The 50,702-nt window shown below is 38.1% G+C and carries 45 protein-coding genes and 2 riboswitches; of the genes, 13 read left to right on the plus strand and 32 right to left on the minus strand.

Going from position 1 to position 50,702, the window contains the following annotated elements; all coding sequences use genetic code 11:
- Nucleotides 1-424: 424 nt before the first annotated feature.
- The 28 genes from ptsG to KW850_RS29395 form a co-directional block, all read right to left on the minus strand.
- The gene (gene ptsG / locus KW850_RS29260) at nucleotides 425-2,488 is read right to left on the minus strand and encodes a glucose-specific PTS transporter subunit IIBC (protein WP_218351206.1); all 2,064 of its coding nucleotides are present in this window, start codon (nucleotides 2,486-2,488) and stop codon (nucleotides 425-427) included.
- Nucleotides 2,489-2,677: 189 nt separating this feature from the next.
- Complete coding sequence (glcT, locus tag KW850_RS29265; protein WP_218351207.1) at nucleotides 2,678-3,520, minus strand: glucose PTS transporter transcription antiterminator GlcT; 843 nt, start codon at nucleotides 3,518-3,520, stop codon at nucleotides 2,678-2,680.
- Nucleotides 3,521-3,712: 192 nt separating this feature from the next.
- Nucleotides 3,713-5,041, minus strand: coding sequence for an NCS2 family permease (locus KW850_RS29270; protein WP_218351208.1), 1,329 nt, complete (start codon nucleotides 5,039-5,041; stop codon nucleotides 3,713-3,715).
- Nucleotides 5,042-5,143: 102 nt separating this feature from the next.
- Nucleotides 5,144-5,245: riboswitch (purine riboswitch) on the minus strand.
- Nucleotides 5,246-5,630: 385 nt separating this feature from the next.
- Nucleotides 5,631-7,151, minus strand: coding sequence for a glutamine-hydrolyzing GMP synthase (gene guaA, locus KW850_RS29275; RefSeq protein WP_218351245.1), 1,521 nt, complete (start codon nucleotides 7,149-7,151; stop codon nucleotides 5,631-5,633).
- Nucleotides 7,152-7,299: 148 nt separating this feature from the next.
- A riboswitch (purine riboswitch) is annotated at nucleotides 7,300-7,402 on the minus strand.
- 80 nt (nucleotides 7,403-7,482) lie between these two features.
- On the minus strand, nucleotides 7,483-9,693 hold the full coding sequence (locus KW850_RS29280) for a transglutaminase TgpA family protein (protein WP_218351209.1): 2,211 nt from the start codon (nucleotides 9,691-9,693) through the stop codon (nucleotides 7,483-7,485).
- Nucleotides 9,690-10,910 (minus strand): DUF58 domain-containing protein, encoded by a 1,221-nt coding sequence (locus KW850_RS29285; protein WP_218351210.1) that lies wholly within the window; start codon nucleotides 10,908-10,910, stop codon nucleotides 9,690-9,692. The genes KW850_RS29280 and KW850_RS29285 overlap by 4 nt, the downstream gene beginning before the upstream one ends.
- A complete protein-coding gene (locus KW850_RS29290) occupies nucleotides 10,911-11,852 on the minus strand; it encodes an AAA family ATPase (protein WP_374226397.1) in 942 nt (313 codons plus the stop codon). It lies immediately after the preceding gene.
- Nucleotides 11,853-12,336: 484 nt separating this feature from the next.
- Nucleotides 12,337-12,585 carry an Imm59 family immunity protein gene (locus KW850_RS29295; RefSeq protein ID WP_218351212.1) on the minus strand — a complete coding sequence of 83 codons (249 nt, stop codon included), beginning with the start codon at nucleotides 12,583-12,585 and terminating at the stop codon, nucleotides 12,337-12,339.
- Nucleotides 12,586-13,275: 690 nt separating this feature from the next.
- On the minus strand, nucleotides 13,276-13,686 hold the full coding sequence (locus KW850_RS29300) for a hypothetical protein (RefSeq protein WP_218351213.1): 411 nt from the start codon (nucleotides 13,684-13,686) through the stop codon (nucleotides 13,276-13,278).
- A gap of 52 nt (nucleotides 13,687-13,738) precedes the next feature.
- Nucleotides 13,739-14,227 carry an immunity protein YezG family protein gene (locus KW850_RS29305; RefSeq protein WP_218351214.1) on the minus strand — a complete coding sequence of 163 codons (489 nt, stop codon included), beginning with the start codon at nucleotides 14,225-14,227 and terminating at the stop codon, nucleotides 13,739-13,741.
- Between the two features lie 5 nt (nucleotides 14,228-14,232).
- Nucleotides 14,233-16,032, minus strand: coding sequence for a DNA/RNA non-specific endonuclease (locus KW850_RS33655; RefSeq protein ID WP_256358529.1), 1,800 nt, complete (start codon nucleotides 16,030-16,032; stop codon nucleotides 14,233-14,235).
- A 179-nt stretch (nucleotides 16,033-16,211) separates the two neighbouring features.
- On the minus strand, nucleotides 16,212-17,036 hold the full coding sequence (locus KW850_RS29315) for a hypothetical protein (protein ID WP_218351215.1): 825 nt from the start codon (nucleotides 17,034-17,036) through the stop codon (nucleotides 16,212-16,214).
- Nucleotides 17,037-17,050: 14 nt separating this feature from the next.
- Nucleotides 17,051-17,515, minus strand: coding sequence for a hypothetical protein (locus KW850_RS29320; RefSeq protein WP_218351216.1), 465 nt, complete (start codon nucleotides 17,513-17,515; stop codon nucleotides 17,051-17,053).
- Between the two features lie 15 nt (nucleotides 17,516-17,530).
- Nucleotides 17,531-19,465 carry a hypothetical protein gene (locus KW850_RS29325; RefSeq protein ID WP_218351217.1) on the minus strand — a complete coding sequence of 645 codons (1,935 nt, stop codon included), beginning with the start codon at nucleotides 19,463-19,465 and terminating at the stop codon, nucleotides 17,531-17,533.
- A gap of 4 nt (nucleotides 19,466-19,469) precedes the next feature.
- Nucleotides 19,470-19,796, minus strand: a complete 327-nt coding sequence (locus KW850_RS29330) for a hypothetical protein (RefSeq protein ID WP_218351218.1) — start codon at nucleotides 19,794-19,796, stop codon at nucleotides 19,470-19,472.
- Nucleotides 19,789-20,496 carry a DUF5081 family protein gene (locus tag KW850_RS29335; protein ID WP_218351219.1) on the minus strand — a complete coding sequence of 236 codons (708 nt, stop codon included), beginning with the start codon at nucleotides 20,494-20,496 and terminating at the stop codon, nucleotides 19,789-19,791. Before KW850_RS29335 ends, KW850_RS29330 begins: the two co-directional genes overlap by 8 nt.
- On the minus strand, nucleotides 20,496-20,795 hold the full coding sequence (locus KW850_RS29340) for a WXG100 family type VII secretion target (protein WP_218351220.1): 300 nt from the start codon (nucleotides 20,793-20,795) through the stop codon (nucleotides 20,496-20,498). Before KW850_RS29340 ends, KW850_RS29335 begins: the two co-directional genes overlap by 1 nt.
- Nucleotides 20,782-21,192 (minus strand): chorismate synthase, encoded by a 411-nt coding sequence (locus tag KW850_RS29345; protein WP_218351221.1) that lies wholly within the window; start codon nucleotides 21,190-21,192, stop codon nucleotides 20,782-20,784. Before KW850_RS29345 ends, KW850_RS29340 begins: the two co-directional genes overlap by 14 nt.
- On the minus strand, nucleotides 21,179-25,717 hold the full coding sequence (essC, locus tag KW850_RS29350) for a type VII secretion protein EssC (protein ID WP_218351222.1): 4,539 nt from the start codon (nucleotides 25,715-25,717) through the stop codon (nucleotides 21,179-21,181). The genes KW850_RS29345 and essC overlap by 14 nt, the downstream gene beginning before the upstream one ends.
- Nucleotides 25,718-25,760: 43 nt before the next feature.
- A complete protein-coding gene (gene essB, locus KW850_RS29355; protein WP_218351223.1) occupies nucleotides 25,761-27,083 on the minus strand; it encodes a type VII secretion protein EssB in 1,323 nt (440 codons plus the stop codon).
- Nucleotides 27,084-27,149: 66 nt separating this feature from the next.
- Nucleotides 27,150-27,401 (minus strand): EsaB/YukD family protein, encoded by a 252-nt coding sequence (locus KW850_RS29360; protein WP_218351224.1) that lies wholly within the window; start codon nucleotides 27,399-27,401, stop codon nucleotides 27,150-27,152.
- Nucleotides 27,402-27,414: 13 nt separating this feature from the next.
- Nucleotides 27,415-27,927, minus strand: a complete 513-nt coding sequence (gene essA / locus KW850_RS29365) for a type VII secretion protein EssA (RefSeq protein ID WP_218351225.1) — start codon at nucleotides 27,925-27,927, stop codon at nucleotides 27,415-27,417.
- Nucleotides 27,902-31,267 carry a type VII secretion protein EsaA gene (gene esaA / locus KW850_RS29370; protein ID WP_218351226.1) on the minus strand — a complete coding sequence of 1,122 codons (3,366 nt, stop codon included), beginning with the start codon at nucleotides 31,265-31,267 and terminating at the stop codon, nucleotides 27,902-27,904. Before esaA ends, essA begins: the two co-directional genes overlap by 26 nt.
- 225 nt (nucleotides 31,268-31,492) lie before the next feature.
- Nucleotides 31,493-31,789: a WXG100 family type VII secretion target gene (locus KW850_RS29375; protein WP_026565218.1), complete on the minus strand. Its 297-nt coding sequence runs from the start codon at nucleotides 31,787-31,789 to the stop codon at nucleotides 31,493-31,495.
- Between the two features lie 855 nt (nucleotides 31,790-32,644).
- On the minus strand, nucleotides 32,645-33,352 hold the full coding sequence (locus KW850_RS29380; protein WP_218351227.1) for an SH3 domain-containing protein: 708 nt from the start codon (nucleotides 33,350-33,352) through the stop codon (nucleotides 32,645-32,647).
- A gap of 174 nt (nucleotides 33,353-33,526) precedes the next feature.
- A complete protein-coding gene (locus tag KW850_RS29385) occupies nucleotides 33,527-34,033 on the minus strand; it encodes a DUF6241 domain-containing protein (protein WP_218351228.1) in 507 nt (168 codons plus the stop codon).
- A 422-nt stretch (nucleotides 34,034-34,455) separates the two neighbouring features.
- Nucleotides 34,456-35,454 carry an ABC transporter substrate-binding protein gene (locus KW850_RS29390; RefSeq protein ID WP_218351229.1) on the minus strand — a complete coding sequence of 333 codons (999 nt, stop codon included), beginning with the start codon at nucleotides 35,452-35,454 and terminating at the stop codon, nucleotides 34,456-34,458.
- 326 nt (nucleotides 35,455-35,780) lie between these two features.
- Nucleotides 35,781-36,203 (minus strand): hypothetical protein, encoded by a 423-nt coding sequence (locus KW850_RS29395; RefSeq protein WP_218351230.1) that lies wholly within the window; start codon nucleotides 36,201-36,203, stop codon nucleotides 35,781-35,783.
- Nucleotides 36,204-36,504: 301 nt separating this feature from the next.
- Between KW850_RS29395 and KW850_RS29400 the strand changes: the two genes are divergently transcribed.
- Nucleotides 36,505-37,266 carry a VCBS repeat-containing protein gene (locus KW850_RS29400; RefSeq protein WP_218351231.1) on the plus strand — a complete coding sequence of 254 codons (762 nt, stop codon included), beginning with the start codon at nucleotides 36,505-36,507 and terminating at the stop codon, nucleotides 37,264-37,266.
- Nucleotides 37,267-37,332: 66 nt separating this feature from the next.
- Nucleotides 37,333-37,821, plus strand: coding sequence for a hypothetical protein (locus KW850_RS29405; protein ID WP_218351232.1), 489 nt, complete (start codon nucleotides 37,333-37,335; stop codon nucleotides 37,819-37,821).
- A 168-nt stretch (nucleotides 37,822-37,989) separates the two neighbouring features.
- Here KW850_RS29405 and KW850_RS29410 read toward each other — a convergent pair whose 3' ends face one another.
- The 4 genes from KW850_RS29410 to KW850_RS33660 are packed head-to-tail and all read right to left on the minus strand — an operon-like array spanning nucleotide 37,990 to nucleotide 41,956.
- A complete protein-coding gene (locus KW850_RS29410) occupies nucleotides 37,990-39,147 on the minus strand; it encodes a Ger(x)C family spore germination protein (RefSeq protein ID WP_218351233.1) in 1,158 nt (385 codons plus the stop codon).
- The gene (locus KW850_RS29415) at nucleotides 39,134-40,234 is read right to left on the minus strand and encodes a GerAB/ArcD/ProY family transporter (protein WP_218351234.1); all 1,101 of its coding nucleotides are present in this window, start codon (nucleotides 40,232-40,234) and stop codon (nucleotides 39,134-39,136) included. Before KW850_RS29415 ends, KW850_RS29410 begins: the two co-directional genes overlap by 14 nt.
- A 24-nt stretch (nucleotides 40,235-40,258) precedes the next feature.
- Entirely contained in the window at nucleotides 40,259-41,824 is a 1,566-nt protein-coding gene (locus tag KW850_RS29420; protein ID WP_374226396.1) for a spore germination protein, read from the minus strand.
- 6 nt (nucleotides 41,825-41,830) lie between these two features.
- Nucleotides 41,831-41,956, minus strand: a complete 126-nt coding sequence (locus KW850_RS33660) for a hypothetical protein (RefSeq protein WP_256358530.1) — start codon at nucleotides 41,954-41,956, stop codon at nucleotides 41,831-41,833.
- A 359-nt stretch (nucleotides 41,957-42,315) separates the two neighbouring features.
- Here KW850_RS33660 and KW850_RS29425 point away from each other — a divergent pair, with 359 nt between their 5' ends.
- From KW850_RS29425 to KW850_RS29475, 11 genes are all read left to right on the plus strand, one after another.
- Nucleotides 42,316-43,428, plus strand: a complete 1,113-nt coding sequence (locus tag KW850_RS29425) for an ABC transporter substrate-binding protein (RefSeq protein WP_218351235.1) — start codon at nucleotides 42,316-42,318, stop codon at nucleotides 43,426-43,428.
- Nucleotides 43,418-44,251, plus strand: a complete 834-nt coding sequence (locus tag KW850_RS29430; protein ID WP_218351236.1) for an alkaline phosphatase family protein — start codon at nucleotides 43,418-43,420, stop codon at nucleotides 44,249-44,251. Before KW850_RS29425 ends, KW850_RS29430 begins: the two co-directional genes overlap by 11 nt.
- 98 nt (nucleotides 44,252-44,349) lie before the next feature.
- A complete protein-coding gene (locus tag KW850_RS29435) occupies nucleotides 44,350-45,207 on the plus strand; it encodes an ABC transporter permease (protein WP_308128879.1) in 858 nt (285 codons plus the stop codon).
- Nucleotides 45,204-46,076, plus strand: a complete 873-nt coding sequence (locus KW850_RS29440) for an ABC transporter permease (RefSeq protein ID WP_218351237.1) — start codon at nucleotides 45,204-45,206, stop codon at nucleotides 46,074-46,076. The genes KW850_RS29435 and KW850_RS29440 overlap by 4 nt, the downstream gene beginning before the upstream one ends.
- The gene (locus KW850_RS29445) at nucleotides 46,076-47,089 is read left to right on the plus strand and encodes an ABC transporter ATP-binding protein (RefSeq protein WP_218351238.1); all 1,014 of its coding nucleotides are present in this window, start codon (nucleotides 46,076-46,078) and stop codon (nucleotides 47,087-47,089) included. Before KW850_RS29440 ends, KW850_RS29445 begins: the two co-directional genes overlap by 1 nt.
- Before the next feature lie 27 nt (nucleotides 47,090-47,116).
- Nucleotides 47,117-47,899, plus strand: coding sequence for a DeoR/GlpR family DNA-binding transcription regulator (locus tag KW850_RS29450; RefSeq protein ID WP_218351239.1), 783 nt, complete (start codon nucleotides 47,117-47,119; stop codon nucleotides 47,897-47,899).
- Between the two features lie 132 nt (nucleotides 47,900-48,031).
- A complete protein-coding gene (locus tag KW850_RS29455; RefSeq protein ID WP_218351240.1) occupies nucleotides 48,032-48,904 on the plus strand; it encodes a Cof-type HAD-IIB family hydrolase in 873 nt (290 codons plus the stop codon).
- Between the two features lie 29 nt (nucleotides 48,905-48,933).
- A complete protein-coding gene (locus KW850_RS29460) occupies nucleotides 48,934-49,263 on the plus strand; it encodes a DMT family transporter (protein WP_218351241.1) in 330 nt (109 codons plus the stop codon).
- Between the two features lie 40 nt (nucleotides 49,264-49,303).
- Nucleotides 49,304-49,624, plus strand: coding sequence for a DMT family transporter (locus KW850_RS29465; protein WP_218351242.1), 321 nt, complete (start codon nucleotides 49,304-49,306; stop codon nucleotides 49,622-49,624).
- 246 nt (nucleotides 49,625-49,870) lie between these two features.
- A complete protein-coding gene (locus tag KW850_RS29470; RefSeq protein WP_218351243.1) occupies nucleotides 49,871-50,197 on the plus strand; it encodes a hypothetical protein in 327 nt (108 codons plus the stop codon).
- A partial coding sequence (locus KW850_RS29475) for an IS3 family transposase (protein WP_218351244.1) occupies nucleotides 50,169-50,702 on the plus strand: 534 nt, incomplete at its 3' end. The genes KW850_RS29470 and KW850_RS29475, both read left to right, overlap by 29 nt.

The following is a 50,702-nucleotide window of genomic DNA, read 5'->3' on the forward strand; positions in this document are numbered from 1 at the left end:
CTGAGCCAGGATCAAACTCTCCAAGAAAGTTGATTAGCTCATTTGTTACGTTGGCTTAGCTTCTTAATTGAAGCTAAAAGTTATTGTTTGTTTGCACGATTTTGTTTGTTTAGTTTTCAAAGAACAAGTCCGTTACTTCGTTTGAAGCAACTTTATTACTATATCATTTCAGTCATTCGTTGTCAACATTTTTTTTAAATATTTTCAACATCAACAAGTTAGTAACTCGTCAATAACGACTGCTTTAATATACTACCACCTTGTCGATGTTACGTCAATCAAAATTCTAAAATTAATTTCCTCTTCCTATTTTCTTCTATATAAATAGCTCTGTTATTGGATAGTGTTGATTTTTGCATTCACTTTTAAAAGAACCATATAAATAGAAAAGCCGGCCCCATCATCAGGGCCAGCCAACTTTCACTTACTTTGTAATTGTAATGATTCCTTCTTGCTTCAATTCCACTTGACCTTGTTTATTGATCACAACTTTCTCACCTTCAGCTAAGTTCGTGAAGACAATTGGCGTGATTGTAGAAGTGGCATGTTCTTTAATGTAATTTAGGTCAACTTTTAATAACGGCTGTCCCTGTTCAATAATGTCATTTTCAGAAACTAACGTTTCAAATCCTTGACCTTTTAGATTAACAGTGTCAATACCAACATGAATTAGGATTTCACGGCCTGTATCAGATAAGATACCAATGGCATGTTTTGTAGGGAATAGGTTTACAATTTTTCCGTTAACTGGAGAAACAACTGTTCCTTCAGCCGGTACAATCGCAAAGCCATCACCCATCATTTTACCAGCAAACACCTGATCAGGCACTTCCGTAATCGGCTTAATTTCACCTTTAATCGGCGCTGCAAACACTTCATTCTCACGCGCTTTTTCAAGTGCACCAGAATTTACGTTGTTTTGCTCGGCACCTTTATCAGCTGTATCAACAGAAGCCGCACTTGGTCTCTTACCAGACATAATATCCTTCATTTGTCCCTTAATGGTTTCAGAACGAGGTCCAAAAATCGCTTGAATGTTATTACCTACTTCAAGGACACCCGCAGCACCAAGTTTTTTCAATTCGTTTTTATCCACGTTTTTAATATCATTAACCGATACACGAAGACGTGTAATACATGCATCTAAGTGAGCAATATTTTCCTTACCGCCCATAGCCTCTAAAATATTAGATGCTAAATCACCCGCACTCGCTTTTCCTGTTGGTGCTTGATCTTCTTCCTCTAGTTCACGACCTGGTGTTTTTAAATTAAACTTACGAATCGCAAATCGGAAACCGAAATAATAAATAACTGCAAAGACTAGACCTACTGGAATTACGATCCATGCATTGGTTTGCGGATTAATTAATCCAAATAGGACATAGTCAATTAATCCACCTGAGAAGGTCATCCCAATTTTTACATTTAACAAGTGCATTGTCATAAACGATAATCCTGCAAAAATCGCATGGATACCAAATAATACTGGTGCAACAAATAAGAATGAGAATTCAATTGGTTCTGTAATACCTGTAAGGAAAGAAGTTAATGCTGCAGACGCCATTAATCCACCTACAATTGCCTTCTTTTCCGGACGAGCTTCATGATAAATCGCAAGTGCAGCAGCAGGAAGCCCAAACATCATGAATGGATATTTACCTGTTGTGAAAGTACCTGCCGTTAAGTGTTGAACATTATCTTTAATTTGTTCCATAAAAATACGTTGGTCACCACGGACAAGATCTCCCGCAGCATTTGTATAGCTTCCAAATTCATACCAGAATGGTGCATAGAAAATATGATGCAATCCAAACGGAATTAATGCACGTTCAATTACTCCGAAAATAAAGGCAGCAACGGTTCTATTTGCATCAACCATGTTAGTTGAGAATGCATTCAGACCTGTTTGAATTGGCGGCCAAATAACAATCATTAATAAACCTAAAAGAACAGTACTTGCAGCTGTTGCAATCGGTACAAATCGTTTACCAGCAAAGAAACCTAGATATGATGGTAATTCAATTTCGAAGAATTTGTTATACATATACGCAGCAATCAGACCGACGATGATACCTCCGAAAACACCCGTTTGCAGTGTCGGTATCCCTAATACAGAAGCGTAACTTTGAGGATGCTTTGCAAGTGCATCTGCATCAATTCCCAAAGCAGTTCCCATTGTTGCATTCATAATTAGGAACCCTACAATCGCAGCAAGTCCAGCTACACCTTCTCCTCCAGCTAGCCCAATCGCTACCCCAACAGCAAATAACAGTGACAGGTTTCCGAAAATAACACTACCAGCTTGTTCCATAATCTTTGCAACCATAGCAATGGCACTATTGTCTAAGAATGGAGCGAGGTCAATTAATGTTGGGTTTTGAAGCGCATTACCAACTGCTAATAATATCCCGGCAGCCGGCAAAATCGCAACCGGTAACATAAGTGCTTTACCGACTTTTTGTAAAACACCAAAAGCATTTTTAAACATAAAAAAATACCTCCTAATTTTTTGTACAGCTCATAAAGCGGTTACATATTTGAGAGAAATACCAACAAAAAAAGGCATGAGTAAATGTTCAATTAAATGAAGATATGGGTATAGATTACCCCATCCACTTCATTTCAATTAAACTTTTTACTCATGCCTGATCGAATCAGTAACACGTAAGAATAAGTGCTATTTATATTTTTTTTGAAGTCGCTGTAAATGCATAGTTAGATATACTGCTTCTGCATCAAAGACTTTCATTTTTAAGGATTGTTGCATCACTTTTATGAGCTTCCATGAGAGATTATAGCATATAGGATATTCATCTTTCAATAGGGAAGCAATTTTTTCTGGTTCATCTACTTTTTCACCTTTAACAACCCTATCGATGGCAAAATGAAGGTGACGAACAAGTCTCATATAATCGATACCTTCTTTATCGATCTCGATTTCAAGTTGCTCTTCAACCATATCCACTAGCCTGCTGACAAGCTGGGAATGTTGATTTACATCTGAAAGATCCTTATTGGTTATGGCACTATGTATGTGGAGGGCGATAAAACCAATCTCACCGATTGGAAAGCTAATGCCAGTTTTATCCTTAATAAGCTGGACTACTTCGGCAGCCACTTCATACTCATGGCGATAAAGCGCCTTCGTTTCGACTAAAAATGGATTTTTCATTTCCATCCCTTGTGAAGCTCTCGTTAAGGCAAACATCAGATGGTCTGTTAGGGCAACATGAATATGTTCATTCAGCATCGAATTCGTACGTTGTTTAATTAAGTCAATCGACGCTATGATAACCTCTAAAAATTCATTATCAATAAAAGGCAGTAATTTAATATAATTTTGCTGCTCTTTTTCATTTTTTAAGACAAAGAGTTTTTCGACTGAATCTGTTTCGATCAAGTCTCCGTGTTTACGATTAAAACCAAGCCCTTTGCCTATTAAAACAACTTCTTCATAAGAAGGGTGTTCAGCAATCAACACATTATTATTTAAAACCTTTTCAATTTTCAGTTGCGCCATACCCTTTTCCCCATTTCTCCCATTTCACCTTGATAGTTAAAGGATAAAAGAGTGAAAACAGGAAGTCAACGACATTGTTCGACAACATTACGTCTAACCAAATGGTAAATTATTCAATCCTGCTAATTATTATGAAGCAAGAGTAAGAACAAATAAAAAAGAACTGCGGAAAGTCCACAGTCCTCATTTAATTTATTTTAAGAAAATGAAATATAGAACAAAGATTACAAAGAAGAAGTACATGATTGGATGAATTTCTTTTGTTCGGCCCTTTATGATCATTGTAATAGGGTAAAAGATAAAGCCAATAGCAATACCAGTGGCAATGCTGTAAGTTAGAGGCATTGCTATCATCGTTAAGAATGCTGGAACAGCTATTTCAAAACGCTGCCAATCAATTTTTCCTAATGAAGATACCATTAACACCCCAACAATAATTAATGCAGGTGCTGTTACAGGTGCAGTAACAACTGATAATAATGGAAAGAAGAATAGCGATAAGATAAATAGTCCTGCTGTTACTAAAGCCGCAAATCCTGTTCTAGCTCCAGAGGCAACCCCTGCAGATGACTCAATGTAAGACGTTGTTGTGGATGTACCAAGTACAGCACCAACAGTTGTTGCAATCGAATCCGAAATTAACGCGCGTCCAGCTCGTGGAAGCTTATTGTCTTTCATAATTCCTGCTTGGTTCGCTACTGCAACAAGTGTTCCAGCATTGTCAAAGAAATCAACAAACAAGAAGGTAAGAATAATTCCAAGCATTGCTGTTGAATAAAATGAACTATCTCCAAATGACGAGAAGGCTGCACCAAAGGTCGGTGATAAACTTGGAACTGTATCGACTACTTTATGCGGCAAATCAATTAAGTTAAAGATCATTCCAACGATGACAGTGATGACCATTCCATAAAATACTGCTCCATTAATCCCTCTAGTCATCATAATTACAGTGATGATAATCCCAAAAATAGCAAGCAAAGTAGGTCCAGCTGTTAGATCCCCTAAACCAACAAGTGTTGCATCATTATTGACCACAATTCCAGCATTTTGTAACCCGATAAAGGTAATGAATAAGCCAATCCCCGCACCAACTGCGTGTTTTAAATCAATTGGAATCGCGTTAATAATTTTTTCACGCAGTCCAGTTAGCGTTAATAGGAAGAAAAATACACCTGAGATAAGAACAGCACCAAGGGCATGCTGCCAAGGAATCCCGCTGCCTAATACAACAGTATACGCAAAGAACGCATTCAAGCCCATTCCCGGCGCCAGTGCCAGCGGATACTTCCCGAGAAGTCCCATTACAATCGATCCTATTGCGGATGCAAGAGCTGTTGCCACAAATACTGCACCATAGTCCATTCTTAAGGCATCTGGATAATCCTTGATCGATGCTAATGATAATGTCAACGGGTTAACAACTAGTATATAAGCCATTGCTAAGAAGGTAGTTAATCCCCCAATAAACTCGCGGCGATAATTCGTACCATGTTTCTCAAACTCAAAATACTTCTGCATTTCTATTCCCCCTAAGGTCTTTTCTTTATTATGCAAAAAAGCTCCGGCATCATTCTACCGGAGCGTGACTTTAGGCATGTGCAACAAATAGAGGCTGGCCTCTATTTTTAAACACTGCCTCGTAGTCAAGCCATTTACGGTAGCTCGGTAGAAACTTTTGGGCCATATCCCCAAGATTATACGATGCAATTAATATTAATATTCTCTTAACTCGTATTTTATTTTAGCAGGAATCCTATCTCTTGTAAATATAAAATACGAACGATATTAAAAATAATTTTAATATCGTTCGTATATGATGAATGTAGTCTTAGATAATGGTGATTATTACGAAATTCACTCCCTTTCCGAGGGCTCGGCCGAGAGCCTCCTCGGTCGATCTTCCATATGGGATCTCTTCTGGCTCACGTTCCCCCATTAGTGTCACGAACTTCGCAAAAATCACTTTAATAAAAAATCAATATTTACCATTTAAAAAGCTAAATAAAAAAGAACTGGACCTATATTAGATCCAGTTCTTACCTGCCGCACAAGGTGCTTCCGTTTTTTTATTGTCTAGCTTCAGCGCCTAGGGGCAAAAAAGCTTTTCTTATTCCCACTCAATTGTTGCTGGTGGCTTACTGGTGATGTCGTAAACTACCCGGTTTACATGTGCTACTTCGTTAACAATACGTGTCGAAATGACTTCTAGAACATCCCATGGAATCCTTGCCCAATCGGATGTCATTCCGTCAATAGAGGTCACGGCACGAATACCAATTGTGTAATCGTATGTTCTTGCATCCCCCATTACTCCGACACTGCGAATGTCTGGTAACACGGTGAAGTACTGCCAAATTTCACGGTCTAGACCCGCTTTTTTAATTTCCTCGCGTAAAATCCAATCAGATTCGCGGACGATCTCCAGTTTATCTTCTGAAATAGCCCCTAACACACGAATACCTAGACCTGGGCCAGGGAATGGCTGTCTCCAGACGATGTCATCTGGAATCCCAAGCTCGGTTCCAAGCGCTCGAACTTCATCCTTAAATAAGGTATTCAGCGGTTCAATCAATTTAAACTGCATATCTTCTGGTAATCCGCCTACGTTATGATGAGACTTAATTGTTTGTGCCGTTGCTGTTCCACTTTCAATAATATCGGTATAAAGTGTACCTTGGGCTAAAAACTCAATCCCTTTGAGTTTTGTCGCTTCATCATCAAATACATAAATAAACTCATTGCCGATGATTTTACGTTTCTTCTCTGGATCAGAAACACCTTCCAACTTCGATAAGAAACGTTCTTTGGCATCGACTTTGATGACATTCATGTGGAAGCCTTCAGAAAAAGTCTTCATCACGCTCTCAGCTTCATTTTTCCGAAGCAGGCCATGGTCGACAAAAATACAGGTAAGCTGGTCGCCAATCGCCTTATGAATAAGCACGGCAACAACAGAAGAATCCACCCCGCCACTTAAGGCACAAAGGACTTTTTTGTCGCCAACTGTTTCACGAATCTTTGCCATTTCCATTTCAATAAAGTTGCCCATTGACCAATCGCCGGTGCATTCACACACATTAAAGACGAAATTTCTTAACAGTTCATTCCCATAAACCGAATGACGTACTTCTGGGTGAAACTGAACAGCATACAGCTTTTGCTCCTCATTACTCATCGCTGCAATCGGGCAGGTTGGGTTTGTGCCATCCACGGTAAAACCTGAAGGTGCTTCCACAACAAGGTCACCATGGCTCATCCACACAGTCTGTTCAGTTGGCTGGCCGCTAAACAACGCTGATGGATGTTGCACTGTCATGGTTGCTTTTCCATATTCACGTTGGTTCGCTTTTTCAACCTTTCCATTAAAATGAACAGTCATTAATTGCATTCCGTAGCAAATTCCTAGGATTGGCAGACCCATTTCAAAAATGGCCTCATCACAGCGGAAGGAATTTTCATCGTACACACTATTTGGCCCGCCGGAGAAGATAATCCCTTTTGGGTTTAATTTACGAATTTCTTCTGCTGTAATCGTATGCGGATGTAGCTCACTATAAACCCCAAATTCACGGATCCTGCGGGTAATTAACTGGTTATATTGACTCCCAAAATCTAATACAATAATCATCTCGTGCTTGCTTGGCAAAGCATCCACCTCAATCTTCTCAAGTTATAGTTATTATTAACCTTTCCATTAAAGGTTATAAAAAAAACTAGAATTCTCCCTTCCATAAAACACCAGGAAGGCAGAATTCTAGTTTTCTCGCAAAAAGACCACAGAAAAATCCTGCCTTCATAGTCAGATCATTATACGGTGACCCGGTAGAGACTCTCGAACCATATTATCGAGGATATATGAAGAAAACGTACTATATTTTGAATAGCACAAGCATCCTTTCCGTCGGGTGCTCGTGCTTACATGAATTAGTACATATTGTAACAATAGGTCGTTTTTCTGGTCAAGCAATTGTTTTTTTGATTAAATTTTCCCATAATTCATGCGATTCTTTCCAAGTTCCCTTTGGCAGGTGTTGATGATACAAATAATTTTCATAAATCGCAGTCAATCGAGTCATCTCTCTGGTCGAAAAGAATGAATCAATGTAGCGGGCATAGTTTCGTAATGTTTGGTTTTCTTTCCTCTTCAACCCATAGCGATCAAACTGTTCCAATAAGGCTAAGTAGGCTGCACCGAAGTTTTCGTCCTTTTTCTTTAATCGATATAACATTAACAAACAGTATGGGACCCACTTGCCGCGAATACGATAAAGAATGCCGGCCACTCCACTTAAAAGTAGAAACAAGAGAATCATTCGCTTCCAATTGTTTTTGAAAAACAATTTGGTTTCCGCCCAGATTCTTTTCACATCAAACCATTTATTTGAATCATTTGTTGGATTGGTATCCTTAATCTCTTCTTGCTGAGGCTTTTTCACAGGTGGTGTGCTGGTCGATTGATTATTGGATGATGTCCCCCCTGCTTCATAATTAATAATAATTTCATTTGAAAAACCTTTCGTTGGCTCAAATGGTACCCAGCCTTGGTTTGGGAAATAGACCTCAACCCAGGAGTGGGCATTATTATTCGTTACCTGATAAATCTGTGTCCCTGAATCCTCATCACTATATTGAAGAAAGTCCCCGCCTGTGAACCCTTTTACCCAACGTGCAGGAATCCCTAGCGTTCGCAGCATAACGGCCATCGAAGAGGAGAAATTATCACAATATCCCCTTTTTGTCTCAAACAAAAACTGATCAACATAATCATCGTTGGTGTCAGGCACCGCGACATTTTTCTGATCATAGGTGAACTCAGATCTTCCGAAATAGTTTTCTATTGCTTTTGCCTTATCATACCAATTGGTTTCTGTGGCAGTAATCTCTTCTGCTAATGTTTTCACTCGCGGCGGCAGCTCTTCTGGCAGAAGGGTATATCTTTGATAAAATTCTTGGTTGATGCTTGTTGGGTTGAAACTTGTTGTCTGAATTAAGTCCCTAGCCTTGTATTTTGGTCTTTCAAATTCAACCGTAAAGACTCGCGGTACGGCTGGTTCATTATTATCACCAAAAAGGCTGATTCTTTCATTGGTGGTATCGATTTCAAATCGACTGCCATCCGGGAGCATCTTTAAAACTTTGTTAATTCCGGCTGGATACATAAGATAGTTGAAATTATATGCCGGGTTTGTGACGACCCGTGCCGATTCTTTAATTGTTTCTACTGTTCCAGGCAGTGAAAAGACAGGGACAAGGTCTTCCTGACGAAATGTTATTGGCGTCGTTCCAGAAGCGAGCCAGCCTTTTCCTGTATACCTATCTTTTGTCTCCATCTTCCAATAATTCTTTCCATTCCCTCCATATTGAAAGACGGGGTTATTATCCCCTATAAATGGACCGCCTAATTCAGCATCGTTTGTTCCGTACCCTATCCGATGAACTCCGCTTGCCTTACGTTCTGGAACCTTGTCGTTAGCAGCCGTTAAATATGGAACAGGATCAGGCCAAATCGGTGCGGCTTTTGGTGCAGCGATACCAACGAGAACACTTAACGAAATCATAACAGCGAGCGGCACCATCCACCTACGGGGATAGGTCGATTCGGTGCTGACATTTTCCTTTTGAATGATGCGGTAAAAGGTCAGCATTCCCATTACTGCAAAACCAGCCACCACCGTTCTGACTATCGCGGCTTTGGCAACATAAGGTGTAAAAGTATCTAAAACCGTTATATAGACTAGTGTCATAAAGAAAAAAATAAAGATCTGCTTTCGATTTAAGATCCAGTAATTTATTAAGTACACCATTAGCCAAAGCAGGATAAAAAATAACAATGACCTGAACTCGTTCGATAATTCATTCCAGTTCCTTGCTGCGAGCAATCCAAAGTTATCAGCTATATCTCTAAAGAAGTCCTTGACCCATGTTGGATCAAAGAGGCCTTCTTCATAGTGAAGCCGGTTAATGGCATAGAAAATAAAGAAAGTCTTTATACTATATTTCCAAAACCATTTAAAATGTAAGAATGATAAAGCAAACGAGATCACCAAAAAGATAATAAATATCTCAATATGCTCTGTTTCTGTTAATTGTTCAATGGGCCGCAGCCATTCCCATAGTAGAAAAAAACTAAATGTATATAACAAAAATGATGAAAAATCTCTTTTAATCATCGGAAGTTCACCTCCGAAAAGGCAGCCATGTGTTCGCCTTCCTGAACCCATACAACCCGGACTCCGCGGCCATTAGCGATTGCTATCAATGACCGCTCATCATCTGTCGGAGCTTCTTTCTCCCCTTTAATCAGAAAAAGCGTAATCGTTCCACCTTTTCTCTGGCCAAGAAAGCTCGCTTTTTCAATTAGGGGTTTAGTAATCTGGGCTGTGACAAGCATAAACGAAACCGTTTGTTGGATGAGCAGACCGTCTGTATCCAACACCTTTTCAAAAGGGATGATGCACTTCGCCTCAATTTTGGCCAAATGATAAAAAAGCTGCTGGAGGTGCTGTTCCCCACCGCGAATCGGAAAGGAGGCACGTTCGGTGCTAATTGTTAACAGACCTGTCTGGGCTCCTTTTTTCAAAATAGCCCGTACTAATGAGGCTGTGAACGAAACAACGGGCTCAAACTGCTTATTCGGTATGCAGTCCATGACCACAAAAACATCATGTGATTGCCGCTGCTCAAATTCCTTCGTCATCAGCACATTTCGTTTGGCGGAAGCTTTCCAGTTGATCCACGAAAAGCGATCACCCGGCTGGTAATCCCTTACCCCAGTCGCCATCGATGTATCACGCTGGACACGTTCCCTGGAAGCCGTTAAACCTGAATCATAATGATTTTCAAACGATCGATATAATAGCTCTGTATATGCAGGATAGACAATGATTTTGCCCTCTTTAACAACCTTCTTTTCCTTCTCAAATAAACCGAGTGGATCGCCGATTCTTAGCGTAAAGGATTCAAAAAAATGTTCCCCGCGCGGCAGTTCATCAATGATATATTCATAAGAAAATTCCTTCCTTAAGCCCGGAAGAAGCAAGGCCTTCGGTTTCTTTTGCTGGGGAGCAAATTTCAAGGAATCATCTAACTGGTCCTCAATTAGTAAATAAAAGAGAGGAAAAGAGTTTGCCCTTTTTACATAAACCATCACCTTTAAAGGCTCTCCGGCATTATAGTCGGTTTTTGGCAATACTCGTGTCACCTCAAACTCATTTAAAGAGTAGAACGATAGGGCGACACAATAAATCGCAAAGGGTAAAAAGCTGTATAATAAAAACCAGCTAACAAAGCCCCCTTGGAACATCGCATAAGAAAACGTTAATAGAATCAAAAAAAGCAGCAGGATAAACTTCCAGACTTTTTTCAATATCGGCCAAAATTTTTCCATTTATTTCACTAACCTTTGAACCGGAACCGGGACTCTGGCAACCACCTGGTTAACTAATTCTTCAGCGGAAATCCCTTCGAATTTTGCTTCTGACTTTAAAATAATTCGATGGGATAAGACAAATCGAGCTAAATATTGGATGTCATCCGGCAGAACATAATCGCGGCCGAACATATAGGCATAAGCCTGTGCTGCTTTCATCAAGGCAATCGAACCCCTAGGACTTGCCCCAAGGTAGACACTGCCGTGGCCCCTTGTACGGTTAACGATATCGACAATATAACGCTTCATCGTATCATCAACAAACACATCTTTGATTTCTTTCTGCAAATCGAGAAGACCTTCCAGGTCAATGGCTGGAGTTAGCTCCTCAATTGGCGGAACCTTTTGTGCTCGGTTCAACACTTCGATTTCCTCTTGTAAGTCCGGATAACCCATTCTCATTTTTAATAAAAAACGGTCCAACTGTGCCTCGGGAAGCGGATAGGTCCCTTCATATTCGATTGGGTTTTGCGTCGCCATAACGAAGAATGGCTGATTCAGTTGATGAGTTACCCCATCAATCGTAACACTTGCTTCCTCCATCCCTTCTAATAGCGCAGACTGCGTCTTCGGGGATGTCCGGTTAATCTCATCGGCGAGAATAATGTTCCCCATTAACGGACCGGGACGAAATTGAAATTCCATTTCTTTTGGATTATATATGGAGACTCCGGTTACATCGGATGGCAACAGGTCCGGAGTGAATTGAATTCTACGGAAATTAGCATTGACAGACTTAGCCAGAGCACGGACCATCATTGTTTTCCCAACACCTGGTACGTCTTCTAAGAGTACGTGGCCGCCAGCTAATAGAGCAACCAAGCTAAGTTCAGCTACGTCCCTTTTACCAATCATAACCTTTTCAATGTTTACTAGTATTTTTTCAATCGTGGGATTCATGTGTTCAAGAGACAAGGTGACTCCTCCTCAGATGGATTATACCCATTTATGGCATTATATGTATGTATTCTATGTATTCCTAAAAAACTCCTTTATCGTATGACACACAATATACAAATCAAGGTAAATATTATTCGGAATTAGATTGAGTAAGGTTTCAACTTTAAGGAATGGCTCATTTTTAGGGTTTTTGGCTGATATTTTAGATTAATGGCCGATTTTCAACCACGAATGGCAGAAAATACATTTTGTGGAAACCGCACGCATAAATAAAGCCTGCTTCCATAAAAAGAGCAGACTCTTAATTTATAAATCTTCTGGATAGATTGCTGTTTTTTCTTCCATGAAACATCCATACTTAATGCTTTTTGAATCCACTACTGTTCTTTTGATACACTTCCAAACTCATGGTATCTTTATCAACTATGCTAAATCCCAGTTATTCAATTTCAGAAATAATACGTGCTTATTAGGGATAATAAATTTACTGAAATAATATTTTTTCAGTTCTCAATCTTTTAATAAAATTGTCAAGCGCATCACTTTCATCATCAAATACTTTTATGGAGCCTTGTACAACACTAGCTCTCTCATCAGTTACATATACTTCCCAATGGTTATTATTACCGATTCTTATCCCTACTTCATTTTCTTTTAACGGATGTGCATTATACCAATTAAAACGTTGTAGCCCTTCATTTTTTATAATTTTCTTTGCTTTTTCATTCGTCATATTAAATCCTCCTTAGGATAACTTTAAGTTTAGTAAAATTATAGTTATAATTTTCATCCCCTGTACATACCACCACTGGGGATGGATCTATTTCTGATAAATATTCCGTACTATATCCGTCGAACCGACACTATCTCTAAAAATTCGATCATATTAATATTTCTATCTAAATATTTGACTAGCCCACCTGGTAATTATTTATCTGCATTCACATCGGTTATCTACTTTAGGAAATAAATAAGGACTCAAAGCTCACTACTCTTTGAATCCTTGTTTATATCTAAATGATATTTTACTTCTATATACAATCACATAATTTATAAATCTTCTGGATTAATAGCTGTTTTTTCTTCCATGAGTTTTACCTTACTTTTAGGCACCCATCCAAGCCAAGTATCACGATCTACTCTTGGTAGATTTAAATCATTTCCTATAAGTAGAGAGCCTGTTTTACGGATGCCAAGATAGTATTATTTATTCCTTTAACAATATTATGTCCAAAATACCAGCTAATTTCATTCTGATCCCAATTTAATTTATCTACCATTCTATTCATCCCTAAACTATTAGGAAAAACCTTGGTATCAGGGAATATAAAAATGGATTCAAAGCTCATTTGACTTTGAATCCTTTATTAACGACCCATATTTCCTGATTATATTTATTAATGCTATACAGCTCAGTTTAATTTTAAAATATGAGTGGCTTTCTGACTTCAAATAACTGTACATCTTCTTTTGGCACCCATTTTTCATAATAATATTTATCAGTTCTATCTAAACCTAAGGTTTTAGCTATTGAAGAATCGGAAGTACCAACCAGATATTGATTTTCATTTTCCTTATGCACATTTATCTCTACATTCTTATATTTTCCATACGTTTTAACATTAAAAGCGTTCTTAAGATCTTTTACATTAATAATCTTAAAAAAGATATTAGGAAAATTATCCTCACTAAATCCTTCTTTAATAGATTGAGGATCATTTGTTACTAAATTAAAAGTGTCATCACCATTATCGTATATTTCATATTCGAAATTATTAATTATTGCATAGTCACCAGACTTAATCATAATTCCACCTCTTATATTATTTACCATACAAAAACCCCTTTTTTAGTTCTAGTTTTAGTAGGAAAGGTTTTTTATCCAGCTATTTGTTTGTTTCTTCATATTCTTTCATTCTCGCTATTAATTCTAAGTCTTGCACGTTATTATCTTGATTTATATATTTATACTCAAAGTATTTAATTCTTGCAGAAGGACCGAAATCACTATTAGTCCAGTTGATATAATCAAACTTCACATTTAATTTACCGGATTCATTTACTATCATTGTGACCGAAAACCAAGGTTCTTGGTCATTATCAATAAATACCTTTTGAAGTGCATGGGTTAGTTCAAATAATTCATGAAGTGCAGGATTATAGAGTCTCTTATCTACACCATAAAATTTGGGGATAAAATGTGAAAAAATAGCTTTTCCATTATCTACTTTTGGTGTGAAAAAGAAAAAAACTCCTCCTTCTTTCCCCTTCACTTCTCCATTGAAGTAAAAATTACTCCATTCAACCGGAATCATATCATTAATCTTTTGAGCTATTTGTTGATATAATTTATTTAATTTTTGTTCAAAGCTCATCATTGTCAACCTCCTGATTTATTCGCAATCTCACGAATCACTGGGTAATCCCCATCAATCTCGTATTCTACCATAAATGAATCTGGTCGCATTGATGTCTTGGTATAAATGGGTTCAATTTGAACAGACACCTTTTTAGGTGGTATTTCTTTCAGTGCATTTGCCCATTCTGTCTCCATCTCATACCAGACTCCACCACGTCTATTAATTTGACTATTTTGAGGTACTAGATTATCAATATCAGCCGGTCCATTAAACTGTGCTCCAATTAAATGACCGCCATCATCATCTGGTAATCTATCCTCTCCCCCGACATTGGCTTGTGCATATTTATTTCTATCAGCCTTTTTTAATACAAGCTCAGGAGCATCTACATCAATAATACGCCCAAGATCGTCAGTAGTGTATTTATAGTTATCATTTGTTATATATTTTATATTCGGCAGGAGTTCTTTTTTTCCATTTTTCCCTTTTATTATATGTTCTCCAAAATCTATCTCTCTAACCTCTTTGACAATGGTATCATTTATTATATTTTTACCATTGCTCTTACCTTTACTTGCAGCAACCTCAAAATTAATTCCATCAATCTTACTAATTATATTTTTTAAAGAATTCTCCACGGCAGGACTTTTTTCTACAGGGAGATACACCTTTTCACCTGTTGAAGTTACCACAAGTCTTTTTGGGAAAGGGACTGTGTTATTTATACCTGTTATAACTGTGTCCGCTAGTCTACCTACTTCAATTGTATCCTTTGCCAGCTTATTTATCACAACATCAGCTGCATCTTTTATGGCAGCCGAGGCATTCCTCAATCGTGTGACCGATTGCTGACCAGCGGTTTTAACCATGTGATCGATATGAGTAATTCCTTGATGGATACTCCCTTTAACTCCTGTCCGCAATCCAATTGTTCCGATACTCTCCTCTAGATGGGCAAGGCGGACCGTGCTTGAGAATTTCGTTAACCCGCTGACACCTGGAACAATATCCAATGGGGCCAAAAGTCCGCGGAACCACCTTTCCGATGTCCCTAGCTCCCGGCCTGACACCCAGTCCTTGCCGGAAACAGCTGAACTCAATTCCATCGCACCATAGGCAACCCCTAAGGCCATGCCTGCTGGAGGACAAATGATTGTCGCTCCAACAATTACCACTAACGCTCCAATTTGCACCCAAAATTCTTTGTTTTCTTGCTGGTTCCGAATGGATTCATATTCAAAAGCACGTGTATTTAAAACGGCTTGTTGATATTCTTCTTGCGAGAAATCCTGGTCTGGATTAAGTACTTTCCAAGCATCGTATTCAAGCTTCATTTGATTAGCATAGTAATTATCTCCACTAAACAAGTCATCCAAGCTTACTTCTGTTTTAGGAACTTCAAACGATTGAGCAGGACCGTAACCTGCATAGACATATTGAGTCTCTGTCGCTCCGACTCGATTAGTCGTTGTATAGTTGGAAATCGTTAAATCCCGCATCGCTTTAACAAATGCATCCATATCTTCATAGAACGGCTGATCAATTGTGCGGTCAACAATCTCTCCGACCTTCCCGGTAAAGTTGTGTAAAATCTCGTAGTCTTCAAATAATCCTTGGTACTTGCTTTTTTGACTGGTGTGATGAAATGTTATGACCCCATCACTATCATAGTTCGCGATATCAGACTCAGCATCCTCTAAATTATCACTTAGATCTTTCAGAGTATCAATCATCCCTTTGCCCCAGTGGCCCAGGCCGATTAAATCGCCAATGCCGTCTTTCATTTTTTCCCAGTCTGATGGGATATATTTTACATCCATTCGATCATACCTCCAGTTTTGCGATGAACTGTTCGGCAATCTATATTGTAAAGATAATAGAGATTATAAAAATATAAAAATAGATTCAAAGCTATTTACTTTGAATCCTGACTTTAATCTTTCTTGCTTCTCCTTAACTATCAGGAAAAACATAGCTTCTTGTAATAATGGTATTAAATTTAACTACTTTTTCGATCATTCATTCGTGCCAATATATTTAATACTTTTATAAAACTCATTTTCACTTCATAATCATTGCCAACGAAAAGTACTTCCCTTATCCCCTTGTTGATAGAATGGTTTAATACTTGATACAGACTGTTTATGTCGACGGATGCTGAAAATTCATTTTTATAACCATGCCGCAACGACTCTTTTTTACCTTCATCCTGAGTTTCATATATTTTAATAGTATTTTCAATTTGCAGCGGAGAAAACTGATTAAAAATTAGCTCTTCCCCTGTTGTTTCTTTTGCAGGTATGATCCATAATTTTTTTGATCCAAATTTCATTTGATTAAACAGAGTCATAATCTTGTATTCTTGTTTTTCTAAAACAGGCTGGCGCTGCATCGCTAGTAATGAGGTATTTACTAAATCATATACATTGGTGGTCAGTGTATTTTTCCCTTCATCAACAATTAATCCACTGACCCCAGAAAACATCGCATTAAATAAAAAAACCGTTAATTCTTCAATGGCTACTTTCTTATATAAGCCAACCTCATCTTTTTTCAAGTTGTAATGGTTCGTATATTCCTTTGCAATCGATTCCTCAGTAAATAACCAAACGCTCGGAATATCGTTATAGCCTATCCCGCAGAAAATGGGAGCCGTCCCATCCTTAATGCTTTCTACTGATGATTCCTTCCTTACCACCGTAAACAAGTCCTCTGTTTTGACGATGTCGAAGATAATTTCTTCATAACAGGACTGAAATTGTTCTGACGATTCTTCGTATCTATTTAATAAAGCAATCTTATCCTTTACCAGACTTTCTGCCATCGAACCAGCCCCCCTTATTCAAACAGCTCAATTTCTATTTTAAAACACTCCTCCAAAGTCACTTCTGTTCGGATTGTGTTCTTGCTCAGATAATCTTCCTTTACATGAATAAGGTGATATTCATCATCAGATCCTAGTCTTTTCGTATACAGATCTCTATCTTGATAATCGAGATTACACTCTCTGCCTAAATTGGAATCTGCCGTCACAATTTCCATCTCTTTATCATCCCGGAAAATACGAGCAACAAAAAATTCATAATTTTTGTATCGGGCGATAAAATACTCCCGATATAACTCCGAAACCTCTTCCTTTTTTACTTCTTTTTCATGTAAATCTTTATCGTATGCAGACATAGCAGATGTGAAACCTGGTTCTTTTCGGTGCATAAATAATTTGATGCTCGTTATTTGACCTTTAACCCTTGCTGCAAAGGCCTTATATTTTTTATTATCATAAACAGCAACGCATCTATCCATAATACCCCCACACTTCTAATTATTATTAAAGTCTATTGGTTCAAAACGGCCGTTTCTAAAGATAGCAATTTTCTCCTCTTTGCCATCAACCACCCTATACATCTCAGCACCTTCTTGAATGTTTGCCCGAGCATAATCCTTCACTTGCCACTCAGGAACAATTGTTTCATTTCTTCCGCCTAAGAAGCCATTATGTGTACAAGGATATGCATCAGTCGTTGAACCATAAAATTCTGTACCATATGGTATTTGAATCAAATCGTCCGACACATCACTGTATTTAAAGCGGATGACCGCATAAGAATCACCATCATCCGGATATGTTCTAATAACAACACCATCTTTTTCATACGTATAATCTAACCGTAACGTCTCAAGGGTTTCCTTATAGTCACCTGTTACATTTGCAACATCTTCATACTTTGCTACATAACCGGCAACGGTTGTATATGGCTTTTCTCTCCTTAGAAAGTCATCAATGGAGTCTATTGGTACTACCTTACTCATTAAAGTGTCTTCTGTTGGTTTTTCTACAGACTCCCGAAGGTAAAAGATTAAATTCATTTCACGATCTGACAATTCTGATACTGGCGTCAGCTTAATGCGTTGAAATTCCTCTACACTGATATTATTTTCTTGTAAAACTTTTAAGATATTTTCTGAGATTCTTTCATCGGCCTGATCTGCCGCCTTAACGCTTCGACTTCCAAGATTAACCCCATCAATCCTGCTCAACACATCTTTCAGCTTATTCTCCACTGCATGGGTATTCTCAACAGGTATGCGCACCTTACCAACATCGCCAGCATTATCAATAGCCAAGCCCATTCTCCGCGACGGGGTAATGTTTTTCGCTTGTGTAATAGCAGAGTCTACTAACCTACCTGCTTCCAGTGTATCTTTTGCCAATTTATTTTTCATTACATTTGACGTATCTATTATTGCCGCTGATGCACTCTTCAAACGTGTAATCGATTGCTGGCCGGCTGTTTTTACCATGTTGTCAACATGTATAACACCTTGGCGGAAACTTCCTTGAGCACCTGTCTTTAAACCTAATTGTCCAATATTATCTCCAACGTTAGCAAGCCTTACCGTGCTGCTGAATTTCGTTAACCCGCTGACACCGGGAACAATATCCAATGGGGCCAATAATCCGCGGAACCACCTTTCCGATGTCCCTAGGTCCCGGCCTGACACCCAGTCCTTGCCGGAAACAGCTGAACTCAATTCCATCGCACCATATGCTGCCCCTAAGGCCATCCCTGCTGGGGGACAGATGAGTGTCGCCCCAACAATGACAACTAATGCCCCTATTTGCACCCAAAATTCTTTGTCTTCTTGTTGGTTCCGAATCGATTCGTACTCAAAGGCACGGGTGTTTAAAATGGCTTGCTGATATTCCTCTTGCGAAAATTCCTGGTCTGGATTAAGTTCTTTCCAAGCATCGTATTCAAGCTTCATTTGACTTGCATAGTAATTATCTCCACTAAACAAGTCATCCAAGCTTACTTCCGTTTTAGGAACTTCAAAAGATTGAGCAGGACCGTATCCTGCATAGACATACTGAATCTCTGTCGCCCCGACTCGATTCGTCGTTGTATAGTTGGAAATTGTTAAGTCCCGCATAGCTTCAACAAAGGCATCCATATCTTCATAGAAGGGCTGATCAATCGTCCTGTCGACGATATCGCCAACCTTTCCGGTAAAACTATGTAAGACCTTGAAATCTTCGAACAGCCCTTGGTACCTGCTTTTTTGGCTGGTGTGATGAAAGGAAATGATCCCATCACTATCATAGTTCGCGATATCAGATTCAGCATCCTCTAAATTATCACTAAGATCTTTCAGAGTATCGATCATCCCTTTTCCCCAGCGGCCCAGGCCGATTAAATCGCCAATACCGTCTTTCATCTTATCCCAGTCTGACGGGATATATTTTACATCCATCACATCATACCCCCAGTTTTGCGATGATTTGTTCCGCGATTGCTTCATCTGCCTGCATCATCGTATTTAGGATATCTATCACCAGCGCAGCAGCACGGGAGTAATTATCGTATAAATCCATTACCTTCTGATTCGCTTCTGCATATACATCCATTGCTTTTTTGGCTTTTCCTTCTGTGTAATAATCGATGTTCGCCAATTTTTCAATACTCGGTGTGGCATTGGTCTCTAGCTCTGTAATAATACCCTGCAAAAAGGTGAAAATGGTTGTCATCTCATCAGGATTTATATTAATCAGCAGGCTGGAACCGCCCCCATCAGCTTTAAGCATATGACTTCGCCTCCTTATAAGGGAAATCCATTTCATCAAATAGGACCTTCAAAAACCAGTATTGACTGGCATGATAATATTTTTTGTTTACAGTATCTACCATGATTAACTTTTCGTTTTTCGTAAAAATGAGCCACTGCTGATAATAGTGCCAATTAAATCGATCCTTATGTTCCTCTTTAAGATGGAAGAATTCTAAATTCATAAACATCTCTTCCGGTTCAAAACTCTCGGTCTCGCGTCTTTCTTGATTAGATAACTCTTTTTTTAAGAACGCTTTTTCAGTTTCAACTGGTTCTCTTACAATCACCGGAAATTGTTCACTTAACATTTTTAATAATGTCGCTTTAGAAGTGACGCGTAACTGATAATGACCCTGTTTTTCCAACTCCACCAGCACAATGACCTCATCACTTTCACGTTCACGGAAGGCAAAGAGAAGATTATTGATACGTACGTATTTCTTACTTTGATGGTAAAATTCAATGGTTCGGATGACCAGCGCCCCAGATTTTGTTATCTTTCCCTCGGGTGTGATGATTTTCTTCTCAATCAGCCGGTCATGTGCCTCTTTAAATACCTCTTCACCTTGTAATTGGTATACTTCTTTCTCAGGTAAGCCAAAAAGAACAGTTCCACCAAAAGCCGCCGCTAAAAGGTATAATTCAGCCGTTGAAAACGTATCTGTTGATTGTCCCATCATAAATTCTTCACTTCCCTTACTGAGCCGTCTTGAAGGAAATCATCTATGTAACCATCCAGGTTATTTAACGCTTTTGTTTGTTTTGCGACAGCGGACTTCATATCACGATGATATTTCTGAATGATTTCCAGATAACTTAAAAAGGAATCTCTAGATTTCCCGCTCCATTTGGCCGAATGAAGGTAAGAAATTAGTTGTTCACAAGATTCATAGGTTTGTTCAATCGATTGCTCTAATGCCTTCGCCGCGGCCTTGGCTTCATTTACTTTATCCCCGTCAATTCTAACGCTCCCCACTGATCAATCGCTCCAATCTTTCCTGTAGCTCTTTCAATTCCTTTTCTCTTCTAACTCTTTCCGCTTCTGCCTCTTTAATGGCCAAATTTTTATAATGGACATAGCGTTCATATGCCTTATTTTTCGCAGCAACCAGTGAACTCCGCTTTTCTTGATCTGCCCGAAAATACTGTTTTAACTTTTCGGTTAGTTCTTCCCTGCTAGTTTCAAAATCATTTGAAGGTATTTTCGAGTTAGATAGATTCGGAATAGTACCTAGATATGAACTGTAGGCTCCATTTGCTTCTGATACCTTATGATCGTGTTCCGAGACGGCACTCCTGAGTTTTTCATACAGGTCGTAATAATCATCTCTTTTTCTCTCCGTATCGCTTTTGAACCAATCAAACATGGACATTCACTTCCTCTCTTTTTACGCTAGGAGCAGCAATTTTGATCTTTTCTGCTTTGCCCTGTTTAATGTAGTAGGCTTCATATGGAAGTAAATTTGGCTCTTTATATGGTCTAGTTAGGACCTCAAGGATGTTCTGCTCCGTAATTCTCCCAATCAATATGCCCGTTTTTTGTTTCTTCACCGTGGTCGCGATATCATCGTATTGCCTTTCTAATGCACCATGAACGGCTCCGACAACAAAATGAATGCCTGCGCGAGCTCCAGTGTCCATTAGTTTTACAAGTGTCGATTGTTCTGTAAATGACATCGATTCGATCACGAATGACACATCGGTTATGAAGACAACCATAGGGCGGATCTCCTTTAGAAAATCATTCCTAGTCGCACGTCCATTGGTGGCCATTTGAACTTGACGGAAGGCATCTTCCCTTGTTTCAAATAATTGCTGAAGCCGCTCGATAAACTCCTCCATTGAACCAGCATGGTCGGCATAAAGATTGACATTTTCCTTATACATTCTAAATCTAGAAGCAGCATTGTCGATTAGCCCCACATCGATGTGATGATTAACTGAGATACTTGCGATCAGGGTTAGATAGGTTTGTTCCACTGCCTCAATTCGGTCACTTAAAATTAATGTAAACTGATCCTTAACAACACTTAATTCGATTGGCTCGACATTTTCAAAATCTACCGCAAATGGAATGCCACCTTTGTTTAAAATGGCTTTTGTCTCCGGTTTCTCAATAAATTGAGTGAAGTCAATTGTTTCTGGAACCATCGGAATCGGCAATGGCAGCTTGCCTTTCCAAGCGTTCTTCATCTCTATACTTTCTTCTTGAATATGTTTAATAATCGTCAGAGTATCTTCACCTTTTACAGGCAGAGCTGTTTGAAACAAGGTTGGCTGATCTAATTTAATCAAGCCGCGTCCTGGAACTTCTTCAATTGCTAACTCTGTTCTACCAACAATATTCCGCGGCTCCATTCCATCAATCATAAACAACGATATCTGATGCTTAATATTTGCCAGGACCGGTGCCCGCATTGCACTTTGTCGCCCAGCACTGATCACCATATGGATTCCTGCACTGACACCTTCTCGTGCAATCTGCGCCGCTATTCTCTCAAAATCGTCCCGATATGGAGCATCGCCAATGGAATCGATTGTATCGATGAGCAAAATAATAACGGGGACTGCCTCTCCACTAGCTCGTTCATACATTTGAATATTTCCTACACCATATTTACTTAATTTTTGTTTTCGTTCTTTTAACTCATTTTGCAGGCGGCGGAAAAGCTTTCCTAGTTTGATTTCCTCATCCACCATAATGGTATCTGCTGTATGCGGCAGGTCCCGTAATGGCAGCAAACCATTTGTCCCTAGGTCTATCAAATATAAATGGACTCTTTCTGGGCTATGATGTCTAGCAATATCCACGGCCACACTTTGTAAAAAGGTTGACTTCCCATAACCAGGACTCGCAAAGACGGCAAGATGCCCATCTTTAGAAAGATCCAATGTTAGTGGTTTTTGCACTTGCATTTCTGGGAGATCTAGAAGGCCGAATGTCACTTCTAATGGTTTCTTCTCTTCATACCAAGCTTCTGAATAACTCACTTCATCAAAATCTTGAAGGAAGATCCTTTCCTCTAATGGCGGCAGCCATGGTCTTGGAAGATCAGCAATCCTTTTTTCGTTTGCATAGGCATGAATATAATCCACTACCGCATCTAGCTCCGTTGGGACTTTTTTAATGTCGCCTTTATTGGATAATCCACTTAAGTCATGTGAGAGGATATCATATTGGCCAAGATCATTAATGGCATAAATCGTTGTGTCTAATAAATCTTGATCATTTTTATCAGGAATGTAATCTGCCCCGCTCCAAGCACTTTGAAATAGTTCATAAATTTCATTATTGCCGACCTGTAAGTAGGCACGACCAGGAAGCGTGATATTCGCGGCATCCGGCGTTTTCAAAATCTCTGTAGAATCACTGGCGTTTTGAACTTTGAGTGCCAGCTTAAATTTAGAGTTGGACCATATTTGGTCATCCACAACACCACTCGGCTTTTGTGTAGCCAGAATCAAATGAATCCCTAGTGATCGACCAATACGGGCTGTCGAAACAAGTTCCTTCATAAATTCCGGCTGCTCGGATTTAAGCTCAGCGAATTCATCTGATATTAAAAATAAATGAGGCATCGGCTCATTAGCCTCACCTGATTTATACAGTTTTTGATATTGATTGATGTGGTTGACATCATGTTCTCCAAATAAACGCTGGCGCTTTTGTAATTCTGCTTTAATCGAAGCTAGTGCACGCATCGATTGCGTACCGTCCAAATTTGTAATCGTTCCTAATAAATGCGGAAGATTTTTAAATAAATTGGCCATTCCTCCGCCTTTATAATCAATTAACAGAAAGGAGGCTTCATGCGGATGAAAGTTTACCGCAAGAGATAGAATATACGACTGAATAATTTCCGATTTCCCAGAACCAGTCGTCCCAGCAACTAATCCATGTGGTCCATGTGCCTTCTCATGGAGGTTCAAATTGACAATATCTTCTTTCCCCCGCATTCCCAATGGAACTGCTAGGCTTTTGTAGGTTTCATTTTGTGTCCACCGCCAGTCAATACCGAGTTCCTCCACTTTCTCTACACCGTACATTTCGAGAAAGGTCACGCTTTCTGGAATCGAATTTTTCAAATTTTGTAAATGATTGAGCGAAGCCAGCGCACGTGAAAAATCTTCTTTATTAAAGCCTTCCGGAAATTGATCTGGTGTAAATCTTCGATTGACCAATTCACCCTTCTCAAGGATCATCATTCCAGTTGAGGCATCACGGATATCAATCACAGTTTTCACTTGTTCAGGAAGAGACTGCATGACATCTTGCACGAATACAAGGGAAACACCTAATTCACTTGGGTCCTCATTAAAGTATTCCATCACAGCATGATCCAATATCATCTTTTCATCTGTTATGAGCACAACAAAATGAGGAGTGAAATAAATTTTTTCACTTTTATTACTTTTCTCATTGATAGCAAGCTTGCGTGCTTTTAATATCTGATAAAGTGAGTTAAGGACTTGATCACGGGACCGTTCGTGATAAACAAATCCCCTTACGTTTAGTTCTCGTAAACTAGCATGTGGGAGCCAGCGCATCCATTCCCATTTCCCTTTTTCCTCTTCAGGAAAGATAGTGACAAACTGGACATCATGGTAACTGTGAAATAAAGCAGACTGCATTACGAAAATTTGTAACTGTTCAAGCACAAGGGGACGCTGTCCAATGTACCCAACAGGTCCATTCATTAATGACGTCACTGCCGGTACATCCTCTAATGTGAGATACTGAGCCCGAAGATTGCGGGCTGCATCCAACAGTTCATCTTTATCAAGGGTAAACTCCTCGATATTGAATTCAATCTCAAAACTTGAATCCACCCGCCCTAATCCAACGCGATACATAAGGAAGTCATGATGTAAGCTAGTCTTTTCATAAATTCGGGGATCAACCTTCATTGCCATCACACGCAATTGCTCCACGTCTGGAAAGTGATAATAGAGGGCATGCCGCTGTTCTTCACTAGCTTGATATAATTGCTGTGTCTTCTGTTTCAAGTACTCGCGGTAGCTTGTATCCCGTTCTTTAATATCTAAGCGGTATTGCTTCAGGCTTTTTAGATAGGATGTGATTGAAAAAATGACCGTCGTTACTGTCATAGCCAGCATAATGATGATATAAAACCCATTCGATAGAAACAATGAGACCATGATCATTGCTGCAATCATCACAAGCGGCGGAACAATCACCCGTGCGAGCTGTTCACTCGGTTTTCCAGGTTTATTAGAAGGTTTAGCAATTTTTCGTTTTTCCTCTGGCTCACGGTATATTATCCTTGGTGAACGATGATAATCAGGGTAATGACTGCCGAAATCATTGTGAACGCCAAACAAACGAACCAATTTCGTTGCAATGATGGAGTCAGCACCCAGAATTTCAAGTTCCTCCTGGCCAATCTTCATCATCATCCCGTCAAAAAAAAGCTGGTCTCCTGGTTCTAGCAGCAGCACACCCGTTGTCCGAACATAGTTGTGGTAAACTTGACCGTCAAAGACTTCAAGTTTAAAAGGATCACCCAAATGTTCACGAATAAGTACAAAATCGAGGGCTGCGTTCTTGATTTTTACATCATCGTAATCATTAGCACCAAAGGTAATACTATAATTTTCTGTTGTATCGTATACACACCGCTCCGTTTCTTCCTTGAAATAAATCTGGATCGGCTCGTCATGAGTGTTTAATGTAAGGCATTCGTTTAACTGCAGCTGCTGTTTACCGATTGTGCATACAGCACCATCCCACATAATGGACAATGCTGGATGTAAATCGATAAATGTAATCGTGTTGGAACGATCATTTCCGACTGTTATTGTTTTTGGTTCATTTATCGTTAAATGGCATTTGTGCAAATGATCTTTATAGCTCAGCAGTAATAATCGTTGTGCCATCTTTCTCTTCCTCTCTATTACACAAGTATGCATTCATCTACTATTATTCCTTTGGTGCCCCTGCTGGATTTTCCTTTTTATCCACCTGGTCATTGTCTGTCGTTCCTGGTTTATCGATTGAATCTTGATTGATTACCTCTTGGCTGCTAGTTTCTTCTAATTGACTTTCCTCGCCTGCTGGAACTGAATTCTGCGGGTTTAGTATGGAGTCCAGACCATATTTATCAGCATATGTATTATATTGTTCTTGGTATTTTTGAACCTTACTTTCACGCTCTGTCCCACTTAAATCAGGGTCATTTTTCGCCTGTTCGATTTGTTTGATCAGTCCATACATGATTAATTGAGGGTCATCAATATACTTGGCAAGGTCGATCGTTCTGGCAAAATCCCCCCGGCCATTGTATATCCAATACAACAAATAATTAGGATCACTTTTTATACTAATGTTTTTCAAGATGACCTCTTTTTGATCATCAGAAAGTTTCTCAGTTTTAATGAAAGAATAAGCAAGAACATACTTACTAGTATCAGGTAATTTTTCTGGTGTTTGATCTTCTAAATCATTAATGACATTCCCATAATCTAAGGATAAAAAATGACGATCTGCTTCGAGGAGATCTTCCTGAAAAGGTGTTTTTACAAAACTCAAATAGACGAGCGGCACAGCCAATATAACGGCAAGAGCAATCATGATAAAAGTTAATTGTTTAAAAAGCCGAAATCGCTTTGCAGGTACATGTACCATGGTTTTTTCCAGCTCTATTTTATCCTTTATGTACTGTTCTTCCAAAAACTTGATTAAAGTATCAAAATCATCTAGTTCACCCACATGACGTTCAAAGGGAGTATCCTTGGCATTTTTCAATGAACCAGAATAGAGCTCGTCAAAGGTATACTTTTTTGAAAATAAGGCGACGATTAAACATTTATATTGGAGTAATAATTTTTCTTCATTCAGCTCATATGGGGGAATCAACTCCCGGATACCGCGAAACACGATAGATGGTAAAAGATTATCATCAAAAATCAGATTGTTGGGATGTAAGAAGAAGGTCATGCGCGTGGTTAGGATTTTTTTGAATCGAGCTAGATTGCACAACAGGCGTAGTTTATCTTTTCGGTTTAGCTTTTGAACATCTTCCCATGTGTTAGCGCGTGGATCGACTTCAAAAGAGAAGGTAAACATATCGTCTCCTTCTTCAACCATTGCAGGTACGAATAAGTCCGAGTCGTTATTGATTAAAGCTAATTGGCGAACATCTTTTACTCGTGTTTGTGATTTCGGCAAGTTCAGCTGCCAGCTATTGTTAAGAATGAGAAACTTGTATGTGATTGACTCCCATTGGATGCTTATTTCATTCATGAGTTCTGACTCCTTCCTGCGAAACAGGCTCTATCTTCAGAAAGATTTGTGCCTGTTTCTATATACTTATAAAACTAGTAAAAGGTCTCCATTGGTTACCGGGTAATCGATAAGCCGATCATCATCTGCCAATAAGAGTTCTTTGTTGGAAAGCTTTACTGCAAAAAGAGGTGCCATTGCAAGATCGAGATTTAAGGTGTCGGCCAAATTCACCAGCAGTTGTTTAATCGGTTGGTGCGCAGGGATTCTTACGTCATATTGCCCTTTTCCCCATCTGCTAAAATCAACGGTCACGTTAACATGTGTTTGACTAGGCATGATGTTCCCTCCTTTACCCGAGCATTTTTCTCATCATTGTAAAGATCCCGCCGCAGCCAATCACGACCATCCCTAAGAAGGTCGTGATTGTTTTAGTGTTTAAAAAAGCACCTTGTTGATTCTCAGGCTCGTTCTGGGTGGGAGCTGCAGTATGTTGAACTGTATAATTACTCGAAAACAGTACCTTTTCGGTATGTTTCAGAGTAATATCGGGCTTACTCGGCGCAACAAAAAGCCCTTGTTGTAAATCTGACGTGGATTTTTCCATTTTTATTTGTTTCGTTATAAGGGCAGCCCGTGTTTGTTCCTTGAACAGGTTCGGCGCCAATTTTTCCAATTCCGTTTCTTGATGGTCTTGAGTTTCTAAGTTCTCCCTTTCAACTGCATCTTGGCCAATCCGGTCCGTTTGCAATCGAATTTTCCCACTATGATCAAGGGTTTCATCCGCCAAAGGCTGGAGTGAAAACATAAAAAGGAATCCTATAAAAACAGTGATAGCACTACAGAGCTTCACTAACTCCTTCATGATTAACCTCCTCGCTTTTAGCAGGACGATTAGAGACAAACAAATGGCCGGCAAGGCTGGCAACCGTCAGGGCTGCTAAGCCAAAAATAATCCACTTCGTATCAGCAGCTCCACTGCCAAACTTCATTAATAACGTTTCAATGTACTGCAAAGGTGAGTAGTCTCTTAATGTAGCTGCGGCAGAGAATTGGTCAAAGTGACGCCCGAGTGCCTCGGTTAGGAATAAATAGAGGCTCAAAATCACCAAAAGAACAAACATACCTGCCATTTTCAACTGCCGTAATAAATTGGCTGAAACCAGCAGAAGTGTGACCATAATCAACGTGATTAAACCGGTCCATTTCAGGAAAACACCTTCACTCATTTGCAGCAAGTAGGCTGAAAGAAGCCCAATCACGATCCCCTCGATGATACCAATTCCCACTGTAATAATTGTGAGCGGAAGATTTTTGCCGACAATTGTCTGTTCTCCCGCAAATGTATCTTCTTGCAGACGTTTTCGCTCAAAATTGGAGAGAACATAAGCGGTAAATAACGCGACAATAAAACAGATCAAAACAATAAAGTAAGGAGTAAATGTATCACCTGCAGCGATGACTCCAGCATTCTTCGTTTGTACCGGATTAGAAAGAAAGCTTAACAAATCTTCATTTGGCCGCTCACCAATGCGGCTATTCGCCAGCACCCCGGCGAAATTGTCAGCAAAGTTTTGATCCTCTGCCAATTTAGTTGTTAAATTATTCGAAAGGGTCCCTGCCTGTTGTACTAAAGTCGTTCCACTGGCTTGAATTTCCTTCGCTTGACGATCGATTGCATCGAAGGTTTGATAAACCGAATCGGCAGAAGCTAAATTAGATTTCGACTGGTCCGCTAGGGATTGACTTGCAGCAAGCAGCGAGTTAAATTCATTTCCGATGGATAGAACTGCCTGTTGTTCTTCGTCCCCATTCAGCAAAACTTTTGCTTGTTCAGTTTGTAAATTAAGACTTGCTTCGCGCCATGCTCCCAAATCTTTTAACGTCTCAGAAAGGTTCTCATTTAATAGTTCCGCTTGTGCTGTTGTTTCGTTAATCCGCTCCGACATTTGGGCCGCATTTTGATTTGCATTGTCAACCAGTTGCATATATTCATCTATTTTGCCTTTTACCTCTTCAGTCTGTTCCCGTATTTCCTCTGTTATTTGTTCAGCAATATAAGATGCTAGCACATCGACAATGTCCTGTTTATTAAATAAATAATAAAGAGAATCCTCATCTGCCATATCCATCAGATTGGTTTGATTCAAATTATTTACTAGGTCCGGACGATTAAATTGCTCCATGCCAATACCAAAGTATAAATTATACAGAGTCAATAACTTATGGAAATCACTGACGGTATCGCTGGAAGCATTAATCAAAACACTTGTCGAGTCCACAGTAAGAGGTGACATCACTTGGTGGGTAATATGGTTATTTAAAATTTCCAATCTCTCTATAATGCTTTTGTTGTCATTGTCACTTGGTTGAGTCGAGTTCTGATTATCGATCGTTCCTTCAGCTGCTATCGTCTGAATACCTTCGTTAGACAATACGGATGGATCTGTTTCCTTTTCAAGTTCGGCTGAATTTGCCTCTGGTGTTTGTGTTTGTTCTGTTTGTTCTGTTTGTTCAGCCGGTTCTTGTCGTTCTGGCTGAGCTGGTTGTTCTGGCTGTTCTGGATGATCTACATCGGTTATGTCCTTCTGATCGAGTTCCCAACTCCATGTGATTGGCTGGAAAACGTCAAGGATTGCATCCATGTTTTTGAGAGTCACATCAATTTTTACAATGAATTCTCCATTATCGGTTGAAGGCAGTTTAATTTTTTGGTTATGAAGAAATGGCTCAGTATAATCCATTTCTTGACTATTTGGTAATGATAATAAAACTCTCTTAATCTCAAATTCTTTTGGAATCGATAGTGTAAATTCCTGTCCATTTTTTTTATTTTTCTGCAGGTTTACGGTATCTGTCAGAGTTACTCCCTTTGTCATCAAATCACTTTTGACTTGTTTTACTTTTTCAGACAAAGGAATCCCAGTTGCAACAGGTTTGGGGGTATAACCAAACTCTTGATTATATTTATTGGTAACAGCTATAACATTTCTTAGCTGTGTGACCGTTTGTTCACTTAAACCAAGGCCGTCTAAATCATTACTATCCATTGTCGGCAGCAGATCAATTTGCTTTTGTAATGCATCCCGTGCATTTTTATCTGGAGCCGCAAACATATGATTTAAGGAAACATTTTGTTCTTGACCTGACGTATGTTTTATTTCCTTCTTAAGCTTGTCTGCAATTAATTGCTCCATATCTGATGCCAATGTATCGGACAGCTCTATATTCATTTGCTCCATTTTATCCTTCGTATCCTTCAGGTACGTTTGAAGGGCAGCCGATTCGGTTAAAATAGTCGACGACTGATTATCATTTTGATGGAACTGGTCATTGATAGCCTTATTAGCTGACGTTAAATAATCTAATTGCAGCATGACATCGCCATGATTCATTTCACGATCTAACATGTTCAGCCGGCCGGAGAAATCTTTTGTTAAAAGGCCATTTGCCGCCTTCAGTTTCGTAAAATCCACTAAGCCGGATTGGTAGGTATTGCTTGCGGTTACATCCTCACCCAGGCTAGTTTCAAACCCTTGCAATAGGTCCTGTAAGCCGGTAAAACTCTCTCTCGATATCTCTGTGTTACTCTCAACTGCTCCAAACTGAGCGGTGTAACCGGCTAAGGGACGATGGATTGATTGATTATAAACGTTCGTATATACTTGCTCCTTGTTTACCAATGTACCAATATTGTCCTGAGCATCATGTAAATTGCCGATGACACTAGCAAAATAGACATCAATAATTTGGCGATTAAAATCTCCTAAGATTGCGCTCGCCGTTTTCTCGGCTTTTGCTTTTATATTGCTGTTATCAGAAGCATTAATTTTGTAGTTCAACACCACCTGTTCTGGTGATTTGGAATCAATTGATAATGCCTTTTCTGTAAAATCATTCGGAATGACAATCATCATGTTGTAGACATTTCGGTCAAGGCCGCTTTCAGCGACACCACGGCTGACAACATACCAGTCATGTGTATCATCTTTCTCAATATTCTTGATAAATTCAGCACCGAATTCATAGTTCTTATCATTAAATTGTGCACCTTGATCTTCATTAACCAATGCTACGGTCATTTTCTGCTCATCTGTGCTGGCTTTGCTATTTGATACTTGATTCAATGCCAGATAAGAGATGCCTGAAGATAGCGCAAGGATCAGAACTATAAATAACAAGACACCTCGCTCAACCCTTTTCATCCACTCAACCCCTGAAATTTTTAGTATGTAATAAAGAAATGATTTCTATTTTTATATAAAAACACTTTAATATGTTGGGAGACTTTTGAAATTGCCTGCTCGCTGCAAACAAAGAATAAAAGCCACACAACAATTGTCGCGTGGCTTTTGGTTTTTTGGGAACATAGCCCCGAATGACTTTTCCCACTAATCTAACGCTCATCTTTCATTTGTCAGGCAAACGAATTAATTAAGCCCAAAATTCTGCGATAATTGCTCATCTTGTTGAGCAACTGCATCTGCCGTCTTGTTCAATTGTGTATTAATTTCTTGCATCAATTGAGCAAAATTTTGTACCTTTGGCTTCAACTGGTTAAACTGATCGTCAAATCTTTGGAAGGCACGACCTTCCCATTCACCACGAAGTTCATTTTGTAAATTAGTTAAGTCCCTTAAAATTTGCTCAATTTGTTGTGAACTTTGCCCATAGCGAGTCGCTTTAGCTTTTAACTCCGCTGGGGTCATACGAATTTGTCCAGCCACTTGTTTTCCATCTCCTCTACCTATAGGTTGCCCTGGAATTGATTAACCACTTTTTCCAGACAATTACACTACGTTGGAAGTAAATTCCTATCTATTTATTTATCACAGGTTTATTCAACATTCAAACACCTCTGGAAATGAGTGGGGTTTTTTCTAGTACTTTCTTTCTAATTTAACTTGAAACTTGGAATTTCCAGACATAAGATTATGAAAATATGATTCTTTCTTAATAAGACAATCGGATGGTTTATCGGAGTAAAAATCATGGAACGTTAAAAACAGTAGAACTTTTTACCTGTTTTTCGAGTTATAATGGGCTCCTTGCACAGTTCTAAATACACAAACTTTACTTGACAAGACGATGTGATAAGTAGCACACCGGTACCAACAAATGGAAAAAAGCTTCTCATAAATTAAATTAATGAGAAACCTCTTTTTGTTTTCCATATAAAGAAACCTTGGATGAGCGTTTGAATTCTATTATTCAAAAAAATGTTTATTTAAGAACTTCTAATTTTGTCGATATCTACTCAGAATTTGTAGATATTTCCCGGGAATTTGTTGAAATTTGAAAAATAGTAAATCCGAATTGTCGGAACAAAGGAATTTCTGCCTTTGATTTGGTTATCATTCGCAGATATATCGCCCAGCGATACAAAACAAAAAAAAATTTCTTTTTGTTTTTAACACACGTATTACCTAGGGCTTAGTCCATATCGCGTAACGCTATTAGCGCTTCAATGTCGCATTAACAACGATAACTAATCAACATCATAAAAAACTCATATCTATTTCATTGTATCGCCCGGCGATACGATAAAGTTGAGCAAAAAAAAAAAAGCCTATACAGGCACCTTATTTTCGGAATATGGAGAGAATCCATTCCCATCTTTCTTTAGGTTTTTGTATCGCTTCTTCTAAGCGTTTATTAAAATCATTTTGTGAACGCCATTCTTTTTCCAGTTCGTCCCGTATAGTTTGTATCTCTTTTTGTAAGGATTCATTTTTTTGTATTTCTTGTTTCAGCAATGTTTCGAAATGGGTATTTTGTTGTTCAGTTAACTTTTCAATTTTCGCATGAGTTTTTTGCGCTGAATTAGCAATGCTGGAACTTATAACATGGTGATCTTGCTGCAGTCGGGAAACCGTTACTTTAAGCTGAGACATATCGTTTGTCAGTTGGACATTCATTTCACGCGTGGCTGCGAGTTCATTGACCAAAACCTTTAAGATCTCCTTTAATTGATTGGGGTCTTGGGGTAAAGTTTCATATGTATCGGATATCGCAATTTCAGTTTCATTGAAATCTACTAATCTTTCCTTTTGTTGATACGCAAGGTCTTTAGCTGTATCGTCTAGGGGCTTGTCCGTATCGCGTAACGCTATAAGCGCTCCGATGTCAGATTGAACAAAAATACGCCGATCGCCATCTTTGAAAAACTCATATCCATTCCGCTCTAAGATTTGGCCATACTTTCGAACAGTAGGTGTTGCAATCCCAACTTCTTCTGCCACTTCCTTAGTGGAGAAAGCCTGTTCATTCATTTGTATATCGCTTCGCATATCGGACCTCCTTTTCTATTAAATATGAGGGTTATTTGATATATTTGCAAGTTATATCGCCTAGCGATACGAAACAAAAACAAGAAAAGATCAGCCCTTTTTTGATGCTATCACCAACACATCTTTCAATACGGTATTTCAGAGCTTTAATTGGCAGCAGTTGTAGATTCTATTTCACTGCTTAACATCGTAATTCTCCTGGATAAATTCCATTTCTTCTTCTGGTGATGCTACGCCAAAGGCTTTTCCAACTGTGCCACCCTGCAGCGACCAAATGGCATTGTGGTTGATAACCACGCTATCAAAATTGCCTTTATCCCAAGATCTTAATATATTTAAATATAAATCACCATTTTCATACTCTTTCTTATTCGCTTCCACCACTTGGAGTAATCTTTTTACCCGTTCAACTGTTAATGGCAATGCACCCCATTTTTTGTCCGCTAATACTTTTTGATGTGACATATTATGTATGGCTTGCTGAACAGAGTTTTCGTTCATGCTGAACGGAAATTCACTTTCAACCTTATTATTCTGATCATGCACTTGGACCACTTTTTCACCAGTGGGTGCAGTTCCTACCCTAAGAGTTACATTCTCCTTATCAAAATATAAATAGCCACAAACTAATACACCCGCGAGTACTACTGGTATCCATATTTTTTTATGTATTATTTTCATAGTTTCTCCTGCTCCTCTTATGAGAAGGTCTGGAACAACTCTCCGTCCCTCCAAGATAGGCTTAAAATTAATAATTCCACGTTTCCCTTCATTTTCCCTTTAATACCTTTGAAAAGTGCTGATAAATGCATTCTAACAACAAAAACCACTCCCTAAATTTATTTAGGAAATGGTTATCGCTTTTGATATAAATGATTTTAAAATTCGATAAAGCCTATAATTAATTCCCCATCCAGGGTTCTTTCCTTGACCCAATCACCAGTTTTTATAATGGAATTATTATTTAAAAACATTCTTTTTCATCTACTCAGATTAGTATGGTTTTAATAATTTTAAGAACTGTAATTATTTTACCAAGAAGAACTCTGAAGCATTTAATTGTTACTAAGGTGTTTAAGGCAGGTCACAGATAAATGTAGATTTTATTCCACTATCTTCGCGTCCTTTAGCATCTCCTCTGTTAAGGTGATCCCTTCCTCCTGAGCTGCTTTTTTGTTGATGTACAACTCAAGGTTTTCCGGGAAGCCGACAGGAATTTCACTTGGTTTTTTTCCTTTGAGAATTTCTACAGCCATTTTTCCGGTTGTGTAGCCCAGATCGTGGTAGTCAAATCCATAAGATGCGAAGGTTCCGCGTTTGACAGAATCGCCCTCACCAACAAAGGTTGGGATATCTTGGGAATTAGCTACTGTTATAACCGATTCTAGGGCAGAAACGACGGTGTTGTCCTTTGGAATGTATAATACGTCCGCACGCCCTACCATTGACTCGGCCGCCTGCTTTACTTCGGTACTGGCTGTTATAGTAGTTTCAACTGCCTCAAGACCCGCTGCCTCTAAAGCTGTTTTAGCATGTTTAACATTTACAACAGAGTTGGGTTCACCATTGTTATAGATAATGCCCACCTTTTTGGCATCGGGAATAAAAGTTTTAATGGCAGCAATCGTATTCTTTATCGCATCTGGGTGGGTATCAGATGTGCCTGTCACATTCCCGCCTGGCTTTTCCAAACTTTGGACAAGTTCGGCCCCGACTGGATCCGTAATGGCGGTAAATAATATTGGAATATCCTTCGTCTGGTTAACTACTGCCTGAGCGCTAGGAGTGGCGATAGCCAAAATTAGGTCATTCTTGTCTGCAACCAATTTTTGGGCAATGGATGTATTATTGTTCATGTCTCCTTGGGCATTCTGGTAATCAAGTTTCAAGTTCTTTCCTTCTTCATAGCCGGCATCCTTCAGAGCCGCGATAAAACCCTCTCGAGCAGCATCAAGAGACGGATGTTCCACAATTTGAGTAATGCCTATTTTAACTACTTTCTCTTTTTCTTTTCCCTCTCCTCCTGTTTCCTTACTTCCCCCTCCGCATGCTGAAAGCAATAATAATGCTCCACTCAAAACTAACGCTAAACCCTTTCTCATCTGTTAATCCTCCCGAAATTAATCCACTATTTATGTATCCTCTTGATGAACAACAAAGAAAGCGATTTCCTTTATTGGTATAAACTTTAGAAAATTTATAATATTCAGATTCTAACACATACACTGAGTGTGAGACAATAGTAAAAACACGTAATTTATCACCTTTCAGAAAATGTTACCCTAAGGTTATTTTCAGGTTACCAAAGGTAAATTTTTATAAAAAAAATAAAAGGTATAAATCACTCATTTTTTTAGCAATCATACCTTTTGGCATTTATGATTTCAGCCCAACTGATTGTAGGATTCATTCACAAACCCTTTTCTTTTTATACGCAAGTAAACGATTGAATTTGTCGTAAACTTATTCCCATATAAACCCATCTAGATCCAATCCAACGCCACCCAGAGACAGAGGATCGGCCAACAAAGGTTGGGTAAAACCAAAATTGCTGAAATCCTCTTAGCCATACATACGTATATCTGAATAAACATCTTCTGATACCGCCTGGATCAACTGCAAATTGTTCTGCTTGTTGTGTTTGAGCGGGAACATAGGATGGCGGCGGTGAAGTTGGCGGTCCAGCCCCTGGTCCTTGACCCGGTGGTGCAAACGGAGGTTGGGACCCGCCAAATTGTCTTTCATCAAGGGGCTCAATGTAATAGTTCTCCTCTTGGAATGGGGTTGAATATAAATTAGTTTCCTGACTATTGGGATAGTTATTATACAAATGAAAATGACTAGGATACATAAAATGCGCTCCTTTACTTTTTAATCTCACATCATCATATTCTTTAGTCATTTACCTAAAAACTTGTACCCTCAGAAATGTGTGTTTACCTATAAAATAGTTATTTTTTTATTAAACCCGTGCAGGCCATACAAAATTGTTAGCTCTTTCATAGTTGTATCAACCATTCACATTTTTTCACTTTTGAATTACTCAGCATTACTATACTGAACATTCTCTTAACCATTTTTTGTGTCATATAGGTATTTACCTGCATATGGTACACAAAGTAATTGCTACATGTTTATAGGGGGGAGATATTTTGTACAGGCAATTTCAAGTACAACCGTATGATCACCATACTTATTCTGGAAACCGAGTGTTGCTTGACATGAAGCAAGGTGATGTTACAGGTGACGGTATCATTGATTACGTCTATTTATATGGGAATAAACACGATGATTCCGAAATCTTCGCAGATAATATTACACTCGTCATTCAAGATGGGCGTTCTAACCAGATCTCAACCATTAATCTTCAAAAAAATGCTGGATACAATGCTAAGCTCTTCCTTGGGGATTTTTCTAACGATAACATTTTAGATATTTTGGTAAGTATTGAATCGGGAGGAAGCGGAGGCTACGGTATTTTCTATATTTACTCACTCACAAATAATAGGCCTCGCCTATTGTTTGATTTTGAAAAATATAATAATAGCTACAAGTTTAATGTCAATTATGAAGATTTATATAAAGTAAGTGTAGGAAACCCTTCACTAGACCTGCTTTTCACCCTTGACATTAGCCATAAAGGCGTTGATTATCTATCACAGCTTTACGATGAAAATGGCAAATTAAAACAGCCTGTTAAAGGCGAGGTTCTTGCTGTGGCTGCATTATATCCCATTGTTACAAATGGAGAAAGCATGAGTTTTGATATACTTGTTTATCAACGGATTATTGGTACGTCTAATTCGGATACATTAGGATATGTAGAAAACCTTTTAACATGGAATGGTACTCAATTTATTTCCACAACATTGGCAACAGAGACTTTTGGAACAAAGTTAAGCAGCCCCTACTAATGTTGAAATTCCACGCTTGTTTTATAGTTCAATACATTATCTTTTCAAAGCAATGGAGGTTTGAGTATGACAAATTTTTATTCTTTTCATGGGACTGTCACCATGATTACTGATCTTATCGGGCAAAATGGAGCAGGAGATGGCTGTAATAAATTCATTTCTGTAGAAAACGGATTGGGAGCATTAGTGAATTTCGTGGTGTCACCCAGTACTTACTTTGTAGACCATGTTATGGTGGCAGTAGGAGATCGCGTAACTGGATATTATGACGGGAATGCACCTGCTCTTCTTATTTACCCTCCACAATATCCAGCACTTGTCATGGTAAAAGATAACCCGTATCAGACTGTAAAAGTGGATTATTTTAATAGTCAGTTGGAGAGTAGCGATGGACGATTACGTTTAAATATCTCTCCATATACCCAAATAGTATTAACAAATGGGCAATCCTTTACAAGAAACCCTGCGAACCGCGATCTAATTGTTATTTATGGGCCATCTACAAAAAGTATCCCCGCCCAAACCACACCCTATAGAATAATAGTTTTGTGTTAGATGTTATTCTTCAATACCTGTTTGGCACTTAATACGGAAAAATTAGATACACCACCATGTGGATTTAGAGAAGTAACATTACGAGGGTCTGAACATTAGGTTCAGGCCCTTATTTTTAAGTTCGTTTAATAGATGAAAAACAAGTAATGTCTTTTGCACTAACAAAAGTTATTTATTTTTCTTTGATCCAATCATTCCGTAATCCTTTATCGTAATCGATACATCATAGGTGATGGGAATCTCACTAAATTTTTCATCCCAATTTCCCTTCACGTTTTTCCAAACATTAGGATATTGTATGCGCAATTGGTTGCCAAATCCTCCAACATCAACTCCGAATTCCTTTTGCATTTTTTTTGTGGTATTCACTACTAAGTGAGTAACTTCTTTCGCAGCCGCATTTTCTATGTGTTTAATAGTTTTATTCTTAAAAGCAGGCTTAAAGTGAGGATTCCAATATTCAGCGATTCTTCCCTCTGACTCAATTTTTACATCAAACGAAATTCTACCACCGGTAACATGCGGCTTAATTTTGCTTTTCATTGACTGAATCTGATAATATGTGGGTTTATCCGACTTTTTTTGGAAGGCTTTTACTGCTCCGCTTTTACCTTCTCCTGTTATCCAATTTATGCCTTCAATCTCTTCCTTATTAAGAATCCCAATCATCTTGTTTGTTCTTCCTTTTATTACGGCCGCTCCATTAAAATCAATTTCTCCCTTTTTTAAATCAATCAGTTGTATAAGGAAGCTGGTCTGAGAGTTCGATTTCCCCCAAATCTTCATTAAAGAGAGGTGCCTCAAAGCTCTAGTTGTAAGTTCCTGTTTTGCAATTTCTACCAAGCGTATAGCAGGAATGACTTCGGCTTCCTTTGATTCTAGAGTTCGTGCAGCTTCTCCTTTAGAAATAAAGATTAAGGTACTTCCTCTAATATCGATATCCCGAAAGAACAAATCTGTTATTTCTCTTATTGGCTCTTCACGAGCAAGATCTTGCCCAATAATCACTGCTTTTTCATGTGCCCCTGAAATAGAACCTTCTCTTCGTAAGGTCGTTTCCCAACCGATTGGTTCTTGTGAAATTCCTGTTGCAGAGACATTAATATAAGGTTTTTGTTGTGGTAATTTGTTAGTTGAATTACCGATTGCACCTGGTATTACATATTGAAGAGTAGATCGTATTTTTCCATCTTTTGATTTATCTACAGCTGTGCCAACAGCGATATTTAGATCTTCAATGGACTTGCTGCTCCAGCAACCAGACAGCAGAAAAAGTAAAAGCATCGAGACAAAAGAATTTCTTAGTATAGGTTTACATTTTTTCATATTTTCTTTCCTTCACCTTTGAGATAATGAAAAGGACAAGCGGCATAATAAAAAATAAATAAAGGGCGAAATTACCAATTATATCTGACATTTTAAATACCTCATTTATATTTTTAGGAATCATAGAAACTAAATAAATGAGCGGTATTAAACTATAAATAAACGCGTGAGTATTTTTCGAAAAAATCTGCTTTAATCCTAGAGTAGCAATAAATAAAGCAATGACATACGTAGCGAATATTTGCATAATCCAAATGACAAGAAGGAGGGAATCGAACCGTTCAAAAAAAAGCCCTGTGATTTCAAAGCTTCGAATAAACGTAAGTACAGGCCATGTTTGTGACACTACTGCGTCTACTGACATGGATCCTATTACGATTACCACTGTAATAGTATAAAAGATAAAGGGTATTCCAACTCCGAGAATTGGAACTTTTGTTACCTTGTTTTTTTCTTTCATGAACATATAAATAAAGAGGAGAATTTCGAAGCCTGCAAAAGAAAGAGATGAGGTTGTTAACCCCTTCAAGACAGGCTTAACCCCCGATCCTAACACCGGACGTAAATTATCAACCTCAAATAATTCGATGCCTAAAAACATGACCAAAAGGAGAAAAAGAACCGAAATTGGAAAAATAATTTCTAATAACCGTGCAATGGCATTTACCCCTCCCTGAACTAAGTATAGACCTATCCACAAAAATGGCATCATAATAGCCCATGTTGGAGTTCCCTGAAGTAAGAATAATCGTGTAGTTTCAGCCATAGTTCGAACCTCATATGCGGACAACGCAATATAATAGCAGATAACTGTTAAACTTAGCAGCGATCCTATCCATTTCCCAAGAAGTTTTTGATTAAATTGATAGAAAGTTTCGTTCGGGTATCTTTGGCATAGTTTTAATATTATTACTGATACAAGTGTAATAATTAATCCACTAACAATTATTGCGATCCAAGAATCGGGAGTTTGGACTTTCTCTGTCATGGTTCTGGGCAGCGTTAAAATCCCTGCACCGAAAATAAAATTTGTGATAAACATTACTGCTTGATGAGAAGTTATTTGATCTAAAGGACTGGAGGTCATAATTAGTCAACTCCTTTCGAACCGTTACCTTTTTCTTACTGAATCTTTTGGATGCAACAGTTTTGGACGGCGTTTCATCAGGAATAGGGGGACCCGTATCATGAAATCCTTCCAATCATTCAATCGAAATGATACAGCAGGGCTCAGATATGGAATGCCAAAACTTTTAAGCCTCACCAAATGGCTGCATAGCAACAGGAAGAACAGAACGACTCCATATAATCCAAACACACTAGCAAATAGCATTGAGGCAAAGCGAAGCATTCTTAATGCAATCCCTACACTATATTGCGGGATCGTGAATGAAGATATGGCCGTGACAGCAACCACGATGACCATGATTGGACTAACTATTCCTGCTTGCACTGCTGCTTCTCCAATGACTAAACCCCCCACGATCCCTATCGATTGTCCAATTGGTTTTGGTAAACGAAGCCCGGCTTCTCTTAATACTTCTATAGATAATTCCATTATGAGTGCCTCAATTAGAGGGGGAAAAGGAACTCCCTCTCTAGTGGCTGCAATGGAAAAAATGAGCTTGGTTGGAATTAATCCCGGATGAAAGGAAATAAAAGCAATATATAAAGAAGGAACAAATAAAGCAATAAAGGCTGAAAAATAACGTAATATACGAATTAATGTCCCAGCCATCCATCTTTCGTAATAGTCCTCAGGAGACTGCAACAGCATATGGAAGGTAACAGGAACAATTAAGGCAAAAGGTGAGCCGTCCAACAGTAAAGCTACCCTTCCTTCCATCAAAGAACCCATAACACGATCAAGTCGTTCTGTACTTTGCACTTGCGGGAATGGACTTAAAAAATTATCTTCAATTAATTGTTCAATATAACTAGAGTCATGTACATCATCAATTTTTATTTTATTAATCCGTTGCTTAACCTCTTCTAATAAATGAGGGTCCACAATATCCTTCATGTAGATAATGACTAGTTCTTTTTTGGACCGCTCTCCTACCTGAGAGCTGATTATGGATAAGTTTTGATCTTTGCCATGCCGCCGTAGAAGAGCTGTATTATCCTTTAAATTTTCAATAAAGCCTACCCTGGGTCCACGTACCGATGCCTCAGTAGCCGGCTCATCAATATTTCTTGTTTTAGCTTTAGCACCGCCAACCAGGAAAACGTCTTCTAGACCATCGACTAAAATCGCAATTGACCCAAACATTACTCCGGAGGTTATATCTTTAAGAGTACGAACTTCATTTAAGCCGGATACAGAAAGAGCTTGGTTTTTAATATACTCTTTTAAGGAGGAGTTTTTTAGTGGATGGACGGTTTCTTTTGGTGAAGCCAACATTAAATCAACCAAAATATGATTATTAATTACCTCCGCATCTGCAAACCCATCTATAAAAATAATGGCAATACGAATACCCGTTGTTCCCATTTGAAACTCACGAAATTTCACATCTGAATTATGCCCAATCTCTTTGCGAATTAGATTCAAATCTGCTATAAAATCGCCGGTCATTTCATTAATAGATTCTTGGAATGACTGTTTATCCTGTTTTGCTTTTTTGGCAGATTCTTCAATCTTCATCTTGTTTTTGTTTAGCTTCCGCCATTTCACTAATCATCACTCTTTCTCTAATGAATGAATCCATTTGAAAAATTTAAAAAATCCAAGTGGGACTAAAAATGTAATTAATGCTTGTACGAAAATGATATAGTCCGGTATTAGAGAAAGAATTTTCTTCAACATAAAAACCTCTCCTATAAATGCTCAGAAGTATTTTTGTTAAAAACGTTTTAGAATACATTGATTGTATTATTTACTTTTGATGTTAAAATTAACCGATTTTTAGAATAGTAATTTATCCTTCTGTTTTCGTATATTTTTTCCTCTTTTGTCCTTCAGAAGTTAAATCTCTCTCAAATAGAGCAATACCCCCAAAGCTAGTAAACAACATTTTCCCAAAGCTGATGAATTGGAGAAATATAGAGCTGATTTACAAAACCTTTACGTTGGATTTATGTGGAATTAACATTGTCCATTTATGATTAATCTGTAACAAACATTAATAAACATTAAAAATTCCACACTAAATGGAGGCACTTTTTATGAATTACACATTCAAGAAGAATTGTTACAAGTCTATTCAAGCTCTGATGTTAGGAGTGAGTGTACTAGGATTAGCTGCTTGTGGAGCTACTAAAGAGGGGGCTGCTCCAGTTGTTAAGGATCCAAGTTCGTTAACCCTGAAAGAAATTGAAACAAAGGCAAAAGAAGAGGGAACAATTAATAGTGTCGGTATGCCTGATTCATGGGCTAACTGGGGAGAAACGTGGAATAATGTAACGAAAAAATATACTTTGAAGCACAGTGATACAGATTTATCTAGTGCAGAAGAAATTGCGAAAATGGAATCAGAAAAAGATAATGCAACAGCTGATATCGGGGATGTAGGGATTTCTTTTGGACCAATTGCTGAACAAAAAGGATTAACCCTTCCATATAAAACTTCTCATTGGGATGAAATACCAAAATGGGCGAAAGATGATAATGGAGATTGGGTTGTTGGATATCAAGGAACAATCGCATTTCTTACTAATAAAAATTTGGTGAAAAATCCACCTAAATCATGGAATGATATTTTAAAAGGAAATTACAAAGTAACAATTGGAGATGTTCAACGCGGAGCACAGAATCAGATGGGTGTTCTTGCAGCGGCAATGGCTTTCGGCGGTGATGAAATGAATATTAAACCAGGACTTGACTTCTTCGCTAAGCTTGCTAAACAAGGCCGTCTGAGTCTAACAGACGCTAAACCAGCTAACATTGAAAAAGGCGAAGTAGAAGTTGCAATTGTTTGGGATTTCAATGCACTTAATTATGCTAGCCAAATCAACCGTGATCAATTTGATGTATGTATTCCAAAAGAAGGTTCGGTCGTAAGTGGTTATACAACGATTATTAACAAATATGCAAAACATCCTTATGCAGCGATGGCAACAAGAGAATATATCTTAAGTGATCAAGGTCAAATTAACTTAGCAAAAGGATTTGCTCGTCCAATTCGTGATGTAAAACTTCCGCAAGAAGTAGCAGACAAGTTACTTCCAAAAGAAGAATACAAAAATGTAACACCAGTAAAAGATCAAAAAGCTTGGGAAAAAACTGCAAGTACTTTACCACAATTATGGCAAGAAGAGGTGTTAGTAAATGTTAAATAAAGTGATAACGGTTGTTGTTGATGGAATGCGATACGATAAAGCATGTGAGGCACTAGGATTTATTCAACATTTAGTTGAAACAAATCAGGCGGCACTTTATAAAGTGAAATCGGAGCTTCCAAGTCTTTCTCGTCCATTATATGAAGTGTTACTAACTGGTACACCGGCATCAACGAATGGAATTACGTCAAATCAAACCGTCCGTCTATCTACAGAGAAAAGTCTTTTCCATCTTACAAAAGGAAACGGCTTAAGAAATGCAACAGCATCTTATTACTGGGTAAGCGAACTTTATAATCGTGCACCATTCCAATTTATTGAAGATCGTGAGCAAGATGACGAGTCAAAAGCGATTCAATATGGAAAATTCTATTGGGATGATGACTATCCAGATAGTCATGTCCTAATGGATGCAGAAGCTTTGCGTAGAAAGTACGATCCACACTTTTTATATATTCATCCGCTAGGGGTAGATGTAAAAGGCGAAATTTATGGTTCGGAATCGAAAGAATATCGTGAACAAATTTTAAAAATGGGAAGCTTATTAGCTCAGCTTCTGCCAATTTGGATCTCAGAAGGTTACCATATTTTAATTACTTCTGACCATGGAATGAGCGAATACGGCAACCATGGTGGCATAACTGATGGTGAGCGTGATGTTCCACTATTTATCATTAGCCCAAAAGTTAAGCCAGGTGTTTACAGTGAGGTAATTCCTCAATTAGCTTTTGCACCACTTGTTTGTGAGCTTTTAAATATCAAGCCGTCAGATAAAATGATTTCATATCGATTACCAGGACTAAAAGAAGAAGTTACCATTTAAGTAAATGTTCAATGCAACAATAAAATGAACACTGGAATTGGTTTAACAGCCTTATTGTTAAACCAATTCCAAAATTGTTAAACATAGAGGAGCGAGAAGTGTTGCGAAAAATGAATAAACAAAAAATTTACTTATTAGCTCTCTTATTGCCATTTATACTATTTGTAATTGGTTTTGAAATTGGGCCAATAGTGGCAATGATTAAAAATAGCTTTTATACAGATGATGGAGTTCACGTAACGATTAATCAATATTTAACAGTATTTAAAAGTAAATTTTATATGCAAGGAATTAAAAACAGCCTTCTTATTTCATTATTTTCAGCTGTAACCTCTGTGATTATAGCGGTAATTGTAGCTTATTCGTTTACTAAGTTTTCTCAAAAAATACAAAATCGATTACTAATGCTTACTAATGTGACTTCGAATTTTGAGGGGATTCCCCTTTCATTTTCATATATTATTTTACTTGGAAACAATGGATTATTTACATTACTTTTTCACAAGATCGGTTTAAAAGTGTTTGCAGATTTTAATTTATATTCATGGACAGGACTAATTCTTGTTTATATTTATTTCCAAATTCCGCTTGCTGTTATGCTAATTTATCCGTCTTATCAAGGAATAAAACAACAATGGAAAGAAGCTTCTTCACTATTAGGAGGATCAAAGGTTTCATTTTGGCTTCGAATTGGAATACCCGTACTTTTACCTAGTATTATAGGTACATTTAGTATTATGTTTGCAAATGCGATGGGTGCTTACGCTACAGCCTATGCATTGGTCGGTAGCAACTATAACTTATTGTCATTGCAAATAGCCTCTTTAGTTGCAAGTGACGTTACATTAAAACCACAGCTGGGTAGTGCGTTAGGAGTTCTTCTAGCAACGACTATGATTGGGGCAATGTGGTTCAACGAACGAATGATGCGTCGCATTAGGAGGGATTTACGATGAAATCTTCAAAAATCTTGTATAAAGTGATTGTTGGATTACTAGTTTTGTATTTATTAATTCCACTTGTCGGAACATTTTTATTCTCGATTGCTGGTAAATGGGATCATACAATTTTACCTGAGAGTTATACAATCCATTGGTATAGTGATTTATTTCAAGATACACGGTTTTATGATGCTATCGAAAGAACACTATTTTTAATTGTTGTAACTGTAGGTCTTAGTGTCCTTATTATGCTTCCAACTATCTTTATCGTCACTGTCTATTTCAGTAAATGGGAAGGTTTGCTTCAAGCAATAGCAATGCTTCCTTATGGAATTCCTCCAATTGTTGGAGCGGTTGGATTAATAAAGCTATATTCAAATGGACCATTTCAAATTTCCGGGACACCGTGGATACTAATTGGTGCTTATTTCATAACAATTCTACCATTTATGTATCAAGGTATTCGTAACAGCCTTCGAACACTTAATGCTATCCAACTTGTAGATGCAGCTGAATTACTAGGTGCTTCAAAATTTCAGGCATTTCGTACAGTGGTACTTCCAAATATTATGTCTGGTATTTTAGTATCTACTTTATTATCAGTTGCTTTATTATTTGGTGAATTTGCTTTTGCTAATTTGCTTGTCGGAGGTCGATTTGAAACGATTCAAATTTATCTTGCAGACAAACTAAACAGCAGTGGTCACTTAACTAGTGCAATTGTAATCACATATTATTTATTGATTTTATTTTTAACTGCGACCGTATTAAAACTATCGCTTAAGAAAGAAAAAAACTCAGTTGTATCAAATAAGAAGCGAATTCTTACGTTTTTAAAAAAACAATATCATCATAAAACTACTAATTTAGAAGGTGAAAATTAATGAGCTATGTAACCATCGATCAAGTGACTAAGGGATATGATAATCAAGTCGTTTTAAATAACATTTCTTTAACATTGAACAAAGGAGAATTTGTTACACTTCTTGGGCAAAGCGGATGCGGAAAAAGTACGTTATTGCGTTCAATCGCCGGACTTGAAGACGTAGATGTAGGAAGAATTTTAATTGATGGAACAGATATTACTAATTTATCACCGCGTCAGCGTGAAGTCGGTATGGTGTTTCAATCTTATGCACTTTTTCCGAATATGAACGTTTTTGATAACATCGCATACGGACTTAAAATGAAGAAGGCAAAAAATATTGATTCAAGAGTAAAAAATATGATTGATATGGTCGATTTAAATGGAAAAGAAAAGTCTTATCCTCATCAGTTATCTGGAGGACAACAACAGAGGGTTGCTCTTGCTCGTGCTCTGGTTATGGAGCCAAAAGTACTTTTATTAGATGAGCCGTTAAGTGCATTGGATGCTAAAATTAGAAAAAATTTACAAAAAGAATTGAAGAGAATACAGAAGGAATTAGATATTACAACTATTTTTGTAACACATGATCAAGAAGAAGCAATGACGATGTCTGATCGAATCTTTGTCATGAATAAAGGAAACGTTGTACAATCTGGTTCTCCCTCAGAAATCTATACCACTCCAATCAATACATTTGTTGCAAAATTTATCGGAAATTATAATGTTTGTAACATAGAGGTTTTCCATAAACTTGTTCGTAGTACGGAATTAAAAGGAAATGAAGTCGCTATTCGTCCTGAAGTTATACAATTAGTTTCTTCTGGAGAGGATAGCTTGGATTTACATGCGAACTGGGGAATTAAAGGAATCGTTAAAGATGTAACCATGACAGGGAATGTTTTAAGATATGAAGTTGAAACAGAGTCGTCAGCCTTCCATGTAGACTATCTTCACCACCGAGGGAAAATGTTTGAGCAAGGAGCACGCGTTCATATTCTTGTACCGAAGAAAGAATGCATTATTTTATAAATTATTAATGATCGCGGGGGAAGAAAAATGTCTGTTTTGCCAGAAGAAAGAAAGAATGAAATTTTAAAAGAACTGAATAAAATGGGAAAAGTAAAAGTTATGGAATTAGTTGATCAATTTAATGTTTCAGAGGAAACGATTCGACGCGATTTGATGATATTAGAGGAAAAAGGACTTTTAAAGAGGGTTTACGGTGGAGCGATTAAAACAGTCTTTGAATTTGAGGAACCTCCATTCACACAGCGTACAACGGTGAATCAGGAAGCGAAAGTTAAGGTTGGGAAAAAAGCAGTAGAACTCATTTCTAACGGAGATGTGATTGTCATTGATGTAGGGACAACCATGCTTGAATTTGCGCAGTGTATTGAAAATAAAAAAGACATTACGATTTTAACCAATTCTCTTCCTGTGTCGTCTGTGTTGACCGAATCGCTCAATCAAAATAAGTTTACAGGACAAATTCTATTACTAGGTGGTCAAATTGATCCAAAGCAGCAATCTATATGCGGCGGTCTCACTGAACAAATGTTAAATCAATTTAATGTTGATAAAGCGTTCATTTCAGCTGGTGGTGTTTCTATTCAAAGTGGGGTTAGTAATTATCATTTACATGAAACATTAGTTTCACGCAAGATGGTCGAGGTATCAAAGCAAGTTGTATTGCTAACGGATTACTCTAAAATGGGTGTCGATACATTTTGTAAAGTTTGTCCTCTAGAAAAAGTCGATGTGATTGTCTGCGAGCAACCATTTCCAGAGGAATGGAGAAATCATTCAAAATTAGAGGAAATCAATTGGATTCAAGCATAGTCAATCCATAAAAGGACATATCGAGACAGATGAGGGAGTTCTCTCTCCTTTTTGATTAGATTTTTATTGATAACAGGTAAAAAAGCTAGAAAGAAAATTTAATAGATAGAATGAGAAAAGGAGCTATATATCATGAGTTTCATTGCGATAGATTTAGACGGAACATTATTAAACGACCAGAATGAAATTAGTGAAGAAAATATAAAGGCGATTCAATATGCCCAAGGTAGAGGATTTGAAGTAGTTATTTCAACAGGACGGGCTTATTTTGACGTTCAAACAATATGTGAAAAAGCCGGGATTTCCCCATTTGTAATCGGAACAAATGGCGCAACCATTCATTCAAAAAGCGGAAAGTGCATTTCTTCTATTACGATAACTAAAGATCGTGTCGAATCTATTCTCCAATGGTTAGATGAACGGAATTATTATTACGAAGTGTTTACTGATCAAGCCATTTATACTCTTAAAAAGGGAAGAGAACATTTCCATAATGAGATTAAAAGTTTGAAAAGCGCAGATTTGAATACAGATATGAAAGAATTAGTTGAAGTAGCGGAAAGGCAATTTGACCAGTTTGGATATGTTTTAGTTGAAAACTATCATGATATCTTAAAACAGGAGGAAGAATTCTATAACATTTTAGCATGTTCTTTTGATAAAAAGAAATTAGAGGAAGCATGGAACCAATTCAAAAAGTTTGATGAGTTGATGGTTGTTTCATCTGCTGATCATAACATTGAAATTACTAATAAAAGAGCTTCAAAAGGGATGTCCCTTGAAAAATTGGTTTTTTTGATGAATGGCTCCTTAGATCAGGCTATGGCAATCGGGGACAGCAACAATGATTTATCCATGTTCCAGAAAGTTGGATACAGTGTAGCGATGGGAAATGCGAAAGATGTCATAAAAGCTGTTTGTACAACGACAACCCTTAATAATGATGAGAATGGGGTAGCTTATGCGATTTATCGATATATGGAGAACTTCGTGGTTCAAAAATAAGTGTCAATGCCAAAGGAGAGAGCGATAAAATGGCATGGATCTATATCATAATAGCAGGACTTTTGGAAATTGTCTGGGTGATTGGTCTTAAATATTCACACGGATTCACCCAAATTATACCCAGTATAGTAACGGTAGTTATTATACTCTTTAGTTTCTTTTTACTTTCAAAAGCTTTACATTCAATTCCCTTAGGAACCGGTTACGCCATTTTTACTGGATTGGGAACGGTGGGAACAGTAGTAACTGGGATGCTTTTTTGGGGAGAGACTATTAATCAACTGAAAGTATTTTTTGTAGCTTTAATGATATTAGGGATAATTGGAATAAAAATTAGTCCAGCGCAACCTAAACATTAAAGGAAATGAAATGATTTATACAAGGTTTGGGGATGATTCAGTGGCTTGGTTTTTTCTTCTTATTGCCGGATTTGCCGAGATTGGTAGTATTATAAGCCTTAAACGTGCAGATGGGTTTAAAAAATTGCTCCCCTCTGTAGCGTGTCTTTTTTTTGGAAGTTTAAGCTTTTATTTTCTTTCTTTGTCATTAACTTCTCTTCCAGTGGGGACTGCCTATGCAATATGGACCGGTATCGGCTCTATTGGAAGTGTTATAGCAGGAATGATCTTCTTTAATGAACCTAGAAGTTTAAGAACAATCCTATTGATTATGTGTATTATTACAGGGGCTGCAGGTATTAAAATGAGTTCTGGACATTAAGATCAGGGTTTTAAGTTCAACAAATTTTCCTAAAAGCATTTCATAATTCTTGATATTCGTTTTGGTCGTATTATTGAAAAGTTTGTTATCCAAAAAGTCTTGGTACGCAAATTTTAACAACACAAAAAACCACTCCCTAATTTTTATGAACTATACCCCGGATAACGGACACACATAAAAAAGTGTCCCTTATCCGGTTTTTTTTTGTGTTTCAATAGATTTAATGATAATGGACGGAGGATTACCATGAGTAAAACTTTATATACAGAATTTCAGATTAAGGAACTTGAAAAGAATCCAAATATATTGAGTGCTTCAGACAGATCAATCTCTTACAATCCTGAATTTAAGATAAAAGCAATAAAAGAATACAAACTAGGAAAATCTCCCACTCAAATCTTTATTGAGCATGGATTCAACTTGATAAAAGGCAGCCAAAAGAATGTCTTAGGCGCTGGAAGGACACCTTTGATAGTTTTGGCGAGGAAGGCTTCCTTACGGAACGCCGTGGAAAAGGAAGTACGGGGGGACCCTCCAAATCAAAATGATCATGGAGAAAGACTACTTAGCTGAAATGAATCACAAGAAAATCAGACGGCTGATGACAAAATATAATCTAGAAGCAAAAATTAGAAAAGCCAACCCTTACCGAAAAATGGCCAAAGCAACCAAGGAACACTTAACTTGTCCCAACCTTCTTAATCGTGAATTCAATCAGGAGGCACCAGGGAAAGTACTGCTTACTGACATTACCTATCTTTATTACGGAAAGGGCCAAAAAGCGTATTTGTCCTGCGTGAAGGATGGGGCTACAAAGGAAATCATTGCTTATCATTTATCCACGTCCTTGGAAATGGAGATTGTCTATGAGACGTTAAAAAAGCTTAAACAGGGTGTTAGACATCATTTTCATCCGGATGCAATCTTGCATTCTGATCATGGTTTCCACTTTTCCCACCCATTGTTTCAAAGCAAAGTGAAGAAGCTGGGTCTAACCCAATCCATGTCCCGAAAGGGAAACTGTTGGGACAATGCGCCAATGGAAAGTTTCTTTGGGCACTTTAAGGATTTAGCGGAG

It is taken from the genome of Bacillus sp. sid0103 (assembly GCF_019219025.1).

Bases quoted from the DNA above. Each gene is read 5' to 3' on its own strand.
- ptsG (WP_218351206.1), bottom strand. From the start codon at position 2,488: ATGTTTAAAAATGCTTTTGGTGTTTTACAAAAAGTCGGTAAAGCACTT.
- glcT (WP_218351207.1), bottom strand. From the start codon at position 3,520: ATGGCGCAACTGAAAATTGAAAAGGTTTTAAATAATAATGTGTTGATT.
- KW850_RS29270 (WP_218351208.1), bottom strand. From the start codon at position 5,041: ATGCAGAAGTATTTTGAGTTTGAGAAACATGGTACGAATTATCGCCGC.
- guaA (WP_218351245.1), bottom strand. From the start codon at position 7,151: ATGATTATTGTATTAGATTTTGGGAGTCAATATAACCAGTTAATTACC.
- KW850_RS29280 (WP_218351209.1), bottom strand. From the start codon at position 9,693: ATGATTAAAAGAGATTTTTCATCATTTTTGTTATATACATTTAGTTTT.
- KW850_RS29285 (WP_218351210.1), bottom strand. From the start codon at position 10,910: ATGGAAAAATTTTGGCCGATATTGAAAAAAGTCTGGAAGTTTATCCTG.
- KW850_RS29290 (WP_374226397.1), bottom strand. From the start codon at position 11,852: ATGAATCCCACGATTGAAAAAATACTAGTAAACATTGAAAAGGTTATG.
- KW850_RS29295 (WP_218351212.1), bottom strand. From the start codon at position 12,585: ATGACGAATGAAAAAGCAAAGAAAATTATAAAAAATGAAGGGCTACAA.
- KW850_RS29300 (WP_218351213.1), bottom strand. From the start codon at position 13,686: ATGGTAAATAATATAAGAGGTGGAATTATGATTAAGTCTGGTGACTAT.
- KW850_RS29305 (WP_218351214.1), bottom strand. From the start codon at position 14,227: ATGAGCTTTGAACAAAAATTAAATAAATTATATCAACAAATAGCTCAA.
- KW850_RS33655 (WP_256358529.1), bottom strand. From the start codon at position 16,032: ATGGATGTAAAATATATCCCATCAGACTGGGAAAAAATGAAAGACGGC.
- KW850_RS29315 (WP_218351215.1), bottom strand. From the start codon at position 17,036: ATGGCAGAAAGTCTGGTAAAGGATAAGATTGCTTTATTAAATAGATAC.
- KW850_RS29320 (WP_218351216.1), bottom strand. From the start codon at position 17,515: ATGGATAGATGCGTTGCTGTTTATGATAATAAAAAATATAAGGCCTTT.
- KW850_RS29325 (WP_218351217.1), bottom strand. From the start codon at position 19,465: ATGGATGTAAAATATATCCCGTCAGACTGGGATAAGATGAAAGACGGT.
- KW850_RS29330 (WP_218351218.1), bottom strand. From the start codon at position 19,796: ATGCTTAAAGCTGATGGGGGCGGTTCCAGCCTGCTGATTAATATAAAT.
- KW850_RS29335 (WP_218351219.1), bottom strand. From the start codon at position 20,496: ATGGGACAATCAACAGATACGTTTTCAACGGCTGAATTATACCTTTTA.
- KW850_RS29345 (WP_218351221.1), bottom strand. From the start codon at position 21,192: ATGTCCATGTTTGATTGGTTCAAAAGCGATACGGAGAGAAAAAGAGAT.
- essC (WP_218351222.1), bottom strand. From the start codon at position 25,717: ATGGCACAACGATTATTACTGCTGAGCTATAAAGATCATTTGCACAAA.
- essB (WP_218351223.1), bottom strand. From the start codon at position 27,083: ATGAATGAAATAAGCATCCAATGGGAGTCAATCACATACAAGTTTCTC.
- KW850_RS29360 (WP_218351224.1), bottom strand. From the start codon at position 27,401: ATGCCTAGTCAAACACATGTTAACGTGACCGTTGATTTTAGCAGATGG.
- essA (WP_218351225.1), bottom strand. From the start codon at position 27,927: ATGAAGGAGTTAGTGAAGCTCTGTAGTGCTATCACTGTTTTTATAGGA.
- esaA (WP_218351226.1), bottom strand. From the start codon at position 31,267: ATGAAAAGGGTTGAGCGAGGTGTCTTGTTATTTATAGTTCTGATCCTT.
- KW850_RS29380 (WP_218351227.1), bottom strand. From the start codon at position 33,352: ATGCGAAGCGATATACAAATGAATGAACAGGCTTTCTCCACTAAGGAA.
- KW850_RS29385 (WP_218351228.1), bottom strand. From the start codon at position 34,033: ATGAAAATAATACATAAAAAAATATGGATACCAGTAGTACTCGCGGGT.
- KW850_RS29390 (WP_218351229.1), bottom strand. From the start codon at position 35,454: ATGAGAAAGGGTTTAGCGTTAGTTTTGAGTGGAGCATTATTATTGCTT.
- KW850_RS29395 (WP_218351230.1), bottom strand. From the start codon at position 36,203: ATGTATCCTAGTCATTTTCATTTGTATAATAACTATCCCAATAGTCAG.
- KW850_RS29405 (WP_218351232.1), top strand. From the start codon at position 37,333: ATGACAAATTTTTATTCTTTTCATGGGACTGTCACCATGATTACTGAT.
- KW850_RS29410 (WP_218351233.1), bottom strand. From the start codon at position 39,147: ATGAAAAAATGTAAACCTATACTAAGAAATTCTTTTGTCTCGATGCTT.
- KW850_RS29415 (WP_218351234.1), bottom strand. From the start codon at position 40,234: ATGACCTCCAGTCCTTTAGATCAAATAACTTCTCATCAAGCAGTAATG.
- KW850_RS33660 (WP_256358530.1), bottom strand. From the start codon at position 41,956: ATGTTGAAGAAAATTCTTTCTCTAATACCGGACTATATCATTTTCGTA.
- KW850_RS29425 (WP_218351235.1), top strand. From the start codon at position 42,316: ATGAATTACACATTCAAGAAGAATTGTTACAAGTCTATTCAAGCTCTG.
- KW850_RS29430 (WP_218351236.1), top strand. From the start codon at position 43,418: ATGTTAAATAAAGTGATAACGGTTGTTGTTGATGGAATGCGATACGAT.
- KW850_RS29440 (WP_218351237.1), top strand. From the start codon at position 45,204: ATGAAATCTTCAAAAATCTTGTATAAAGTGATTGTTGGATTACTAGTT.
- KW850_RS29445 (WP_218351238.1), top strand. From the start codon at position 46,076: ATGAGCTATGTAACCATCGATCAAGTGACTAAGGGATATGATAATCAA.
- KW850_RS29450 (WP_218351239.1), top strand. From the start codon at position 47,117: ATGTCTGTTTTGCCAGAAGAAAGAAAGAATGAAATTTTAAAAGAACTG.
- KW850_RS29455 (WP_218351240.1), top strand. From the start codon at position 48,032: ATGAGTTTCATTGCGATAGATTTAGACGGAACATTATTAAACGACCAG.
- KW850_RS29460 (WP_218351241.1), top strand. From the start codon at position 48,934: ATGGCATGGATCTATATCATAATAGCAGGACTTTTGGAAATTGTCTGG.
- KW850_RS29470 (WP_218351243.1), top strand. From the start codon at position 49,871: ATGAGTAAAACTTTATATACAGAATTTCAGATTAAGGAACTTGAAAAG.